The following is a 56,576-nucleotide window of genomic DNA, read 5'->3' on the forward strand; positions in this document are numbered from 1 at the left end:
ACGATCGAAGCCTTCGGCCGCTCGCTCAAGGACTTGGCGGCGGCGACCAAGGTGTGGCGCGATTTTTTCGAGAGCCCGGAAGCCGTCTACCGCGACGGTTACAAGCATATCAGGAACGGGTGGAAGAAAGCCGCTTAGGGTATGCCTGATATTCAGGTGAGGCCGGTCTGCAAGTGGCGGCTTCCTGCGCTTCCGGTACTCACGTACTTCGAGTACGCTCCGCTCCGGTTCTCGGAAACCACCTTGTTTGGTCGCTTCGCGCCCGTCTTCGACTCGGCCTGACCTGAATCTCAACACACCCTGAGGCGCCGAACCGGTTACTTCTGCTCGGTCTGGATCCGGTTGTAGTCATGGATCGTCCGGCTCAGCCTGCGGCGCAGGAAATTCGATATGTGTCGAAGACAAAGACGACGACCAGCGTCAGCAGCACCATGTAGAAGACGTTGGCCCAGTTGGAGTTGGTGCGCATCGCTTCCCACAGCTTTAGGCCGATGCCGCCGGCGCCGACGGCACCGATGATGGTCGCGCCCCTGGTGTTGGATTCCCACTGGTAGAGCGTCTGGCTGATGAACACCGGGATCACTTCCGGCAGCACGCCATAGCGCTGCACCAGAAGGCCGTTGGCGCCGGTCGAGACGACACCCTCGCGCGGCTTGTCGTCGATGTTCTCCAGCGCCTCGGAATAGGTTTTGCCGAGCGTGCCGATCTCGGTGAAGAAGATCGCGGCGCTGCCGGCCAGCGGACCCGGCCCGAAGGCGCGGGTGAAGAACAGCGCCCAGATCAGCATGTCGATCGAGCGCATGAAGTCGAAGAAGCGCTTCAGCACCTGGTTGACCAGCCGGCTGGGCGTGATGTTGCGGGCGGCGAAGAAAGCGAGCGGGAAGGCGACGATGCCGCCAAGAGCGGTGCCGAGAAAGGCCATGACGATGGTCTGCAAGAGCTTCGTCCAGACATCGCCATGCTGCCACTGGGCGTTGTTCCAGATGTTGTCGCCGGCCAGCGCCAGATTGGACGTGCCCGGCTTGAGTTCGGGCCCGGAAACGATGAGCGAGGCCACTTCGCCCGCCGGTTTGCCGAAGAACGGCGAGCGGGTATCGAAGACAAAATTCGCCCAGCCGAGGAAGCGCTTGCGTATCTTGACGCGGTCGGCGGCGACACGGACCTCGCCGGCAAATCCCATGTCGGCGACGACCTCGTCCTCATGCGCGATGATCCAGTCGGGAACCGGGCCGGAGATCAGCGGCTTGCCGGTGTCCAGCGCGACTGGCACGGTCTCACCGTTGGCAATGATCGTTGCTTGCATCTTGTTGAAGGTGACCGACTTGGCGGCGCCATCGATCAGGATCGTCACCGAACCGTCGGCATTGGTCTTGACCCAGTCCGGATGTGGGTCCGGGCCGAGCACCGAGAAGCGAGGATATTTGGCGGTGATCTGCGGTTCGTCGAGGCGGAAGATCGGCTGCACGTCGTAGCTGATCCATTGGGTCAGGAACAGCGGCAGGCGCTCCCAGTGCGAGTCCCGCATCACCTGCGGCAGGTTGAAGAACCACAGGGCGTAGAGGAGGTAGACAAGGGTGCCTCCAAGCAACAGCAGCGGTCCGAAACGCTGGTGGAATGGGCGCCGGAACACGTGCGGAAAGCGCTCCTCGATCGACTGGATCTGATCGGCGGTCATGGTGGTCATCGGTTAAGCTCCAACCATGAACGCTTGCTCGCCGACAAGCTTGCGACGCAGCCAGGCGGAGAACTGGTCGACGATGAAAATCGTGGTGAACAGGAGCAGCACCAAGGCTATCGTCTTGGCCCCGAAGCCGCGGGAGATGGACAACTTCAGCTCTTCGCCGATACCGCCGCCGCCGACCGCTCCCATGATGGTGGAGATGCGCACGTTGATCTCGATTCGCAGCAGTGTGTAGGACATGAAGTTGGGCAGCACCTGCGGCAGGCCGGCAAAGCGCATCCGCTCGAACCAGTTGGCGCCGACCGCTCGCAAGCCTTCCTCGGCGCGCATGTCGATGTTCTCGTTGATCTCGTAGAACAGCTTGCCCAGCGCGCCGATCGAATGCAGGCCGATGGCGATGATGGCGGCGATCGGGCCGATCGAGACAATGGCCGCGAACAGACCGGCGATGACGATCTCGGGAAAAGCGCGCAGCAGTTCCATGAAGCGCTTGACGATCAGCCGCAGCACCGGATGCGGCGTCAGGTTGCGCGCCGCGATGAAGGAGAACGGCACGGCAAAGACGAAACCGATGAAGGTCGAGACCAGCGCCACGTTCAGCGTGGTCAGCATCAACTCGAAATATTCGGGGATGTAGAAGCTGCCCCAGACATAGGCGCGGCCGAGCGGGAAGTTGAATTCCTGGGTGCCGGTGTCGTGTGGGGAGGCGACGTCGAACATCGCCCGCCAGACATCGTTCCAGTCCTTGGGGACGAGCCAGCTCAGGAAGTCCAGTATGTGCGGCAGCCGGTCGAAGAAATGCCCGGCGTTGGCTTCGTCGGCGAACCACATGGAGCCGCAGAGCGCGACAATGAGCAGGCCGACACCGATGGCCGTATAGAGCCGGCGCAAGGATGTCTGGCGTCGCCAGGCATCGGCTGCCTGGTGCGTCGCGTCTGAATGAGCGGTCAAGGAAAGGGTCATGATCGGAGATGCAAAAAGGGCGGTGCCGCCGCATCGGCCCGAAAATCGAAGTCCGATCTTCGGAAAGTCCGATGCGGCAATCTAAAGTGCTAAAGCGTACTTTGTGCGTCCAAGTGGACGCACGTCGCTTTAGTAACACCGTCCTTCCTGATTTTACCGTTAGCCGCCGATGGCTGCCTTACGGGCTTCGACGATGACGTTGTAGAAGTCCGGCTTCACCGGGACGTAGCCGGTAAAATCGCCGCCTTCGATGCCTTCGAAGCAGGCCTTGTCCTTCTTGGGGAGCTGCGTGAAAAAGTCGGCAAGCTTCGCGGTCATGTCGTCGCCGAGCGCAGTGCGCACGACCAGCGGGCCGTTCGGGATCAGGCCCGAGCGCCAGACTTCGACGAAGTCGTTGGGGTCGACGGCACCCTTGGCGACTTCCTTGTGGAAGGTGCCGGAGGTGTAGCCATCCTTGAAGTCGCCGATGCCGGAGGAATCGTCCACCGCCACGTCGACCTTGCCGTCACGCACGGCCAGAACGTTGTTCTCGTGGCCACCATTGAACTGGGTCGAAGCGAAGAAGGTTTCGTTGGAGGCGCCGGTATCCTTCGGAATCTGGGTCAGCGGGATCAGATAGCCGGAAGTCGAATCCGGATCGGCGTAGCCAAGCTTCTTGCCCTTGGCCGACTTGATGTCGGTGATGCCGGAGGACTTGAGCGCCAGGCCGATCGAATAATAGCCGGTCGCGCCGTCGGTCTGCTGGGTGGTGAGGATCGGGGTGACGGCCTTCGGGTCCTTGAGAACGACGCTGGCGTAGCCGGAAGCGCCGAGCTCGGCGAAGTCGAGCGTGCCGCCGAGCAGGCCCTGGATGACACCGTCATAGTCGGCGGCCGGGAACAGCGACACTTTCTCGAAGCCGAATTCGGCCTTCAGGTGGTCGGCGAGGCACTGATAGTTGCGCAGCCGGTCGGTTTCGTTTTCACCGCCGAGAATGCCGACGCGAAATTCCTTCATATCGGCGGCATGAGCCATGCTGGTCGCCATTGCGAGCACCGAAACGGCGCCAAAAACCATCTTCCTGAACATCTGATCTCTCTCCTGTAGGTTCCGGCCCCGCGCCGGCAGCGTTCTTGATTTCGACAGGTGCCCTTGACGCGGGCGGGCGATCCCAACCGCTCTTTTCTGGCCCGTGGTCTTTCCCGAAAACCGGATTCCAAGTTTCGCTAACGCGGACCTTCGGTTCGGGACCATGGGTTCAGTAACCCGGGAATGCGGGCTCGAGCGGTCCGGCGGATGCGGCGATCTTTTGCTTGATGGCAACGCTGGTCGAGGTGATGGCCTCGGAGATTTCGGCGCCGTTGCTGTCGGCGCCATAGACGAGACGCACGGCCTCGCGGTTGAGCTCTTCCGGCGGGCCATCGAAGACGACCTTGCCGGCAGCCATGCCGATGATGCGGTTGCAATAGGTGCGGGCGGTATCCAGCGTGTGAAGATTGGTGACGACGGTGATGCCGTCGCGCAGATTGATATCCTGCAGCGAATCCATCACCACCTTGGCGTTGAGCGGGTCGAGCGAAGCGATCGGCTCGTCGGCGAGGATAACCCTGGGCTGCTGCATCATGGCACGCGCGATGGCGACGCGCTGCTGCTGGCCGCCCGACAAGGTGCCGGCGGGCTGCAGTGCCGTGCGGGCGATATCGAGCCGCTCCAGCGCCGCAACCGCCTCGGCGCACTCGGCGCGCGAGAACATACCGAACAGATTGGTGATGGTCGAACGGTGGTTCAGCTTGCCGAGCAGCACGTTGGTCAGCACATCGAGGCGCGGCACCAGGTTGAACTGCTGGAAGATCATGGCGCAGTCGCGCTGCCAGCGCCGCAACGGCGAACCACGCAGCTGGGAAACCTCGGCGCCGTCAAAAAAAATCGACCCCTGGCTGGGATCGATGAGACGGTTGATCATGCGCAAAAGGGTCGATTTGCCGGCTCCGGAACGGCCGATAATGCCGACCATCTGACCTTGCGGGATGGAAATGTCGACATTGCTGACGGCGATGTTCTTGCCAAATCGGCGAGAGACGCCGCGGATTTCGAGCGTGGCTGACGTTGCTGACATGGGCAGGTTCCAGTCCAGTCGCGGTTGAAGGTCTGTTGGCCTTCGCTAGCGCAGCGCCATGAACCTGCGGTGTCGGATTGATGTCAGTTTTGTTACCGCCCACAGACGCGGCGTCTGGCGTCCCTTTCAGAGCGATCAGCCGAGCACAAGCAACTCCTCGAAGTGCTTCATGTCGCGGAATGCACAGAAGGCAGGCGTCCTGATCTCGATCACCGGCGCCTGCCGCGCGAAAAGCGCGAGAGAGTCATCGAACAATGCTTGCCATTCAGCCGCCCTGTCGTCGGCAAGACGCTGGATCTGATAGGCAAAGGTGATGTGGAAGACGTAAGCGTCGTGATCGGGGTGCCGGTATCCGAACGGCACGGCCAAGGCATCGCGCCAGGCACGCATGATGCCCACGTCCTCGTCCGTCGCGCCGGCAACGGTGAGTCCCGTCGGTACGACTTCGACCACCTTGATGTTGAACGGGCCAAGGCCCTCGAAGCCTTTCAGCCGTTCCAGATAGAGGCGGGTCATCGCGTCGATGCTGGTGTCGAGCGGTACGTCCCGCGGCCAGTAGGGCAAGCGGCGGCGGTATTCGATGATGCCCTGGAAAAGCGTCATGTGCAGGCTGGAGACGGGCGTGAAGGCGAGCCGGTCGGCGTCGGGCATCGCCAGCATCCGGTCGCGCACCGCAAGCACCACGGCCTCGGATGGCGAACCGCTGACCAGGTGGCTGACAACCGTATTGCCGGGCTCGATCAGGAAATTGCCCGACGTGTCATAGCGGGTGCCGAGATGCACCGGAGGGGTCGGATTGGAGCCGGCAAAGAATCCGGCGAGCGACGGTCTGACAGAAACAGGCATTGCGATCTCCAAGGGAAAGACCGCGTCCTGCCCCGGCGATGTGTCAGGGATATGAAACAGGTTCGCCCATGACGATGATGTGATGGCCTATCTCTCGTTGTCTAACGCAATTCCGGACGGAAAACCGTTTCCCACTTTTCCTGCAATTGCTCTACCCGCCATATTTCTCCAGGAAGGCTTCGGCCTCAAGCGACCGAAAATCATCGAGCGAGGCGCGCAGCCTTGCGTGGTCCCAGTCCCACCAGGCAAGCGCCTGGTAGCGCTCGGCGGTGCGGCGGTCGAAGCGCTCGCGGATCGGTTTCGCCGGCACGCCGCCGACGATGGTGTAGGGCGCGACATTCTTCGAGACGACCGCTCCGGCGCCGACCGCCGCGCCATCGCCAACAGTGACGCCAGGCAGGATGGTCGAGCCGTGACCGAGCCAGGTGTCATGACCAATGGTGACGCGCTTGGCGCGGCGCTGGGCGAAGAATTCGCTCTCGTGCTCGGCATCGTCCCAATAGTCGGAGGCGCGATAGGTGAAATGGTGTAGCGTCGGCCGCCATGTCGGGTGGTTGGTGGCGTTGATGCGCACGCTTGCCGCAATGTTGGAAAACTTGCCGATCGTCGCGCACCAGACGGCGCAGTCCTGCATCATGTAGGAGTAATCGCCGAGTTCGCTTTCGGAAACCCGGCTGCGGTCGGCGATCTCGGTCCAGCGGCCAAGTGTCGAGTTCTGTATCTCCGCCGTCGGGTGGACCAGTGGCGCTTCCGATAATTTCCTGGTCATGCGGCGATTTTTCCCGGGGCAAAAACGGTGACGTCAATGATGCGGTCGGCAACCGCCTCGCGCACGTCGTGGTCGTGGAAGATGCCGAGCAGGGCGACGCCCGCCGTCTTCTTGCCAGCGATGAGTTGGATCACCACGTCGCGGTTCCTGGCGTCGAGCGAGGCGGTCGGCTCGTCGAGCAGCAGGATCGGGTGCTCGGTGATGAAGCCGCGCGCGATGTTGACGCGCTGCTGCTCGCCACCGGAGAAGGTCGCCGGCGGCAGCGCCCAGAGTTTCTCCGGCAGGTTGAGTTGCGCCAGCAAGGCGCGCGCCTTGTCGCGCGCGCTCTCGCGGTCCTCTCCGCGCTCGACCAGCGGCTCGGCGACGACATCCAGCGCCGGGACGCGCGGCACGGTGCGCAGGAACTGGCTGACATAGCCGATGGTCTGGCGGCGCACCGCAAGCACGGTGCGCGGGCTGGCGGTGGCAAGGTCGATCAGGCCGTCGTCATGGCTGACGATGATCTGACCCTCGTCGACGGCGTAGTTGCCGTAGAGCATCTTGAGGATCGAGCTCTTGCCAGCGCCGGACGGGCCGCCAAGCACGGTGCATTCGCCGGCCCTGATCGAGAACGAGACACCGGCGACGACAGGCAATTTGATACCGTCGCGCAGATGCATGGTGAAGCTCTTGGCGACGTCGGAGACGACGAGCGGGGTTGCCATGTCAGTGTCCTTTGCTTTGCCGCATGATCTGGTCCGAAAACCGCCTTCCACTTTTCGGGATCACGCGGCTAGACCTGCAAAATGGAAGAAACGAGAAGCTGGGTGTAGGGCGCGCGCGGGTCATCGAGCACACGGTCGGTGAGGCCGCTTTCGATGACGCGGCCGTCCTTCATCACCATCATGCGTTGCGACAGCAGGCGTGCCACGGCGAGGTCGTGGGTGACGACGATGGCGGCGAGACCAAGATCGGTGACCAGACCGCGCAACAGGTCGAGCAGGCGCGCCTGCACCGAGACGTCGAGGCCGCCGGTCGGTTCGTCCATGAACACCAGGCGTGGCCCGGTGACGAGGTTGCGGGCAATCTGCAGGCGCTGGCGCATGCCGCCGGAAAAGGCGCGGGGCTCGTCGTCGATGCGGTCCTCGTCGATCTCGACGCGCGACAGCCAGTCGACGGCCGTGGCGCGGATCTTGCCGTAATGGCGATCACCCACAGCCATCAGTCGTTCGCCGACATTGGCTCCGGCCGACACCGTCATGCGCAGGCCATCCGCTGGGTTCTGGTGGACGAAACCCCAGTCGGTGCGCATCAAAAAGCGGCGCTCGGCCTCGCTCATGCGGTAGAGTTCGCGGAACTGGCCGTCGCGCATGCGGTAGCTAGCGGTGCCGGAGGAGGGCAGCAGCCGTGTCGACAGGCAGTTGAGCAGCGTCGTCTTGCCGGAGCCGGATTCGCCGACCACCGCCAGAACTTCGCCCGGCCACAGGTCGAAGGAGACGTTGTCACAGCCGACGCGCGAGCCGTAGAATTTGGAAAGCGCCGAGACGCGCAGCAATGGTTCGTCGGTCATTGCGCCGGCTCCATGTTTCCTGGGGCAAGGTGGGTTTCCGGGGCAAGATGGCCGCGATGGCCCTCTTCACGCCGCTTCTCGCAGTGATCGGTGTCGGAGCAGACGAACATGTGGCCGCCATGGTCGTCGAGAATGACCTCGTCGAGATAGACATTCTCGGCCGCGCACAACGCGCAGGGTTGGTCGAAGGTCTGCACCTCGAACGGATGATCCTCGAAGTCGAGGCTGACCACGCTGGTGAAGGGCGGCACCGCGTAGATGCGCTTTTCGCGGCCGGCGCCGAACAGCTGCAGGGCCGGCGAGCGGTGCATCTTGGGATTGTCGAATTTCGGCGTTGGCGACGGGTCCATCACATAGCGGCCCTCGACCTTGACTGGATAGGCATAGGTGGTGGCGATGCGGCCATGCCCGGCGATGTCCTCGTAGAGCTTGACATGCATGAGGCCGTATTCCTCCAGCGCGTGCATCTTGCGCGTTTCGGTCTCGCGCGGCTCGAGGAAGCGCAGTGGCTCCGGGATCGGCACCTGGTAGACCAGCACCTGGCCCGCCGTCAGCGGATGTTCGGGGATGCGGTGGCGGGTCTGGATGATGGTGGCGCTGGCGGTGTCGGTCGTCACCGCGACATTGGCGACCTTCTTGAAGAAGGCACGAATGGAGACTGCGTTGGTGGTGTCGTCGGCACCCTGGTCGATGACCTTGAGCACATCGTCGGGGCCGATGATCGAGGCGGTGACCTGGACGCCGCCGGTGCCCCAGCCATAGGGCATCGGCATTTCGCGCGAAGCGAACGGCACCTGATAGCCGGGGATGGCGATGCCCTTGAGGATCGCCCGGCGGATCATCCGCTTTGTCTGCTCGTCGAGATAGGCGAAGTTGTAGGTGGCGATGTCGGTCATGGCGATCACATCCGCTCTATGCTATTGAATTGACTTCCAATGCGCGGAAACAGGGCCAAGTTCAGATGACCCAAACCGGATGGATACACATCGGAATCCTGCTGCTGGTTTTCGCCGGCGTGGTTGCCTTTGTCCTTCGAAGAATGGTTCTTCCCACGCCGAAAGATGGCGCGCAGGGCGAGACTGTTGCCGGCGCAAGTGGTGGTTACGGCGGCGGCTTGGTTGATGGCGGCGGCCATTAGCATCACTCCGCAGCCTCCCTTTTCTCTTCCGCCTTCACTGGATTTTCACGGGCTTCATATTCGGCTCGCATGCGGCGCACGAGGTCGAGTTCGGCCTGGAAGTCGACATAGTGCGGCAACTTCAGATGCTCGACGAAGCCGGTCGCCTGGACATTGTCGGAATGCGAGATGACGAACTCCTCGTCCTGGGCGGCGGCGACGACATCCTCACCCAGCTCGCTGGCGCGCAACGCCCGGTCGCAGAGCGCCATCGCCATCGCCTTGCGCTCGCTCTGGCCGAAGACGAGGCCGTAGCCGCGGGTGAATTGCGGCGGCGCCTTGGCGGAACCCTTGAACTGGTTGACCATCTGGCATTCGGTGACCCGCACTGTGCCGAGCGGCACCGCGAAGGGCAGTTCGGGCACCTGCAGTTCCAGCTCCACCTCGCCGATGCGGATCTCGCCGACGAAGGGATGGTTGCGGGCATAGCCGCGCTGGGTGGAGTAGCCGAGCGCCAGCAGAAAACCTTCGTCGCCGCGTGACAGCGCCTGCAGGCGGATGTCGCGCGCCATCGGGAACTCCAGCGGCTCGCGGGTGATGTCGCCGGGAACATGATCCTGCGGCATCTCGCCGTCCGGCTCGATCAGGCCTTCGCGGGCGAGGATCGCCGACACGCGCGGCATGGCTTCCGCTTCCGTCTCGCGCCGCAAGGGCTCGGCGACATCGGCGCCGGCGGCAAGCTCCGGATCGAGCAGCCGGTGGGTATAGTCGAATGTGGGCCCAAGCAGCTGGCCGCCGGGCAGGTCCTTGTAGGTTGCCGACACGCGCCGTTCGACCAGCATGTTGGCGGTGTCGATCGGCTTTGTGTAGCCGAAGCGCGGCAGCGTGGTGCGATAAGCGCGCACCAGGAAGATCGCCTCGATCATATCGCCGCGCGCCTGGACGATGGCCAGTGCCGCCAGTTCACGGTCGTAGAGCGAGCCTTCGCTCATCACCCGGTCGACGCCGAGCGCCAGCTGCTCGACGATCTGATCGAGCCGAAGTGCAGGCACGGAACGGTCGCCGCGCCGGCGGTCGGCAAGCAGGCCGTGCGCGTTGGCAATTGCGGCTTCGCCACCTTTTACCGCGACATACATCCTACGCCTCCATCGTCTTGATGCGCGTCGTGCGCGGCAGGCAGGCGATGCCGTCCACGGTGGCGAGGATGATGTCGACGCCGCGCGGAAAGCGCTTGATATTCTGTTTCCACTGCTCGACGAAATGACGCGGCATCCGGGCCGGTGCGATCGTGATGCTGGTCTCGATGCCAGGGCCTTCGAGCAGCAACGGGGCGCCCGAAGCAAGATCGCCGACTTGCAGGATCAGCGTGGTCGAGCGATCGGGATAGTCCTGCGTGCCTTGCGAAAAACCATCGAGTGCCATCATCTCGGCCGGCGTGGCGACAAATGCGAAATGCGCATCGGCCGGTGTGTTGGCCAGTGGTGCGCCAGAATGGAAACCAAGCCAGGATCTGATCGCGGCGGAGGTTTGCAGTGCAGGGTCAAGCCAGAGCGGGGTGTCGTTGTCGCAAAGCGCCAGTGCTATGGCGCCGGCGGTTGCCGAGAGCGGCGCCGGCGGGCGGGCGAAGGCCGGCAGCGGCTGCACGCTACCCGGCCGCGCCATCGCGTCCATGACGGCGCGGAACACGGTCTGGGCGTTGAAGACCGGATCGGCGAAACCGCCCTCGATCGATTGCACAGCTGCGTCCATCAATCTTCTCCGCGAACCATTGTGAAGAAATCCACCTTCGTCGCCGCCGTCTCGGCGCGGCGCCGTTCATGCGCTGTGGTCAGCGCCGCCTGCAGGGGCGCGATGATTTTGGTCTCTATCTCGTTGCGGCGGGCCGGGTCCTGCCACAGCGCGTCGGCGATGGCCGCCAGCCTTGCCTTCTGCCTGTCGCGGCCAAGCGCATAGCAATGGCCGACCTGCCCGGACGGCAGCCTGACGGTGGCCCGGGTAACGGTCGCCTCGCCGACATTGAAGGGCGCGCCGCCACCGCCGATGCGGCCGCGCATGGTCACCAGGCCGGTCTCGGGGCCGCGCAGCAGTTCAGCTTCCGAGGGCAGGCCGGCCTCGTTCCAGAGCCGGACGATGTCATCGCCGCTGGATTGCGCCAGTGTTGCCATGGCGGCCTTGCGCTCGGCCTGGTCGCGGGCTTCCTGTCCTCGCATGAACGACATTCCTCTTGTCTAAATTTGTCTATTGATATAGACATCTATACAAATTATACCCATTATCTAACGCGAGTCCATGACGGGTGGATGACAAGCGATAGAAGGCTGCGGGCAAATGATGATCGGGCGGCTGGCAGCTGACAGAATCGAGCGGCGCAGTGGCGTCTCGCTCTGGCGGCAGATTGCCGACAAGATCCTGCACGCGATCGCCATTGGCGATTTCGCCGAGAATGCCGCGCTGCCGCCGGAGGTAGCGCTGGCCGAGCGCTACGGCGTCAACCGTCACACCGTGCGCAGCGCCATATCCGCCCTCGTGCAGGAAGGAATACTGCGGGCCGAGCAGGGGCGCGGCACCTTCGTGCTGTCGCGCAAACGGCTGTCCTATCCGATCGGCGCGCGCACGCGTTTTTCGACGGGTCTGCAAGGGCAGACGTCGGAAAGGCACATCGTCCTGCTCGCCTCGTCGGTCGAGCCGGCCAGCCAGCGCGTCGCCGAGGGTCTTGGCCTTGCCACGGGGGCCGATGTGATACGGCTGGAGACGCGCGGCGAAGCCGATGGGCGGCCGGTGTCACGCGCCGCCGGCTGGTTCGAAGCGGGGCGCTTTGCCGGCATCGATGCCGCGATGGCGGAGACCGGTTCGATCACCGCATCGCTGGCGCGTTTCGGGATAGACGATTATCTCCGCCAATCGACCGTGCTGTCGGCGCGCCATGCCGACGCTGCCGACCTTGCCGATCTCGACCTGCAGCCGGGCGCCATCGTGCTGGTCACGGTCGCCGTCAACGTTACGCCCGACGGCCAGCCGATCCAGTTTTCCGAGTCGCGCTTCCCGGCCGAGCGGGTGGAACTGAAGCTGTCGGCGCTGTAGGGAGTGCCGGCCTTAATACGAGACCAGCGGCTTGGCGTTTGAGACCGCCTTCGACCTGCGTGGGGCGTCGTCAATTCGGGCCGGGCTCACCGCCTGCCATGTTATGACCCGACCTCGATCACAGCCTTGATCAGGCCGGATTTCTCGTGTGCCCAGCGCGAGAGATCGCGCGGCGTTTCGGTGAGCGATGTGCGGTGGGTGACAAGCTTGGCCAATGGCACCGCGCCGTTGCGGATCGAGGCCGCGACGTGATCGAAGTCGGCGCGCAGCGCATTGCGGCTGCCGATCAGCGTCATCTCTCGCTTGTGGAATTCCGGATCGGAAAAGACGATGTCGTCCTTGACGACGCTGACCAGCACCAATGTTCCACCATGCGCGACATGGGCGAAGGCCGACTGCACAGACTGGGTGTTGCCGGTGGCGTCGAAAACCATTTCGAAGCCTTCGCCGCCGGTTGCTTCCTCGACCAGATCTGGTACCGCGCCGCGCGAGCCGTCGAGGGTCTGGAAGCCGAGCTCGCTCGCGGCGAAGGCGAGCCTTTCGCTGCTCATGTCGAGCAGCGTCACGTCGAGCCCGGCGATGCGGGCGAAGATGGCCGTGCCGAGCCCGATCGGACCGGCGCCGATGACCAGCGTGCGGGCGCCGGGATCGGCGCGTGAGCGCCGCACGGCATGCGCGCCGATGGCGAGGAACTCGACGGCGGCGGCGTCCGCCAGCGACAGACCGTTTGCCGGATAAAGATTTTGCGCCGGCACCAGTATCCGTTCGCACATGGCGCCGTCGCGATGGACGCCGAGCACCTCGATCCTGACGCAGCAGTTCGGCTTGCCGTGCCGGCAAGCGATGCACCTGCCGCAGGAAAGATAGGGGTTGATGACGACTGGCTCGCCAACGACCATATCCACACCTTCACCGGCCTCGACCACGGTTCCCGACACTTCATGGCCCATGATGCGGGGATAGGCGAGGAACGGGTGCTTGCCCTCGAAGATATGGTAGTCGGTGCCGCAGATGCCGACATGGCTGACCGCCACCAGCGCCCAGCCGGGTGGTGGCGAGCCGGGTGCGGGACGATCTTCCAGGACAAGATCGCCGGGCGAGCGGCAGATGACGGCTTTCATGCTTCAATCCAGTCTTGTCATGAAATCGCCGGCCCGGCAGTAATGTCGGGCCGACGATTGATTGAGGGCGGTCTACTTGCCGCGGCGGCGCAGTCCGTCGAAGTAGACGATGATGATGATCAGCGCGCCGGTGATGATGCGCTGCCAGAACGAGTTGACGTTGAGCAGATTGGCGCCGTTGTTGATGGTGGCGAGGATGAAGGCGCCGAGCAACGGGCCATGGACGGAGCCGACGGCGCCGAACAGCGAGGTGCCGCCGATCACCGACGAGGCGATGGCCTGCAGTTCCCAGCCTTCGGCCTGGGTCGGATTGCCGATGCCGATGCGGGCGGCAAGCAGCACGCCGACGAAGGCCGCGCAGAGACCCGACAGCGTGTAGGCCATGTAGATGGTCCGCTGGACGTTGACGCCGGAAAGGCGCGAGGCCTCGGCGTTGGAGCCGACCGAGAACAGATACCGGCCCCAGCGGCTGTGGTGGAGGAAAACATAGGCCGGAATGCCGACCAGGATGACCATCCAGAACAGATTGGGGATGCCGACGAAGGAATTGCGCGAGAACGCGGTGAAGGTGTCGCTGTTGATGTTGATCGAGTTGCCATTGGTCATCAGCAAGCCGATGCCGCGCAGCGAGGTCAATGTCGCCAGCGTGATGATGAAGGGTGGCAGGCCCATCTTGACGATGCCGAAGCCGTGAAACATGCCGATGCCAACGCCGACCAGCAGCGTCACCAGAATGGCGAGCCAGATGGGGAAACCGGCATTGATCATCATGGCGACGACGACGGTGGCGAAGCCGACCACGGCGCCGACGGACAGGTCGATGCCACCGGTGATGATGACGAAAGTCTGGCCGACCGCCATGATGGCGATCATCGAGCCCTGCCGCAAAAGATTGGCCAGGTTGTTGCCCGAGGCGAAGCTTGGCGTCGCCACGGAAAGCACGATCCACAGCAGAACCAGCAGCGCCAACAGCGTCAGCCCAAACAGGACGTTGTAGTTGCGCTTCGGTTTCTCGACAGCAATCGCCTCGGTGCTCATATCTGTCCTCCCAGCTTTTCTTGTTTCTCGGCGAGCGCCTGCGTGAGAATGTCCTCGTGGCTGGCGGCGCGAAAACCGTGCGTCGCCACCAGTTTGCCGCGCCGGAAAACGTGCAGCGTGTCGGCGAGCTCGTAGACTTCCGGCAGATAGGACGAGATCAGGATGATGCCGGCGCCTTTCGACAACAGTGCGCCGAACAGGCGGTAGATCTCGGCCTTGGTGCCGACATCGACGCCGACCGTCGGTTCGTCGAAGATGAACAGCTTGGCGCCATGGGCCAGCCATTTGCCGATGACGATCTTCTGCTGGTTGCCGCCCGAAAGGCTGGAAGCCAGCGCGCCGCGCGTCGGCGTCTTGATGCGGAGATCGGCGATCTGGCGGTCGGCTTGGGTCTTTTCCTGCGCGTTCGAAATCAACAGATTGTTCGAAATGCGCTTGTAGATCGGCAGATTGAGATTGAGCCCGACCGACAGGTTGAGACAGAGACCCTGGTCGCGGCGGCTTTCCGGCGCCAGCGCCATGCCGAGCTTGATCGCATCATGCTCGGAATTGACCTGGACCTCCTTGCCTTCCCAGAAAATCTGGCCCGCTGATTTGCGGTGGCGGCCGTAAAGCGTGGTGACGAACTCGCTGCGCCCGGCGCCGATCAGACCATAGAGCCCGACGATCTCGCCGGCGCGAACCGTCATCGAGACATCCTCAAAGCCCTTGCCGGACAGGTTCCTCGCCTCGAGGATCGCGGCGCCGGGGGTGAAATGCTCCTTGTGGTAGACCTGCTCGATCGAGCGGTTGATCATCATCTTGACCAACTCGGCATCGTTGGTCTCGGCGATGTTGCGGGTGCCGACCAGGGTGCCGTCGCGCAGCACGGAAACGCGGTCGGCGAGTTCGAACACCTCTTCCATGCGATGGCTGATATAGATGATCGTCACGCCTTCGCTTTTAAGGCGACGGATCAGGGTGAACAGCTGGTCGGCCTCCTTGCGGGTCAGGTAGGCCGTGGGTTCGTCGAAGATCAGGAACTTGGTTCCGCGCACGGTGGCGCGGGCCGCCGCGATGAGCTGCTGCTGGCCGATGGTGAGGTCGCCCAGCGTGACATGCGCCGGCAGGTCGAAGCCGAGATCGTCGATGATCTTCTGCGCGTCCTTGACCATGGCCCGCTGCTGCAGGATGCCGAAGCGCGAATTCTCCTCGCCGAGGAACATGTTGGCGGCGACCGTCAGGTGGCGGCAGAGCACCACTTCCTGATGCACGGCATTGATGCCGAGCGCCATCGCCTCATGCGGTGTCGCCAGGGCTGCCGGCTGACCTTCCCAGATGACTTCTCCGGAGGTGCGCGGCATGACGCCGGTCAAAAGCTTGATGAGGGTCGATTTGCCAGCGCCATTCTCGCCGACGATGGCGTGGATCTCGCCAGACTTGAAGGCGAGGTTGACCGGCTTCAGCGCGTGGGTGCCGGGATAGCGCTTCTCCAGCCCCCGCAATTCGAGGATGGTCCGCCCTGGTGCCAGCACCGGTGCCGGATGCAGTTCCTGCGCCGTCGACGTCATGACAATCCTCCCAGATTGGCCTCACGATTGGCACGCGGCAGGGCAAATATGCCCGGAAAACAGCCTAGCCTAAGCCCGCGGATTTCCAAGCAGCTTGTGCCGGCGGCGGATGTTTCCGGGGCCTGGGCCCCGGAAACCATTGCGGATGCGATGCTCAGAGCTTCGGGTTGAGCAGCGCGTCGATCTTCGGTTCTTTCATGTTGTCCTTGGTCACCAGATTGGCGCCGGTGTCGACATTGGCCTCGACCTTCTCGCCTTTCGAGGCAGCGAGCGCGGTCTTGATGCCGTCATAGCCCATCCGGTACGGATCCTGGACGACAAGGGCGGAAATGACGCCGTCGTTGAGGAACTTGATCAGCTTCTCGTCGCTGTCGAAACCGACCAGCGCCAGCTTGCCGCCGAGGTTGTTTTCGGCGACGGCCTGACCGACGCCCTGCGCCATGATCAGGTTGGAGGCGAAGATACCCTTGAGGTTCGGGTTGGCAGTGATCAGGTCGGTGGCGATGTTGAGGCCGGTGGTGGCCTGGCCGTCGGCATATTTGTCGGCGACCAGCTTCAGGCCCGGATATTTTGCCTTGAGCTGTTCGGTGAAGCCCTGCTTGCGCTGTTCGAGCGAGCCGGCGCCAGGTGCGTTGGTGATCAGGGCGACGTCACCCTCGATCTTGCCGCCGTTGGCGGCGCCGATGGCGGCTGCGAGGCCGTCGGCGGCGACGCGGCCACCCTGCACGTTGTCGGTGGTCAGGAACGAGGTGAACGCCTTGGAGTCGGCGCCTGAGTCGATGCCGATAATCTTGACCTTGGCGGCGGCTTCATCGATCGGCTTGCCAAGCGCCTTGAATTCGGTCGGCGCAATGACGATGGCCGCCGGGTTGCTGGCAACGGCGTTCTCGAGGATCGACACCTGGCCGTTGACATCGGTTTCAGCCTGGGCACCGAGCTCGGGCACGTTGACGCCGAGATCCTTGCCTGCCTTGCGGGCACCGGCCAGAACGATCTGCCAGTAGAAGGACGTGGTGTCCTTGACGATGATCGGAATGGTCACGTCCGCCGCCGAAACCGGCGCCGAATGCATCACGCCGGCGAGCATCGAAGCTGCTGCCAGCGCCATCACAGCGCGGCGGTTGAGAATGCTGGTCACGAATTTCATTAGGATTCCTCCCTAAGTCGCCCGTTGAACGTTACGGTAGCTCCGTCCGGATAGGCGCGGCCCAAACAGAACTTTATCAATAAAAAACAGTTACGATGTTTTGATAGTGCATCGATCCTGTCGATGCAAGCGGTGTTTCGCGCCAATCCTCCCAAGATCTGGCGGAGACACATCGACCGCACCGCTTCTCCCTTGCCGTGGCCAAACGCTTCCCGTTCCGTTCCTTGAAGGTATGGAATATTAATTCCATACCTTAGTCAATATGGAATGTTCGTTCTCCTTTGGCATCGCAAGTTTGTGAAGCCGGGGCCTGCGAGAGCGGGCGTTTCGGCGGGGCGCCAGCCTCATCCCAACTCCTGCACCACCGTATAGGGACGGTATCTGGCATAGTCCGTGTCCGGCACTTCGATGTCGAGCAGTTCGAGGTTGCGCGTCAGGTTTGCCAGCTTGGCGGTGCCGGTCAGCACCGTGGCAACCGCCGGTTCATGCAGAGGAAACTGGAAGGCGGCAGCGGCGAGGGGATAACCGCCTTCGGCGGCGATCCTTTCCATCGCTCCGACGCGGTCGAGCACATCGTGGCTGGCGGGCTGGTAGTCGAAATGCGCGCCCTGGACCGGCCCGGTCGCCAGTATGCCGGAGTTGAACACGCCGCCGATGACCAGTGACGTCTGTTGCGCCCGGCACAGCGGCAGCAATTCCGCTTCCGCGCTGCGGTCGAGCAAGGAATAACGGCTGGCGAGCAGGATACAGTCGAGCGGCGCCCGGCGCATGACGTCGAGGCAGATCTGGACTTCATTGACGCCCAGTCCATAGGCGGAAATGACGCCAGAGGATTTCAGCTCCTCCAGCGCCTTGAGACCGCCATCCATCAGCTGGCGAAAGTACAGCTTGTTCTTCTCGACGCCATGCGTGTAGGCGCCGATGTCATGCACGAACAGGATGTCGATCTTGTTGAGGCCAAGCCGCGCGTAGCTGAACTCGACCGAGCGCATGATGCCATCATAGGAGTAGTCGTACTCCAGTGCGAAGGGCAGCGGATCGACATAGGAGTGATCGGGAACCTGGTCATCGGGCACCGGGTGGAACAGGCGGCCGACCTTGGTCGACAACACATAGGAATCGCGTGGCTTGTAGCGCAGGAAGTCGCCGAAGCGTCGTTCCGACAGGCCGAAACCGTAGAAGGGCGCGGTGTCGAAGTAGCGCAAGCCCGCTTCCCAGGCGCCTTGCAGCGTCTCCATCGCCGCCTCGCGCGAACAGGCGCGGTAGAGGCCGCCGATCGCGGCGCCGCCAAAGCTGACCTCGGTGACCTCGAGCGCAGTCTGACCGATGCGGCGTTTTTCCATGCACGACCTCCCGTTCCCGACCGTTGTCCGGCCTGGCAGTCTTCAGATATCGGTGAAATCTAGAGCGTTGCGCCAAGATGCCAGGGCACGAACTCGTTGTCGCCGTAACCGAAATCCTCGCTCTTGGTCTTGCGGCCCGAAGCCGTCTCGACGATCAGTTCGAAGATCTCGCGGCCCATGCCGGCGATGGTCTTTTCGCCGGAGGCGATGACGCCGCAGTTGACGTCCATGTCCTCTTCCATCTGGTGATACATGGTCGAATTGGTGGCGACCTTGATCGACGGCGTCGGCCGGCAGCCGAAGCAGGAGCCGCGGCCGGTGGTGAAGACGATGACGTTGGCGCCGCCAGCCACCTGGCCGGTGGCCGAGACAGGGTCGTAGCCGGGCGTGTCCATGAATACCAGGCCGTGCCCGGTGACCTTTTCGGCATAGCCGAACACGCCGTTGAGCGGCGTCTGGCCGCCCTTGGCAACCGCGCCCAGCGACTTTTCCAGGATGGTGGTCAGGCCGCCGCGCTTGTTGCCGGGCGAGGGGTTGTTGTCGATCGAGGCGCCGTGCTTGGCGACGTGATCCTCCCACCATTTCACGAACCCGTCGAGCTTCTGCGCGACCTCCGGCGTTGCCGCGCGATAGGCGAGCAGATGTTCGGCGCCGTAGATTTCCGTGGTTTCGGAGAGGATGCCGATGCCGCCGACGCCGGCCAGGATATCGACAGCCGCACCCAGCGCCGGATTGGCCGTGATGCCCGACATGCCGTCGGAGCCGCCGCATTGCAGGCCGACGACGATCTCGCTGACCGGGATCGGCTCCCGCTTCAACTGGCCGACTTCCTCGGCGATCTCGGCCAGCACGCCCATCGCCTTTTCGACCGATTTGCGCGAACCCCCGGCGTCCTGGATGTTGAAATGGCGTTTGCCGGCGGCGACGCCCTTCTGGCCGTAAAGGGTCAATTGATTGACCTCGCAGCCGAGACCGACCATCAGCACGCCGCCGAAATTCGGATGGCGGGCATAGCCGGCGAGCGTGCGGTGCAGCACCATCATGCCGTCTCCGGTGGCGCTCATGCCGCAGCCCTGGCCGTGGACGATGGGGACGAAGCCGTCGATGCCGGGATATTTCGGCAGCAGCGTGCGGTTGGCTGTGTCGGCAATGGAACGGCAGACGGTGGCCGAGCAGTTGACGCTGGCGATGATGCCGATGAAGTTGCGCGTGCCGGCGCGGCCATCGGCGCGGCGATAACCCATGAAGGTGCGGGCGCGGTCCGCCTCCGTCGCGTGCTCCGCCTCGCTCGGCGGCACCACCGGCAAGCGGCCGGATTCGAAAACCAGATTGTGCGAATGGACATGCTCGCCGGGCGCGATGTCCTGCGTGGCGCGGCCGATCGCCTGGGCGTATTTGACCACGGCCGAGCCGGCGGGAATGGGCTTGATCGCCACCTTGTGGCCGGGCTCGATGACGGCGGTGGCAAGCGCGCCGCCCGGCAGCGTGGTGCCGATCTCGATGCGGCCGTTGGCGACGGCGACATTGTCGGCGGCGGAGAGAAGAATGCTGTTCGAGGCGTTCACGGGCGGTTTCCTGGGTGATCCTGGGATGCGCGGGCGGATTGACACGCGCCTGTTAAGAGATAATGTCTTTTATCGTGAAAAAACATTTTTGCGTCAATTGTTTTTTCGCCGCAGCTCCGCATGGCTCTGGGTGAGGGGTGCGTCAAGCACTGAGCCAGACCATGGATTGCCGAAAAGCGATTCCGCTTTTCGGGGCCATGCGCTAGGAACGTCATATTGCGCTTCAAGCCGGCCACCGCAAGCGCCGGGCGTGCAACGGGTCAGGGATGTCGAAGAGCAACAACGTCTACAAGGATGCCTACAACCGCTGCCTCAGGCTGCTCGACGAAACGCGCAGCCTGCCGTCGGAGCCGGAGCTGGGTACCTTGCTTGGCGTCAGCCGTACGACCGTCCGCAGCATCCTATCGCGCATGGAAGAGACTGGGCTGATCACCTGGAACAAGCGTGCCAAGACGGTGCTGCGCGAACCGCGTCCAGATGATTTCTTCCCGGAGGAAGAGACCGACACGCTGGCAGAGATCATCGAGCGGTCGTTCATGCGACGGCTGCTTGCCGGCGGCGCCGAGGCCGGCATGCAGATCAACGAGCTCGAACTGGCGCGCGAGATCGGGGTCGGCACCACCAGCGTGCGCGAGTTCCTGATCCGCTTCTCCCGCTTCGGCCTGATCGAGAAGCGCCGCAACAGCCATTGGGTGCTGAAGGGCTTCACCCGCGCCTTCGCGCTGGAGCTGACCGAAATCCGCGAGATGTTTGAACTGCGCTCGGCGGCCGCCTTCGCCGCCTTGCCGCAAGACAGTACCGTCTGGGTCGATCTCGACCGTCTGGAAGATGAGCATCGCCTGCTCGCGCGCGAGATCGCCACCCGCTTCAACGAATTCTCGGAGCTGGACGAGCGCTTCCACCGGCTCATCCATCGCGCGTCGCGCAACCGCTTCATCGTCGATTTCTATGACGTCATCGCCATGATCTTCCACTATCACTACCAGTGGAACAAGGCGCAGGAGCGTGAGCGCAACGAAGTGGCGGTCGGTGAGCATCTTGCCTATATCGAGGCGCTCAAGTCGCGCGACCTCGGCAAGGTCGACGCGGCCTGCCGCAAGCACCTGAAGTCGGCGCGTCACACCTTGCTGACCTCGATCCCTGAAAACCGGCCGCTGCCAAAGTCCTGATCGCGCCGCGTTGCCGCAGCATCGAATTGCCGATTTTCCACCCGCCAGCCGCGTGCTAGACATGTAGCATTGCTGCAAAGAGGCAGGGCTTTGAGCGTATCGAGAAGACGGTGGAGCATGCCGGTCGCGCTTGTCGCGGCCTATCTGCTGCTGCTCCAGTCGACGCTCGGCGCGTTCGCCTTCGGCGCCGGGCCGACTGCAGCGCAGATCGACGCTTTCGGCAACGTCATCTGTACCCATGAGGGTGCGGCCGAGCTTCCGGGCGGCAATCCGCAACCGTCCCATATGCCGGCATGCTGCGTGCTTGGCTGCAGCATGGTTTCGGTGGCCTTCGCGCCGCCGCCCGACACCGGCCTGGCGCTGGGCAGCCTGTCCTTTGAACCGGTCGCTTTTGTCTTTCCGGCGACGACGCACCTGGACTTCGCGCGTGAGCGCTCGCCGTCGAACCCGCGTGCGCCACCGCTGACGGCCTGAGCCTGTTTGCCTTGCGGAACCTTTCGCCGGCGTACCCATCCAAAGATCAGAATTGCTCGCGACCGGTACCGGCGCGATCATCCCTTCATGGAGCAACCATGTCCTATTTTTTCCTTACCGCGGCGCGGCCTACGCTCGGCCGCAACAGATTCTTCCTGCGTAGCTTCGAGGAGCGTCTCGGCATTGCCGTGCTGGCTTTTGCCCTGTTGTTCGCCGGCGCCCAGACTGTCCTGGCGCATGAGTTCAAGGTCGGCGATCTCGAGATCGGGCATCCCTGGTCGCGCGCCACGCCGGCTGGTGCCAAGGTGGCCGGTGGCTATTTCACCATCACCAACAATGGCAGTGCGCCGGACCGGCTGCTGTCGATTTCCTCCGATGTTTCGGACAAGGCCGAGCTGCATGAGATGGCGGTGAAGGACGGCGTCATGACCATGCGGCCGGTTGCCGGCGGCCTGGAAATCCCGGCTGGCGGCAAGGTGGCCCTTGCGCCTGGCGGCTATCACCTGATGTTCATCGGACTGAAGCGGCAACCCAAGCAAGGCGAGAAATTTTCCGCCACGCTGACTTTCGAAGAGGCTGGCACGGTCAGCGTCGATTTCGCCGTCGAAGGCATGGGCGAGATGGGTGGCATGGACGACCACGCCAATTGATCGCGCCAGCAAGTTTCAGAGGGACCATCATGAACAAGTATCTTTTGTCGGTTGGCGCGCTTTTCGTGCTGGGGACAAGTGCCGCCTTCGCGCACATAACGCTCGAAACCCAGGAAGCCGCGGTCGGCTCGACCTACAAGGCAATCCTGCGCGTGCCGCATGGCTGCGACGGCAAGGCGACGACCGCGCTGCGCGTACAGATCCCGGAAGGCGTGATCGCGGTGAAGCCGATGCCGAAGCCGGGTTGGACATTGCAGGCCAAGAAGGGCAAATACGAAAAATCCTACCAGCTCCACGGCCAGGCGGTGACCGATGGGGTGAAGGAAGTCGATTGGAGCGGCGGCAGCCTGCCGGATGAATTCTACGACGAGTTCGTCTTCCGTGCACAGTTGACCGCGGATCTGCCGGCGGGTGAAAAACTCTACTTCCCGGTGGTGCAGGAATGCGATGGCGTCGCCGATCGCTGGATCGAGATCCCGGCGGCCGGCCAGGATGAAGATGCGCTGGAGTACCCGGCACCCGGCATCAAGCTGTTGCCCAAGAAATGATTCTTGGCGGCGCGCTTCGGATCAGAGCGCGCTGCTCTTTCGGCGGTGATGACATGAACGCGGTATTTGTCCTGGAGCAGGCCTGCACCACCGGCCGTGGCGTCGGCCGGCTGGCTGCTGGCCTGCTGCTCGGATTTCTGCTGTTTGCCGCGACACTGATGCCGGACCGGGCCTTTGCCCATGCCGCCCTGATCAAGACCGATCCGGCCGATGGCGCGGTGCTGGCGCAGGCTCCGGCACGGTTCTCCTTGACCTTCAGCGAACCGGTGTCGCCGCTGGTGCTGACGCTGGTGAAGCCCGACGGCACGCGGGTTGCATTGACATCCTTCCGTCTCGGCGACCAGACGGTCGAGATCGACAATCCGCAGACCCTTGGGTCCGGTACGCATGTGCTGAGCTGGCGGGTCATTTCCGCCGACGGTCATCCGGTCGGCGGTTCGCTGCTGTTTTCCATGGGCGCGCCAAGCGCGCCGCCCGCCGTGCCCGAATTTGTCGACTGGCAGTTGCGCTCGGCAATCTGGGTCGGCAAGGTCTTTCTCTACATCGGCCTTTTCCTTGGCGTCGGTGGCGCCTTCGCCTTCGCCTGGTTGGCCCGGGGCGGACAGGCCGGTCGGCGTTTCGTCATCGCTGCCATCCCGTGCGGGCTGGTCGCGGCATCCTCGTCGCTCGGCCTGCAGGGGTTGGATGCACTCGGGGCACCGCTCTCTCATCTGGCTCAGCCGGTCATCTGGCGGACCGGGCTCGGCACCAGTTTCGGCTGGACGGTGCTGATTGCGCTGATGGCGCTCGGCCTCGGCCTGCTGTCGCTGGTCGGGCCGCGCGCGACCGCCAAGCCATTCGCCCTGGCAGGGCTGGCCGGCGTGGGTGCCGCGCTTGCCGCAAGCGGCCACGCCAGTGCCGCCGAACCTCAATGGCTGACGCGGCCGATGGTGTTCCTGCATGGTGTCGGCATCGCTTTCTGGGCTGGCGCGTTGATGCCGCTCGGCCTGGCGCTGAAGGGTCAATCGGCCGAAGCCGTGCCATTCCTTCGCCGGTTTTCTTGGCTGATCCTGCCTGTGGTGGCCGTGCTTGCGGCCGCCGGCATCATGCTTGCCGTCATCCAGGTGCAGACACCCACAGCGCTGGTCAATACCGCCTATGGCCGGCTGTTGCTGATCAAGCTCGGGCTTTTGGTCTTCCTGTTCACACTCGCCGCCGTCAACCGCTGGAAACTCACGGCGTCGGCCGAGGCGGGAGCGACGGAAGTGCAACGCAGGCTGTCTCGCTCGATCGGCGTCGAAATGCTGATCGTGCTGGCGATCTTCGGCGTTGCCGCGGGATGGCGCTTCACGCCGCCGCCACGGGCGCCGGCGATCGCGGCGGCGCAACCCGCCTCGGTCCACATTCACGCGCTGAAGGCGATGGCCGATCTCAGCATCACCCCCGGCCACGTCGGGCCGGTCGTCGCCTCGATGGTCATCATGACCGGCGATTTCGGGCCGCTCGACGCCAAGGAGGTGACGCTGGTGCTTTCAAAACCGGATTCCGGCATCGAGCCGCTGAAGCGCGCCGCGATCAAGTCCGGCGACGGCAGCTGGCGTGTCGACAACCTCGTCATTCCGGTTCCAGGCAAGTGGACGGTACGTATCGATATCCTGGTCTCGGACTTCGAGATGGTGAAGATCGAAGCACCGATCGACGTTCGCGCCGACTAAGGTTTTCGCTAGGTTGGCTCCTTGGCAAAGAATGAGTGGAGTGTTCGCGTGAAAATACCAGGTGGCTATGTTTTCGTTTTCCGCTAGGCTGCGAGTCGCCTTTTGCGGTTCATTGGTTATACTAATGCATTGAGATGTTCGGATCGGGGCGATGCTGCTCACGGAGTGCTTTTCTTGGCAAGAAACAATTAAATTGGCGACTGTATCAGCCCGGTTTATAGTCAAAATATGTTGCGGTCTTCTGGTCTCTTCCGTTGTCTGCGGATGCGATCTCACAGGTAAATCAAGCTTGATCCAGCCGAGTTTGACCCGTGAGGAGCGTCTGAAGTTTGCCGCAGACTCCTACTTCAGAAACCAATGTAAAAAGCAGTGGGCGCTGCTTTGGCCCGTGGCGCGAGAAGGCGATGGCGAAGCCCTTTCGGAGCTTGCCTTTGAGCTTGGGAGAGGGCTCAAAATGCCGGCTTCGGACTCGGATATGAAAGTTGATCAGGGAGACAAGGCAGTTGCCAATGTGGTTGTCATGGCGATCTACGGTGCGGCAGCGTCAAAACATCCTGATGACGGACGCAATCTTAACTACATCTTTGACCCTGCTAGATGGAGGGAGGGCGACGTAACGGTTGTATCCATTCGTTCAGGCTCGATCAGTTATAGCTCAATCAAGCCTCCCTCTCCGGTTTTAATGACAAAATTGAAAAATTGCCTGTCTCAGGCGAATTCCTCGGATGCTGGCGACAGATGTGTCGCTCAGGCCATCGAATTGGGGCTCATTCCAAGCTTTTACGAATACAGCAAAGCCATGGACGCAGTCCTGACCACGTACCGCCCGGAGAACTGCATTCCTCGTCCCTGGTAAGTGGATAGTACCCGATGTCAGAACGTCACTCGACCTCTGGGGAAGTCGCGCCGGGCCGCTCCGTTCTACGAAGATGCAATCGATTACGGCAAAGTGCCTGTCGCAGATCAAATGTGGAGTGGCCCCTAGTCCCCAAGGGATACTTCCTGACTCGGCCTGACCTGAATCCTACACAAGACGGACACAACACAATTCGGCGAGGCGGTTGACGTGACCCGAAAGGCCCGTCAATCATCTCGCCAAGAATGGGCATTCGCGCAAATCGCGAGCTTGAACCAACAAGATCCGAAAGCAGGGAAGAAACGATGGAAAAAGCCGAAATCGGCCTGATCGGCCTTGGCACGATGGGCTCCAACCTGGCGCTCAACATCGCCGAGCACGGCCACCGCATCGCCGTCTTCAACCGCACCAGGGCACGCACCGACGCTTTCGTCGAAAATGCCGGCGTGCTGAAGGAGATGGTGGTGCCTTGCTACAGCCTGGAAGAGCTCGCCGCGGCGATCCGGCCGCCGCGCCCCATCATCATCATGGTGCTGGCCGGCAAGCCGGTCGACGAGCAGATCGCGGCCTTGCGTGGCGTGCTGTCGGCCAATGACATCGTCATCGACGCCGGCAACGCCAATTTCCGCGACACGATGCGGCGCTTCTCCGAACTTTCCGGTTCAGGCCTCACCTTTATCGGCATGGGCGTTTCCGGCGGCGAGGAGGGCGCGCGCCACGGACCGTCGATCATGGTCGGCGGCACCGAAGAGAGCTGGAAGCGCGTCGAGAAAGTGCTGACCGCCATTTCCGCCAAGTTCAAGGATGAACCCTGCGCGGCATGGCTCGGCACCGACGGTGCCGGGCATTTCGTCAAGACCATCCACAACGGCATCGAATATGCCGACATGCAGATGATCGCCGAAATCTACGGCATTCTGCGCGACGGCCTCGGCATGGGGCCGAAGGAGATCGGCACGGTGTTTTCCAACTGGAACAAGGGCCGGCTCAATTCCTACCTGATCGAAATCACCGCCAAGGTGCTGGCCGCCGACGATGCGAAGACCGGCAAGCCTGTGGTCGACATCATCCTCGACCGCGCCGGCCAGAAAGGCACCGGCAAATGGTCTGTCATCGAGGCGCAGCAGCTCGGCATTCCGGCGACGGCGATCGAGGCGGCGGTGGCGGCACGCGTTCTGTCGTCGATCAAGGACGAACGCCTGGCGGCGGAAAAAGCCTATGGCAATGTCGGCGTGTCGAAGATTTCGGGCGACAGGGACGCGCTACTGAAAGACCTCGAACTGGCGCTGTTCGCCGGCAAGATCGCCGCCTATGCGCAGGGTTTCGCGGTTATGAGCGGCGCATCCAAGGAGTTCAACTGGAACCTGCCGATGCCAACCATCGCCAAGATCTGGCGAGCCGGCTGCATCATTCGTTCACAGTTGCTCGACACCATGGCCGAGGCCTTCGGCAAGGGCAGCGCTTCGACCAATCTGTTGATGGCCCCAGCCTTCATCGCCATGATGCAGGAAGCGCATCCGTCGCTGCGGCGCGTCGTGGCAAGAGCATCCGAGGCCGGTGCACCGGTGCCGGCGCTGTCTTCGGCACTTGCCTATTTCGACAGCTACCGCCAGGGCCGCGGCACCTCCAACCTGATCCAGGCGCAGCGTGATTTCTTCGGCGCGCATGGCTTCGAGCGCATCGACGGGCCGGGCGCGTTCCATGGCCCGTGGGGCAGTGGCGCGACTGGCTGATCAGGGCATCGGACAGATCAGTCGGCTGGACGCTGATAGGCCAGCACCTCGCCCGGCAAGCTGAGCGACTGCAGCGAGCCGGGGGCGGCGCCGCCGATCCAGCCGAGCACGGAGCGGGCGAGTTCGGAGCCCGCCAGCCGGAAGTTCTCGTTGACGACGAGCAGTTCCGGCCGGAACAGGTGCAGGAGGTCCGATGACTGCTTGGACACCACATCGACGTCGCGGCCGAGCTTGAGGCCGGCATCCTCGATGCCGGCGACGATGGCGAGTGTCGCGGCGGCGGCGCTGCTGACAAAACCGTCCGGCCGGTTTTCACGGCGCATCAGTTGCGCGGTCCGGCTCCTGATCTGCTCGATCGAATGATCGATCGAAACGGTGTTGAAAGGGATTTCGCTGGCGCCAACCTCGCTCAGCGCATCGGCAAACCCGTTCAGTGTGTGGCTGTAATAGGTCAGCCCGGGCGGCGGCGACAGAAGCGCGAGCTTGCGCCGGCCCATGCTCGCCAAGCGACGCACGGCCTCGATCGCGAAAGCATGGTTGTCGAAGTCGTGGTAGGGGTGGACGACACCCATGTCAGTGCGGCCATGCGTGGCAAAAGGCATGCCGTGCTCCAGCATGTAGCGGGCGCGCGGATCGTTCGGTTGGGTGCGTGAGATGATCACGCCATCGGCAGAGCCGGTCTCGACGAGATAGCGGATTGGCTCCATCGGGTCCTGGGAGCGGGAATAGGGCGTGACGATCAGGTGATAGGGCGTTTCGGCGAGTACTTCCGAAACGCCATAGATGATGTCCGAGACGAAGCTCATGATCTCGCGATCGGTGTTGAGCACGAGGCTGATGACGTTGGTCCTGCCGGTGCGCAGGCGCACGCCGGCGCGGTTCGGCCGATAACCGATCTGCTTGGCCACCAGCTGCACGCGTCGCCGGGTTTCGGCGCCGATTTCCGGTGCATCCTTCAAGGCGCGCGACACGGTGGTGACGCCGAGCCCTGTCATGAAGGCAAGCGTCTTCAGCGTCGGTCGCCCCTGCGCCGACGCCCCTTCCTTCTTGTCCCTGCGTTGTTTGTCCATTCGTCCCGCCCGTCAGGCGCATAGCAGCCGCCGGGCAGGTCGGCAATCACCGCCCCTGCGATACGACATGCGCTCCAGCCCTGATAAAATCTAGATATACTGAAACGTTACAGATTGCCAATATCGAGATGCCGACCGCCTATCGCGAGGGGACGGCTCCTGTGCGAAACCCATTGGGATTCCAGAGGAAATCACGCCCCTTGCCGGATTTCACGCGCCATTCCGCCGTTTTGCACTGCAGCGAGCATGTTGCGGTGCACATAGGGACCTGCCGTTCGCGCGAATTTGTTCGCGGCCCGAAAAAATGTCGAGCTCGTTTCGTTCATGGGGTTGCGCAGCCCACGCAATTGCCGTATCGAAAATCTGTAACGTTTCAGATTCTGGGAGGAACCGAAATGCGATATAAACTTTTGACCGCTGCGCTGGCCGCGACGGCTGCCCTGCAGTTCGCCGGTCCGGCCGCCGCGACCGATCTGGAAGTCACCCACTGGTGGACTTCTGGCGGCGAGGCGGCGGCGGTCGCGGAACTCGCCAAGGCTTTCGACGCAACCGGCAATCACTGGGTGGATGGCGCCATCGCCGGTTCCGGCGGCACGGCGCGGCCGATCATGATCAGCCGCATCACCGGCGGCGATCCGATGGGCGCCACCCAGTTCAACCACGGCCGCCAGGCTGAAGAGCTGGTGCAGGCCGGTCTGATGCGCGACCTCACCGACGTCGCCACCAAGGGCAAGTGGACCGAGATCGTGCGGCCGAAGAGCCTGCTCGACAGCTGCACCATCGACGGCAAGATTTATTGCGTGCCCGTCAACATCCATTCCTGGCAGTGGCTATGGCTGTCGAACGAGGCTTTCGAGAAGGCCGGCGTGCCGGTGCCGAAGAATTGGAATGAATTCGTGGCCGCCGCCCCCGCGCTGGAGAAGGTAGGCATCGTCCCGCTCGCCGTCGGCGGGCAGGCATGGCAATCCTCCGGCGCCTTCGATGTGCTGCTTGCTGCGGTTGGCGGCTCGGATGCCTTCCTCAAGGTCTACAAGGACAAGGACGCCAAATTCGCCGCCGGGCCCGAAGTCGCCAAGGTTTTCAAGGCTGCGGACGATGCCCGCAAGATGGCAAAGAACACCAATGTGCAGGACTGGAACCAGGCCACCAACATGGTCATTACCGGCAAGGCCGGTGGCCAGATCATGGGTGACTGGGCGCAAGGCGAGTTTCAGGTTGCCGGCAAGACCGCCGGCAAGGATTATACTTGCCTGCCGGGCCTTGGGCTGAACGAAGTCATCGCCACTGGCGGCGACGCCTTCTACTTCCCGCTGCTCAAGGATGCCGACAAGGCCAAGGCGCAGGAGGTGCTGGCCCAGACGCTGCTCGATCCCAAGACGCAGGTCGCCTTCAACCTGAAGAAGGGCTCGCTGCCGGTGCGTGGCGATGTCGATGTCAATGCGGCGAACGACTGCATGAAGAAGGGCCTCGCCATCCTCGCCAAGGGCGCCGTCATACCGTGGACGGACCAGTTGCTCTCGCAGGACACCCAGAAGCAGAAGGAAGATCTTTTCTCCGAGTTCTTCGCCAAGCCGGAGCTGACGGTGGAAGACGCGCAGAAGCGCTTCGCCGACCTCATCGCGTCGGCAGACTGACGTTGGAGGCAACCCACCTCGGTCCCGGCCTTGCGAACGCAAGGCCGGGACTACACCGCCCTTACCCAGCCGGCTGACGAGATGAGCAAGAGCGAACGCCCCAACCCGCTGTTCCGCAACCTCAATGCGAAGGTCGCCTCGATCCCGATGATCCTCACCGCAGGGGTGGTTTTCGTCGGCGGTACTCTTTGGACGGTGCTCTATTCCTTCACCAATTCGAAGCTCTTGCCGCGGCTGAATTTCGTCGGGCTCGACCAGTATTACAGGTTGTGGGTGACGCCGCGCTGGCTGATCTCGATCGAGAATCTTCTGATCTACGGCGCCATCTCGCTGGTTTTCTCGCTGGTCATCGGCTTCCTGCTTGCCGCACTGCTTGACCAGAAGATACGCTTCGAGGACACGTTCCGGACCATCTTCCTCTATCCCTTTGCGCTCTCTTTCATCGTCACCGGCCTTGTCTGGCAGTGGCTGCTCAATCCGGATTTCGGCATCCAGCATGTTGTGCGGGAGCTGGGTTGGGAGAGCTTCAGCTTCGACCCGCTCTACAATTCCAGCATCGTCATCTACGGCATATCGATCGCGGCACTGTGGCAGGGCACCGGGCTTATCATGTGCCTGATGCTGGCCGGCCTGCGTGGCATCGACGAGGACATCTGGAAGGCCGCGCGGGTGGACGGAATACCGATGTGGAAGACCTATCTGTTCATCGTCATCCCGATGATGAGGCCGGTCTTCATCACCACGCTCGTCATCATCGCCTCAGGCATCGTCAAGGTCTATGATCTCGTCGTGGCCCAGACCAGCGGCGGCCCGGGCATCGCCTCCGAGGTGCCGGCCAAGTACGTGTATGACTACATGTTCTTCGCCCAGAATCTCGGCCAGGGTTTTGCCGCCTCGACCATGATGCTGCTCTCGGTGGTGATCGTCATCGTGCCATGGGCCTATCTCGAATTCGGGCGGCGCAAATGAGTATGGCAAACACCACTGCTCCAGCAATCGCCGCCGCCAGCCAGGATGTCGCCGGGCCCTACGGCCCAAAACCGCGCCGCATGTTTTCGCGCCGCAACATCTTCCTCTACGGCACACTCTTTGTCATCGCGGCCTACTACCTGTTGCCGCTCTACGTGATGGTCGTCACTTCGCTCAAGGGCATGCCGGAAATCCGGCTTGGGAACATCTTCTCGCCGCCCCTCGAAATCACCTTCGAGCCGTGGGTCAAGGCCTGGTCGACGGCCTGCACCGGATTAAACTGCGACGGGCTTTCGCGCGGCTTCTGGAATTCGGTGCGCATCACCGTGCCGTCGGTGCTGCTGTCGATCGCCATTGCCTCGGTGAACGGCTACGCGCTGGCCAATTGGCGCTTCAAGGGCGCCGACACCTTTTTCGTTATCCTGATCGTCGGTGCCTTCATTCCCTACCAGGTGATGATCTATCCGATCGTCATCATCCTGCGCGAGATCGGCCTCTACGGTAGCCTCAGCGGGCTGGTGATCGTCCATTCCATCTTCGGCATGCCGATCCTGACGTTGCTGTTTCGCAACTATTTTTCCTCCATGCCGGAAGAGCTGTTCAGGGCGGCGCGTGTCGACGGCGCCGGCTTCTGGGGCATCTTCCTGCGCATCATGCTGCCGATGTCACTGCCGATCTTCGTCGTCGCCATCATCCTGCAGGTGACCGGCATCTGGAACGACTTCCTGTTCGGCGTCGTCTACACCCGCCCCGACACTTATCCGATGACGGTGCAGCTCAACAACATCGTCAACTCGGTGCAAGGCGTGAAGGAGTACAACGTCAACATGGCCGCCACCATCCTGACCGGGCTTGTGCCGCTTATCGTCTATTTCATTTCCGGCAAGCTTTTCGTCCGCGGCATCGCCGCCGGCGCGGTGAAAGGGTGATGGCGATGACGGCAGCCAACGGCACCAGCGTTTCGATCCAGAACCTGTCGCTGAATTTCGGTGCGGTGACCGTCCTGGAGACGCTCAATCTCGATGTCGCCAATGGCGAATTCATCGTGCTGCTCGGGCCCTCCGGCTGCGGCAAGTCGACATTGCTCAACTGCATCGCCGGCCTGCTCGATGTCTCGGAAGGTCGCATCTTCATCAAGGGCAAGAACGTCACTTGGGAAGAGCCCAAGGACCGCGGCATCGGCATGGTGTTCCAGTCTTATGCGCTCTATCCGCAGATGACAGTGGAGAAGAACCTGTCCTTCGGCCTGCGCGTCGCCGGCACACCGAAGGACGAGATCGCCAAGCGGATCGCGCGGGCCGCCGAAATCCTGCAGATCGAGCCGCTGCTGCAACGCAAGCCGGCGGCGCTCTCCGGCGGCCAGCGCCAGCGCGTGGCAATCGGGCGCGCGCTGGTGCGCGATGTCGACGTGTTTCTGTTCGACGAGCCGCTGTCCAATCTCGATGCCAAGCTGCGCGCCGAACTGCGTGTCGAGATAAAGCTGCTGCACCGCAAGCTGCAGAACACCATGATCTACGTTACCCACGACCAGATCGAGGCGATGACGCTGGCCGACCGTATTGCAGTCATGAAAGGCGGCGTGATCCAACAACTCGATGCGCCGCAGACCATCTACAACCGCCCGGTCAACCGCTTCGTCGCCGGCTTCCTCGGTTCGCCGGCGATGAATTTCATCGACGGGCAGGTGTCGGCCGGCACTGCTTTCAAGACCGGAGATGTCTCCATACCGCTCGACCGCTACGCTTTCGACGCGGCAGGCAACAGCGGCGGGCCTTGCGTTTTCGGTATCCGGCCCGAGCACGTCGCCTTTGGCGAGGCGGCGAACACCATGCCCTTTGCCACCGATGCCGCCGTCGAGATCGTCGAGCCGATGGGCTCCGACACGCTGGTGTGGACGAAGCTCGGAGGCCACAATTTCTCCTTCCGCGTCGAGGCGGAAAAGACGCTGCGCAATGGCGAGCCAATCCGGATCGGCTTCGATCCCGCCCGCGCCTCGCTGTTCGACAGCCAATCCGGCAACCGCATGTAGCCCCAAGACCCACCATCCCCAAGCAGAACGGACAGAGACGATGAACTGGTCATTCCAACTGTACAGCGCCCGCAATTTCCAGCCCTGGGAAGGCGTGCTCAACACGCTCGGCAAGCTCGGCTACACCGAGGTTGAAGGCTTCGGCGGCGTCTATGACGATCCCAAGGCCTTCCGCGCCGAACTCGACAAGAATGGCCTCGCCATGCCGACCGGACATTTCTCGATCGATGCGCTCGAGAAGGATTTCGACGGCGTACGCAAAATTGCCGACGCGCTCGGCATCACGCTGCTCATCTGTCCCTTTCTGATGCCTGACCAGCGGCCATCCGACGCCGCCGGCTGGCGCGGCTTTGGCGAACGCCTGGCCAAGGTCGGCGCCACCGCGAAAAAGGCCGGCTACGGCTTTGCTTGGCACAACCATGATTTCGAGTTCAAGAAACTTGCCGACGGATCGGTGCCGCAGGACCATATCCTGTCCTCCGCGCCTGACATCGGCTGGGAGATGGACGTCGCCTGGGTGGTGCGCGGCGGCGACGATCCGCTGCCCTGGATCGAGAAACACGGCAAGCGCATCAGCGCCGTTCACGTCAAGGACATCGCCAAGCCCGGCGAAGGGCTGGACGAGGATGGCTGGTCGGATGTCGGCCACGGCACCATCGACTGGGCAGGCCTGGTCAAGGTGCTGCGCGCCAAGAGCGCCGCCAAGTACTTTGTCATGGAACAGGACAACCCGAACGACATCGAGCGCTTCGCCCGCCGTTCGATCGCAACCGTAAAAAACTACTAGGAACAATCAGCATGGCAAAGAAACTGGGTATCGGCGTCATCGGCTGCGGCAACATCTCGAAGGCGTATTTTTCGCTGGCGCCGCTGTTTCGCGGCATCGAGATGCGCGCCTGCGCCGACATCAACATGGATGCCGCCAGGGCGCGGGCAAAGGAGTTCAAGCTGCGCGCCGAGACAGTCGACGGATTGTTGAAGGCCGACGACATCGACATCATCGTCAATCTGACCATCCCGGCGGTGCACTACGAGGTGTCGAAGCAGGTGCTCGACGCCGGCAAGCACGTCTATTCGGAAAAGCCTTTCGTGCTGTCGGTCAAGGAAGGCCAGGACCTCAAGGCGCGAGCGGAGAAGAAGGGGCTGCGCATCGGCTCGGCGCCCGATACCTTCCTCGGCGGTGCGCATCAGCTGGTCCGCGAGCTGATCGACGAGGGAAAACTCGGCAAGATCACCAGCGGCACGTGCCACGTCATGGGCCACGGCATGGAGCACTGGCACCCCAATCCCGACTTCTTCTTCCAGCCTGGCGCTGGACCGGTGCTCGATATCGGACCGTATTACATCACCAATCTGATCCAGCTGATCGGACCGGTGAAACAGGTCGCGGCCTTCGCGACGACGCCGGCCAAGGAGCGCACCATCAGTTCAAAGCCGCGCGCGGGCGAAAAGATCCCGGTCAACACGCCGACGACCATCCATGGCCTGTTGGAATTCGAGAACGGCGCCGTGGTGACGCTGAACACAAGCTGGGATGTCTGGGCCCACGGCCATGCGCCGATGGAACTCTATGGCGAGGCTGGCACGGTGTTTGTGCCGGATCCGAACTTCTTCGGTGGCGATGTGCGCTTCACCGAGGACAGCAAGCCGGTCAAGAAGCTGCCGAAATGGAAGCATCCGTTCGGCGTGCCCAACGAGATGCATTCGCAAGGCATGATGGCCAACTACCGCACCGCTGGCCTCGCCGACATGGCGCTCGCGATCACCGAGGGTCGGCCGCACCGCTGCTCGATGGAACTGGCGCTGCATGCCGTCGACGTGATGACCGGCCTGCTGCGCTCCGGCGAGACCGGCAAGTTCGTCGCCATGCAGACGACATGCGAGCGGCCGGCGGCACTTGGCGTCAAGGAAGCCAAGGAGCTGCTGGCAAAGAAGAAATAGGCCACGCGCCGCCTCCCTCTCCCCGTTCCTGCGGGGAGGGGGTAAGGGAGAGGGGCTGAGCCGACTCGCCGCGTTGTCGCGATGGCAACCGACGGGCTCGCTTCCATCTGAGGATTTCCCATGCCCTACACCCCTGCAGAAAACCGCTACGAGAACATGGTCTACAACCGTTGTGGTCGCTCCGGCCTGAAGCTGCCGGCGATCTCGCTTGGGCTGTGGCACAATTTTGGCAATGATACGCCGCACAAGACCAAGCAGGCGATCGCCCGTAAGGCCTTCGACCTCGGCATCACGCATTTCGACCTCGCCAACAATTACGGTCCGCCGCCCGGTTCGGCGGAGACTGCTTTCGGCGAAATCCTGCGCACCGATTTCGCCGGCTATCGCGATGAGATGATCATCTCGACCAAGGCCGGCTACGAGATGTGGGCCGGCCCTTATGGCGAATGGGGCGGACGCAAATACATGCTGGCCAGCCTCGACCAGAGCCTGAAGCGGATGGGGCTCGACTATGTCGACATCTTCTATTCGCACCGCTTCGATCCCGATACGCCGCTGGAAGAAACCATGGGAGCGCTCGATCATGCCGTGCGCTCGGGCAAGGCGCTCTATGCCGGCATCTCGTCCTACAATTCGCAACGCACCCGCGAGGCCGCCGATATCCTGAAGCAGCTCGGCACGCCCTGCGTCATCCACCAGCCGAGCTATTCGATGCTGAACCGCTGGGTCGAGGAGGACGGCCTGCTCGATACGCTTGAAGGGCTCGGCGTCGGCTCCATCGTGTTCTCGCCGCTGGCGCAAGGCATGCTGACCGACAAATATCTCGGCGGCATCCCGCAGGGCAGCCGGGCCTCCAGGGCAAGTCGCTGAAGACGGCGTTTATCAATGACAGGACCATCGCCAACATCAAGGCGCTCGACGCCATTGCCGGCAAGCGCGGCCAGACACTGGCGCAGATGGCGCTGGCCTGGGTGCTGCGCAAGGGCAAGGTGACCTCGGCGCTGATCGGCGCCAGCCGGCCGGAGCAGGTCGAGGACTGCGTCGGCGCGCTCAAGGTGCTCGACTTCAGCGATGCCGAACTCGCCGAGATCGATACCTACGCGCGCGAGTCCGACATCAATCTGTGGGCGGCATCGGCCGAACGCGAAGGCCCGCCGAGGAAATAGGCTTCTTGGTTGGCCGGCAAAGCGAAACGGCGGGAGTTTCTCCCGCCGTTTTGATAGACAAGCGAAATGGCCGTATTTTCAGGGTGTTTTCGGCTTCTGGGCAGTGCCGAGCCCGACCTTGGGCTTTTCCGGAGCCGGAGCCGACGTCTTCATCTTCGCCTCGATCCAGCTCGTGTAGTTGGCCAGCCGCGTGTAGATGCCATAGGCGTCCTTGTGGCCGCAGGCAGCACTTCCGTCCGCCGGCCCTTCGCCCCAGCTGACGACGCCGACCTGGACCGGGCCGCCGGCGCCGGTCATGAACAGCGGGCCGCCGCTATCGCCATTGCAGGCGTCGCGCACGCCGCTGGTGGTGCCGGCGCAGATCATGTTGTTGGTCAGCGGGTCGGTCATGTCGGCGGCGATCGCATTGGCGGCGGCTTCGATGCCCTTTTCCGAGTAGCGCATGCGGTGGGACAGATCGCCCAATGCTGCCTTCAGATCATGCGCATAGATGGCCTTGATGCCGCTGTTGCAGGCGCTATTCGGCTGGAGGTCGAGGTCGGCAACCATCAGCGTGGTGGGAAAGGTCCCGTCCTGCATCTTGCCCCAGCCGGTGACGGTCGTCTTGCCGGTATCGGGGGTAGCCTCGTGGGTAAGCTTGATGGTCGGTGCATCGGCCGGCTCGGCAAGCCGGAGCAGGCCGAGGTCGTTGTCGAGTGTCTGCTCGCTGTAGCCTTCGTTGACGATGACCTCCACCACCTTGTGGCGCTTGCCCTCGCTCAGCTCGGTGGCGCCGGTCAGCACGGTGACAGAGTCTGGCGAAATCGGCTGGCCCTTGTCGTTGAGGCAGTGCGCCGCGGTCAGCACCCATTGCGGCGCGATCAGGCTGCCGCCGCAGAATTGTGCATTGGCCTGCGAGGCCGGGTTCTCGTCCAGCCTGTCGGTGGTAAGCAGCGCGACCTGGAACGGGTAGGCGCCCTTTTCGGCCTGGTTGCCGCCATAGACGCGGTCGCTGCCTTCGGGATTCTCCGCCGCAGCCTTGGCCCTGGCATCCGCGACACGTTTCATCGGCGAGATCGCCGCTTCGGGCCTGGCGATGTCATCCGCCCGGCTGGTGTTGATTGATATAACGGCAGCGGCGATGCCAAGCAGCGAAGCGGCAACGATTGGCCCGAACCGACTTGTGATGTGCACCTGAACCCTCCTGAGACCATTTTCCCGTGCAGGCCGGCGCCGGGACATGATGCAATAAGGCGGCGCCGGTTTCGAGATCCGGACGCGTGCCACTTTCAATTGGCGCGCGATCGGTCACAAAACCGAATCCCACTTTTGCTAACCGTGCCCGCGAGCAGAACCCGCACAAACCCTATAGCCCCCCACGGGCTACGTGGAAGTGATTTGTCATTGCCAATGTTGGATTATTTTAGGCAGTATATCGCCGCGGGCGTTTTTTGGCGGGGGCCTTCAAATGACCGTGCAGAACAACGATCGGGCCGAACGCCGGAGGGGAAACTCATTTTTCGGCGTCACCACGATCTCGACAATATTTCTGTATTTTGATCCAGTCCTTGCTGACTTTTGGGAGAGTCTCACCATGACAAAACTGACAAACGCACTCATTGCGTCCGCATTGCTTTCCACGGCGATGTGGACGGCCCCTGTATTCGCCGCCGATCCTGGCTCCGCCAATGCCGGCAACGGCGAAAGCATGCGGGACGTGACTTCAGGCGACTACAAGCCCGGGCGGGCAAAACCAATCGCGCCACCGAAGCTGACTGACGAAGACAGCCGCGCCGCGCCGCTTGCCGACGAGGCAACGGCTGTCAAATCCTATGGCATCGTCGGACGTTCCGCCGATGGCAAGGAGATCAAGATCGAACCGAGCGAAGCGCTGCGGGACCTTATCATCAAGGAACTGAACGCGCCGGCCAATGGAGCTGAAGGTGGTCCGCGCAAGACCGAGGATCCGGGGCTTGGCGAAGGCGAAGCCGGCCGTCAGGTTTTCGGCACCGACGATCGCGAGCAGGTCAGGAACACCAAGACCTATCCGTTCTCGGCAATCGGCTATCTCGAAGCCAAATCGGCGAAGACGGGCAGCTACGGCAGCTGCTCGGCAACGCTGATCGGCCCCCGCACGGTGCTCACCGCGGCGCACTGCCTCTACAGCCATGAGGACAAGGACTGGCTCTCCGAATATCTGTTCGTTCCAGGCCTCAATGGCAGCACCGCCGATGACGCGCCGTTCGGCGCCTTCACCTATGAAAGCGCCTATGTGCTGCAAGGCTTCATCGACAACTACCAGGGCTATTATGGTTCGGTCATCCCGTGGGATCTCGGCATCATCACGCTGAAGCAGGATGTCGGCACCAACCTCGGCTGGCTGGGCTATGCCAACTATGACGATCTTGGCGACTTCACCGCCAACCTCGTCGGCTATCCCGGCGACAAGCCGATGGGCACGATGTGGAAAGCGAACTGCGAGGTTCATGCCGAGAACATCGCCCCTGAATATTTCCAGTATGACTGCGATACGTTCCCGGGATCGAGCGGCAGTTCGGTCTATGCCTACGACAACAGCTCCAAGCAGCGCATCATCACCGGCGTCAACGTGGCGGAAAGCCCGGAAGCGAATACGGCCGTGCGCCTGAACGCCGCGAACGTCCAGTGGATCAACAGCCTGTATAAATAGTCCTTGCGCATTCGCAGTGGAGACATGGGCGGCGGACCAGTTCCGCCGCCCTTTTCATGCCAGCGCTTCCTTTGCGGCTTCTCTTGCACGAGGCTGGCCCGCCGACTACGCTTGACCGGCCAAGGGGTTGGCATCCGAAGGGGCTCAAGGGATGACGCGGGCAAGGGCAGTGTTGGGGATCTCGGCCGCATCGATGCTGGCCGCGCTGATGCTTTCACCAGCCTTCGCCGATCCGGCGGCCGCACCCGCCGGCGGTGCGTGGGCGGAACGGGTGCAGATACTCTACCAGGCAGAGACGCGCTCGGTGCTGCGCAAGACGGTCCGGGTATGGGACTTCCATCCGGAAAAGAATCTCGACTTCGTCTGGGAGCCGGCGGCGGGCCAGTCGCCCGACAGGACGATCGCCGAGGACGGCACCATCAACGGCAAGGGCCGGCTGGTCTGGCGTGTGCGCGGCTCGGCGAACTACGATCCGAAGACCATCTATTCCAGCTACTTCGGTGACGTCAGGAATGGCCGCCCCGACGGGCAAGGCCGGCTCGAACTGCGTTCGGGCGAGGTTTTCGACGGGCATTGGCTCGCCGGCGCACTCGATGGAACCGGTATCCATGTCGATGCCGATGGCAACCGCTATGAGGGTCGGTTCGTCAACGGCATCCCGAATGGCAAGGGTCGGCTGCTGTCGACCACTGGTGAAATATTCGCAGGCTCATTCGTCGAGGGCCTGAAGAACGGCAAGGGCCACACTCGGCTGGCCGGCGGCACGGTTTACGAGTCGCAGTGGGTGATGGGCAGGGAGGTCGGCGGCTCGCGTCCCGACGTGCTGGCCGATGCCAGGATCGGCGGGCTCATCAAGGCGCAGGCCGGCGGTGGCGATGCCGACAAGGTTGAGATCGGCGTCGTCGTCGACCAGCGCATGACCCAGCAGTCCGACATGCAGTACCAGCATCTGGTGCGCGACGAGGACATCGCGATCTATCCGCTGTCGGACGAGTACAATGACAGCTGGAACGGCACCGGGCAGGTCACCACCAACAATGTCTATGGCAGCACGGACTGGGAGGACACGCCGGCCTTCGCCGAGGTCGATCTGAAGACGTCAGACCAGTCCAGGGTCAAGCTCGACAGCCTGGAGATGAAGGTCGCCGCCAGCGACGCCTACCGCAAACCGATGCTGTCGATATCGGAGCATTTCGGCTGCGTCGGCTTTAGGCCGGATTTCTCGATCATCAACAATGGCTGGGGCGAGGCCAAGGACATGAAGATGTCGATCCAGTTCACAGCGGTGGACGAGGAAGGCAACCCAACCGGCGACCCAAGCCGCATGTTCAGCAAGGACATCGGCAGTTTCGGCGAGGGCGTCGACGTGTCGATCAAGAGCGTGCTTACGGAAGCAGGCGTCGATACGGCCAGCCTGGAGACGGGGCGTTTTCCCTGTCCGTCGGTGGACAGTCTCAATGTCTGCCGCAGCCAGCTTACCAACAAGATCAAGTTCGGGGAGGTCGCCGACTATCTCGGCAGCATGCAACAGGCGATGACGCTGAATGCAATCGGCAAGTTCGACTATTCCTGGGCGGATGACGAAGGTCATGTCTACCAGCAGAGCGAGCCGTTCAGGACCTCCGTGACCATGGCGGTTTTCGAGACGCCGGAATCGATGGCCGAATGCGGCGATGGCGGGGGTGGTACTCCCGAGGCGATGCGCTACCAGAACATCGAGTTCCCGATCGACAAGCACGACTATACGATCGCCATGCCGGTGCGTGGCAACAAGAACGTCAGCGCCTACACGGCCCGGCTGAAAATGTGGTCGTCGATGTCGTCGATCCACCGCTTCAGCATTGCCGCGCATTTCGCCGATGGCAGCGTGCGCGAAAGCAAGCCGGTGAGCTTCTTCTATTTCCGGCCGAAGCAGTCGCTGTTCGAGACCAAGACCGAACCGGCGGTCTGCTATCTGCCGCGGGAGATGGTCGGTTGCGGCTAGGGTATGTTGATATTCAGCCGGCCCGCAAAGCGTAACTACTTCCGTCCCATTTCGAAATAGTTGGGCAGCGGAACGAGCCTTGTGAAGATGGTGCCCTGGGCGAAGATGCGCAGTTCCAGCATCGATCCTGATGACCGTTCCGCACTTTGGTCGAACAGGAAATTGCCAAGCGAATAGACCTCCGCCACATCGCCGCCGGCAAGCGGGACGATCGCTTCGCTCGACACATGCGGATGGCCGCCGACAATGACTGAAACGCCACGCAGCCGCATCTGGTCGGCAAGCATGTCTTCGCGCGCCGACGGTTCGGTCTTGTATTCGCGGCCCCAGTGGACGAAGGCGACCACCGGCCGCTCGGCATTCTCGTGCAGCAGCCGGTCGAGCAGCGCCGGGGTGAGCAAATCGGTGTTCTTCGAACCATTGGTGTCGATGTCGGTCAGGCCGACAAGGTCAAGATCGGCCAGCGCCAGCGTCTCGCCCTGGCCGAAATGCGGAATGCCGGCTGCGTCGAGGGCGCGCAACGTCTCGGCATGGCCTGACGGGCCGAGATCGTAAGCGTGATTGTTGGCGAGCCCGACGCCGGCGACATGCAGCCTCTTCAGCATGTCGACAGCCAGGCCTTGCGGCATCGCCAGCGTCATGTCGTCGATCGCTTCCGGCACGTTGGGCAGGACGACGCCTTCGAGGTTGACGATCAGCGGCCGTGATCCGGTCAGGGCCAGCACGCTGTCGACGATCCGGTCGGCAACCCCGTCGCGTAGCAGGATCTTCTTCATGGCGCGGCCAAAATTCACGTCTCCGGCGAGATAGTAGATCCTGTCCTTTGGCCGTGCCGGGTTGTTGAAGCCGGGACCGAAGGCGCCGAACAGCGCCACCACGTAGCTGGTGGTCCGCTCGACATAGTCCGACGTGTGCTCCTGCGAGTTCTCGTTGGCGACGACGAGTGGCTGGGCGCCGAACAATTCGCGCTGCAGCCTGGTCTGGATGTAGAGCGCGCCGACGGAATCGGCATGATCGGGCTGGCGTAGCGCGGCGATGCCGTCGAGCGACCCGGCTGCCAGCATGTTCAGCGTCTGCTGGTCGAAGCGGCGTGCATTGTGCTGCGGCAGATAGTGAGAGAAGTCGGTCGATTCGACGATCAGCGTGTCCTGGTCGACAATCGGCTTCAGGGCCTCTGCCAACCTGTCCCAGTCGCCACGCCGCGCCTTGACCGACATTGCGACGGGCACGATTTTCGCCTCGGGAAAATAATGGTGCAGGAAGGGCAGCATGGCGCGCACGCCGTGCTCCTTGTCGAACAGGCAGGACTCCTCGACCATGTCGCTGTTTGTTTCCAGAAGGCGCACGGCGTTGGTGTCGGCGGCGACCGGACCAAGCACGGTATCGAAACCACGCAGCGTTGTGGCGTAAAGCTTGTGCGTCTTGTGGAAGTGGTCTGGTGACAGGATGACGATGCGCTTGTAGCGGAAGCCGGACGCTGCCCGGAACCCCAGCGCCACCAGGTCGGCGGCCAGCAAATGATGCGGCACCGTGATGCCGGTCAAGCGCTGATTGGAGGGTTTGACATTGGCGACGCTGGCGATGGCATCCTTGAACAGCGTGGCGTCGTCGTAGAAAGGCGGAAAGTTATCGATTCCTGGCGGGCAGACGATGGGATTGGCGAAGGCTTGAAGGGGGAGGAAGGTGAGGAGCGTGACTGCAAAGATCAGCAGGATGCCGGTCTTCGCCCAGGCACTCCCCTCTGTCCTGCCGGACATCTCCCCCGCAAGGGGAGAGATTGTTCTCTTCGCCGTTGGCACATCATTTGAAGCGCCGACGATTGGCGAAGGCGACGATGACAGCCGATCTCCCCCCTTGCGGGGGAGATGTCCGGCAGGACAGAGGGGGGTGTCTTGGCGCAGGCCTGGCCTCCTTATGGCTCGGCGAGCACGATGTTCTCCACGCCGCCGACATAGTAGAACGGCTTTTGCCGCGATGACGTCAGCCGCACCACCTCGCGCGAAATGAAATCGGCAAGCCCGAACAGCGTGACGCCGCCATCGGAGGTTTTGGCTTTTCCGCGCAGGCCTTCGAGGATCGAATAGGTGAAGACGCCGTGGCCGAGCTCCGGCAGTTCGGCGGCGGTGTTGTTAGCGGCGGTGGCGGAAAACACGACGATACGCGCGTCCTGCGCATCCTTTTCCAGACGGGGATTGAAGGCGTTGGCGGCATGGCAGGTGTCGAGCAGCATGAAGCGCATGCCCTTGGCCCGTTCGACCGATTTCTGGATGTCCGACCAGTCGACAAGCGAGGAGCGCTTCCAGCGCTCGGCATCCTGTTTGCGGCCATCGGTTGGGATGAAATAGTAGTCCTCGTCGATGTTGATGCCGTGGCCGGCGACGAAGATGATGGTGGTGTCGTGCTCGCCCGGTCTGTCGAGGAAATCGGCGAGCTGATCGTCGATCGTGTGCGAGTCAGGCTCCATGATGCCGTCGGCACTGGCAATGGTGTAGGTCTGTTTGGCCTTGTCGGGGGCCTCGTCGAGCGCCTCGCGGTTGACCAGCACCAGCGATTCCATCGAGGAGAACAACGGCGCGGATTTCTGCGCAATCACCTTGAGGAACTCGGTGGCGTCGTCGACGGGGTAACGCAAATCGCAGGCGTGGCCAGAACAGGCGTCGGTCAGGAACGGATATTTGTCGACACCGATGACCGCGACATAGAGCTTGCCCTTGGCCTCGGCCTTCTCGGTTTTCCTTGCCAGCGCCGTCACGCTGCGTTCGGTCAGATAGCCATACTCGTTGGTGCCGGTGATGCGGATGATATTTTGGCCATTCTCGACCGGTACCTCGACGATGGTGTTGTTGCCGTCCACCGAGCGGTCGGTGACGTCGCCGACATTGCGGCTGTTCGACAGGATCGAGAAGCCGGCGACATCGGTCCCAGCCTCCTTGGCACCTGATATCTCGACGGCGACATAACCATCGCGGACCTTGCTCTGGTCGTCGGCAAGGCGAATGCCGAACTCCGGCGGCTTGCGCTGCAGCAGCTTCTGCAATTCGTTGTCGACGCCTGGCCGCATCTCCATGACCGCCTGCCTGGCGCTACGCAGGATGATTGCGCGGCGCACCATTTCCGGGCTCCAGAGATATTTCTTCAGCTGGCCGGCGCGGATGAAGCGGCCTTCATGATCACGGCCCTGGTTGACCTGCCAGCCGATCAACTTGTCGCCTTCATCCGAGGAATAGTAATAGCCCTGCGGCATCCACGCGATCCATTGCGAGCCGGCAAAGAACATCGACACGATCAGCTCGTGTGTCTTCAGGTTCCACAACCTGAGCGTCTGGTCGGCGCTGCCGGTGACCAGCAGGCCGGCTTTCTCCGCGGCAACCATGGCGTTGATTTCGCCGGTATGGCCGGTGAACTCACCCGACACTTTCGTGGTCGCTGTCCGGTATTCGAGCAGCGTGCCGTCATTGCCGCCGGTGATCACGCCAAGGCCGTTGTCGATCAGCGTATAGGCGGAATGGACGAAGCCGTTGGTGGCATCGTTCTCGATCGAGTGCACCACCTTGCCGCCATTGGCGATCTCCAGCACCGCGTTCTCCAGGGCATCCTTGCCGCCCGTCGTGGCGTGCAGCAACCACTGGCCGTCGGCAAGCGTGGCGCGCGCAAACGGGCCCGGCTCGGCCAGCGGCTGCGGATCATCGAAGAAACGCTCGGTGGTCGGTAATTCGAGCTTTTTGTCCAGTGCGCCCTGTTGTTCAGGACAGGCCACGCGATCGGGACAAGGGTTGGCGTTGCCCCAGGCGATGATGCCGTTCGCCGCGTCGAAGCCGACCGCGGTCACCGGCTCGCCCAATCCTTGCAGCAGAGCCTTGCGCTCGCCGGTCGCTGGGTCCCAGACCTGGATGGCGTTGCGGGTGCCGCCGGCCGTCGCCACCAGCGAGCCATCGGCGTTGGCGGCGCTTGCATGGACCGTGCCGTCATGGCCGGAGTAGTCGAGTGTCTTTTCTCCGGTATCGGTGTTCCAGACGGTCGAGCGATGCTTGTCGGCGCAGCGATAGCCGCAGGAGGCGACCAGCCGCGACCCCTTGGCGAAGGTCAGCGAGCCGATCAGAAAATCCTGCTTCGGCAGGGCGCGCGCCAACGAACCGTCCGCCGCGTGCCAGAGCTGAACCAGGCCGTCCTGGCCGCCGGTGGCAAACAGGTTGCCGTCCTGCGAAGCGGCGAGCGCCATGACGCTGATATCCCTGAGTGGCTCGGCCTCTGCCGGCAGCGCGATCTCCTCGCCCTTCACGACATCCCAGAGCCGGATGCCGTTGTCGGTGGTGGTCGCCGCCAGCCGGGTTCCCGCGGCGGCGAAGGCAAGCTTGTCGATGTGCCAGGAATCGGCGTCGAGTTTCTTGTCCAGGGTCCAGCCGGTCGCTGATTTGTCGTCCAGCCGCCAGAGATAGACGAAGCCGTCGGCGCCACCGGCGGCCAGGGTCTTCCCATCGGGCGAGAAGGCAAGGTCGTAGGTCGCGTAGTCGGCGGCCTTGAGCACGGCCCTCATCTTGCCGGTGGCGAAGTCGAACAGTCTGATGTCGCCATAGGGCGGCTTGTCGCCGAGACTGGCGCCGAAATAACCGCCGGCGGCGATCGTCTTGCCATCCGGCGAGACCGCGACCGCGAAGATCTTGCCGTCGCTGCCATTGCCGAGATAGCCGCGGATGGTGCGCAGCGTCACCCCGCTCCGCCAGTCCCAGATGCGGATAGTCTTGTCATCGGATGCCGAGACGAGGTCCTCGCCATCGGGCGTGAAGGCGAGATCGGTGACCTGAGCGCTGTGGCCGCCGGTGTCGAGGTCCAGATGGAAGTCAGGCGCCTCTTCGGCGCGGACAGCAGATGCGACAACAAGCGACCCCGCCATGGCCAGCCAGCGGCAGGCGCGCGCAAGGCGGACGCTGATCTCGGCTTTTCCCATCGCTATTTCGCTTCGGCGGGCGAGCTATTGCGTACATAGGTCTCGATCGGCAGGGCGAATGTGGGGGAACCCGCCTTGCGCTGCTTGTCGACATAGCCGGCGAAATAGCTCCAGAACGAGACGGCATAGTCGCGGAAATAGGCATCGCTCACTTTGCGCGAACACAGATTGCCGTCGACGCAGAAGGACAGGCGGTTGAGGAAATAGACGATGCGGTCGAAATTGTCGCTGAAATCAGCGAGCGGCATGTCGCCACCGGACGGCGTCATCGCCTCGATGCCGATGCGCTGCCGGAAAACCTGTTCCTCGGTCGGCGACGGGTTGGCGCTGAGCAGATTGTCATATTTGGCGTTGAGCGCCGCAAGACGATCCTTCAGGGCGCGCTGCGCCTGCTGGTAGTCCTTGGTCTCCCAGAGCTCGACCAGCGACATGGTCTGCTCGACGCGCTTCTGTTCCTGGTTGGCCAGGAACTGGTAGATCGAGAACATCAAGGTGAAGATGATGGCGAACCGCACTGCCATGCCCGACCAGGCATAGACCAGCATGCGCCAGTCGCGGTCGGTGAAGGGGTTGCTCTCCTTCTTGATCTCGTGGCTGCTCGGCCACGGAAAGCCCTCGGTGGTCTCCGGCAATGCCGCCTTCGCCGATGCCTTTGCGGTCGCGGCCGGTGCTGCCTGCCTGGTAGTGCCCGCCGGCTTCTTCATTGGCAGCTGTCCAGTTTGATAGTGGCGGAGGGATCGAGAACGATGCCGGGCGCTTCCAGCTGCTCTTTCAGGCAGTCGAGCTGCGGTCGCGAAATCATGAACTGCACGTCCGGCTGCTGCACCGCCTTGTTCGGTGACGGCAGCGCCTCGACCACGCCGCGCGAGGCGCAGCTGCTGAGGTCGACCACGACCGCGTCGCTGCTGCTTTTGGCGATCTGGTCGTACTGATCGAGAAAGCAACTCGCCAGTTCCGAGTTGGTGACGATCTGCTTGGCGCACAGGCCGCAGGCGTCCTCCGCCGAGGCATTGGCGATCAGCAACAGGCCGCCTGCAAGTCCGGCAACCGTTCCGCGCCAGGAAAAAACAGTGTTCTTCAAGACCAATCCTATCTGCTTCATCAAGCCGCTGTGCGCCATGGACGGGCGGGAATGTTCTCATATCGCGCCAATCGCGCAAGAGCCGGCCCTTTTTCCGGCATCCGCTCAGGCGCGCGGCACGGTCTCCATCGGGAAGATCATCACCGCGCCCTTCGGACCACTCTTGTCGGCAAGCCGCATCACCGAACGGGTCGGCGGCGCCATGCCGATGTCGGTCAGCATGTCGGAAAAACTGGCGGGTCCCAGCCCGCGCGTCTTGGAGGCGACGCCGTCCTGCGCCAGGAAGCTCAGATCCTCCTTCTCGCTCTCGGGCGGCGCCTCGGTCAGCACCGCGATCATCCTTTCCATGCCGAAGCTGGTGTCGGTGAAGGCCAGCAGCCCTTCCTCGAGCGTGGCCTGCGGGGCGAGGCGCTCGGCAACGATGTGGGTGATCGAATAGTCGCTGCCGACATAGAGCACGTTGATGTCGACCAACTGGTCCGAGCCGTTTTTCGCCAGCACATGCACCTCGTCGCCCGGCGAGACGCGCGGCACCACCGAAGCCTGCAAGGGTTCGAGACCGTCCTTGTCGCGGCGCTTGACCTGGAACTGGACGTCGACGTCCTCGGGCTTGTAGTCGGAGGCCGCGGCTAGCCGCGAGAGACCGGTGGCGCGGAAGATGGTGCGCAGGTTCCTGGACGTGACATCGACCAGCTTCTGGCGGTCATCCATGTGGATGATGATCAGCGGCGGCCTGCTGCCGTTCTTCAAGGTCACATCACCCGACGCCGGCAGAAACCAGAGCGCCGGCTTGTCGGTCGCGTCCTTGGCGGCACCGGCGATGGCATTCTCGCGCATCACGGCAAAGCGAAGCTCGGCGCTCTTGCCCGCGTCGACCAGCTCGATGTTGAAGCCAGTCTCCTTGGCTGTGGCCAGTTCGTCGAGAACCGAATTGACGAGAGCGTTTTCCTTCTCAAGTCCCTTGGTCGCCGCCGGCCGCGCGACAGTGAGCTTGTAGTCGACGGCGATTTCGGCCACCCGCGCATAGGCATTGGCGGGAATGTCGGCCACCTTCAGCGCCGGCTTGTTATCGAATTCCACCGGCGTGACACGGCTCTCGAGGTTCTTCGCCGATTGCACCTCGAGAAAGCCGACCGCGTCGGAAAGCGACGACAGCGCCGACGGCAGGATGGCGAGCTTGCTGCCTGGGGTGAGGCGATGCAGCAACCCGGCGCCGATCGTCGCTTCGCCGTCCTTGATGACGACAGGCCACTGCATGACAGCGTCCGTCTTGTCCGTGCCGAACACGCGCGCATCGAGCTCTCCCTCGAACAAGGGGGTCGGCCGTGTGCGGCTGTCGGCCGAATATTGCTGCAGAACGGCCTGGCCAAGCTGGCGATAGGTGACGTTGGGGTTCTCGGCCAGCTTCGACAGGATGGTGAAGGTGAACAGGCCGAACCGTGGTGCGTCCGTCGTGCCCTTGGGCAGCGGCATCTCCGGTGTCGTCTCAACCGTCTGCGCGGCATAGAAGGCGACCAGCTTGCCCTTGGTGATCGGCTCGCCGCCGGTCGGGGTCAGGTTGAAGGCGGGCTTGCGCGTGCCGTTCTCGTCGACGCCGCGCGACCCGGCGGCGGATGTCATCTCCTCATAGGTCTTGATCGCAGCGGCCCGCTCGGCCTCGCTGCCGCCCACCAGGTCGGCGAACTCGACCTTGCGCTCCATCTCGTCGTCGACCTCGACGGCGCGTGTCGCGGTGCCGGAATGGCAGCAGTCGAACACAGCCCAGACGAAGGCGCCCTTGTCGCGGATGGCGTCGAGCGCGGCGCCGATCTCGTTGTCGACCAGCGCATTCGGCACGCCAGCATCGCGGTTGATCCATTTGTCGATGTCGACGGGCAGGAAAATCTCGTCGAGCCCGTCGGTCTCGTCGCCCTTGACCCTCTCCGGCTGCTGGGCGCCGTGGCCGGACAGGTGCAGATAAACGAAATCGTCGCGCTGTACCTTGGCGGCGAGGTCGGCGAGTGCCGCCTTGATCGCCGCATGGGTCGGCAAGCCATTGGCGCCGGGCACATCCTTGGCGAGCAGTGTGACATTGTCAGGTGCGAAGCGCACCGGATCGGGCACATTCTTCAAAAGATATTCGTGGACGAGGCCGGCATCGTTCTTCGGCCCGATCAGCCAGTTCCTCTGCGGCAGGTTCGGATATTCCGTGCAGGCAACCAGCAGCGCATGGTAGGTGCGCGATGCGGCCAGCGCCCGAAACGAAACCGTGCCAGCCGCCATCAGCGCCGACGTGCCGACAAGCAGCGTCCGGCGTGTCAATTTGATCATATTGCTTCCCCAAGCCCGATCGAATTTCCCAAGCGAGGCCACCCTCGTCGAGGATTTTGTCAGTATTTTGAATGTCGCCTCGCCATCAACCTACCATCACCATTGTGCCGTCGCGCCATCGAATAGTCGGGACAGCAACAGAAGAGTAGCAAAGGCGCCGGTTCGTCGCTATCTGAATAGGCTCAGGTCGTTTGTATGCGCAAATGGCCTGCGGATGGCGCAAGGCAGGTTGGAACAGGATCATGGCGGCAAGGGATGTGCTGACGAAGAACCAGCTGTGCGTGCTCGAGAAGCTCGAGACGGCCAGCGGGCCGCTCAGCGCCTACACATTGCTCGACCAGCTTCGTGAGCGGGGTTTTCGGGCGCCATTGCAAGTCTATCGGGCGCTCGACACGCTGGTGAAGTCCGGCTTCGTGCACCGGCTGGAAAGCATCAATTCCTTCGTCGCCTGCGCCGAGCCGCATGACCACAGCCATTCGATGACCGCCTTCGCCATCTGCGACACCTGTGGGCAAGTGACCGAAATGTCCGACCACGATGTCGACCATCGGCTCGATGAGTGGGTGCGCTCCACCGGCTTCGCCGCCAAGAAGGCGGTGATCGAATTTCGCGGGACGTGTGCGAAGTGTTTGGCGGAAGCGGCCTAAGGCCTGCCCTTCGTCATCCCAGGGTCTGCGCTCCGCTTCGCGTCGCTCCGCCCTGGGATGACGAACCAAGGCTAGTGCGCCTCGTCCCAGTTGTTGGCCGCGCGGGCGTCGACATGCAGGGGCACCGACATCGATACAGCCGGCATCGCCGCGTTCTCCATGACATGGCGCACGACGGGGATTGTCGCCTCGACTTCGGCCTCGATCGTCTCGAAGATCAGCTCGTCATGCACCTGCAGCAGCATGCGGGCGGAGAGCTTTGCTTTTTCCAGCGCCTCGTCCATGCGCACCATGGCGCGGCGGATGATGTCGGCCGCCGTGCCTTGCAGCCGGGCGTTGATGGAGGCGCGCTCGTTGAACGCGCGGACCGACGGGTTTGACGATCTTATCTCAGGGTAGTGGATGCGGCGACCGAAGATCGTCTCGACGAAGCCGTGCTCGCGGGCATAGGCCTTGGTCTCCTCGATGTAGTCACGGATGCCGGGGAAGCGCTCGAAATATTTCTTGATGTAATTGCCGGCCTCCTCGCGCGGGATCGATAGCTGGTTGGCGAGGCCAAAGGCGGAAATGCCGTAGATGATGCCGAAATTGATGGCCTTGGCGCGCCGGCGTATCTCCGAAGGCATGCCCTCTACAGGCACGTTGAACATTTCCGACGCGGTGATGGCGTGGATGTCGGCACCATCGGCGAAGGCCTGCCGCAGTTGCGGGATTTCGGCGACATGGGCGAGCACCCGTAACTCGATCTGGCTGTAGTCGGCCGAGACCAGTCGGTTGCCCTTGTCGGCGATGAAAGCCGTCCTGATCTTGCGGCCCTCGGCCGTGCGCACCGGAATGTTCTGCAGGTTCGGGTCGGAGGATGACAGCCGGCCCGTCGTCGTCGCGGCCAGCGCGTAGGAGGTGTGGACCCGCCTGGTGTCGGGATGGATGAAGCCGGGCAGGGCATCGGTATAGGTCGATTTCAGCTTGGTCAGCTGGCGCCAGTCGACAATCTTGCGCGGCAGTTCGTGGCCTTCGGCGGCGAGGTCTTCCAGCAACTGCGCCGAGGTCGACCACTGCCCGGTCTTGGTTTTCGAGCCGCCGGGCAGGCCCATGCGGCCGAACAGGATGTCGCCGAGTTGCTTGGGCGAGCCGATGTTGATGCGCTCGCCGACGAGCTGGTAGATTTCCTCTTCGAGGCGGGCCGCACCCTGCGCCAGTTCGCCGGAGAGCCGCGACAGGATCTGCCGGTCAACCGAGATGCCGCGCTGTTCCATGCGTGCCAGCACCGGCACCAGCGGCCGCTCCAGCCGCTCATAGACCGACACCAGCCCCTTTGCGGCAAGCCGAGGCTTTAGCACCAGCCAGAGCCGCAGCGCCACATCGGCATGGCCGGCGGCGTAGGCGGTTGCCTTGTCGATATTGACCTGTTCGAAGCCGACGAAGCTTTTCCCGGATCCCGCCAGTTCCTTGAGCGGCGTCGTCGCGTGGCCAAGCCATTTATCGGACAGCGCCGCCAGGCTATGGCCGCCTGACGTGCCGGCGTCGAGCACGTAGGAGATCAGCATGGTGTCGTCGAAAGGTGCGACGTCGATGCCGTGGCGGCTCATGACGACGAGGCTCGATTTCAGCTCTTGCGCGATCTTGAGAACCGATCTGTCCTCCAGCAGCGGCTTTAGCAGTGCGAGAGCCTCGCGGACCGGGATCTGGTTCTCGAGCGCGCCGCCGCCGAGCAGGTCGCCGTTTCCGCTCTTGTGGGTCAGCGGCACATAGGCGGCGCGGCCGGGTGCGGTGGCCAGCGCGAAGCCGATGAGGTCGGCCTGCATCGGATCGGAAGACGTGGTTTCGGCGTTGAAGGCGACGATGCCAGCCTCCTTCGCCTCGGCTATCCACGCCTTCAGCGTTGCCGCGTCGCGGATGGCGAGATAGGCGCCGGTGTCGATCTTGCGGGCGGCCGCGGCCTCGAGCCGGAGCGCGGCGAGCAGGGAAGGGGTATCGCCGACCTTGGGTTTTTCAGCCGTCGGCACCTGGTCCGCCATGCCGTCTTCACCGGCCCAGTCAGGTCGCGTCTGCGCGGCACCGGGCGTCCCCGCGCCGACATCCGGCCCATGCGCCGAGTCCGCGCGTTCGACGGTCACGGCGACAGCCTGGACATCGCCAGCCTCGGTTCCGGTCGCTTCCGCCACGCGGCGGGTCAGCGAGGTGAACTCCATGGTCTTGAGGAAGCCGATCAGCTTCGGCCCGTCAGGCGCGTGCAGGACGAAGTCGTCCAGCCCCTCGGCCACCGGCACGTCGTTCTTCAGCGTCACCAACTGGCGCGAAATGCGCGCCTTGTCGGTATTGGCGATGATCGATTCGCGTCGCTTGTCCTGCTTGATCTCGCCGGCGCGGGCCAGCAGCGCGTCGAGGTCGCCGAACTGTTCGAGCAGTTGCGCCGCCGTCTTCGGCCCGATGCCGGGCACGCCGGGCACGTTGTCGACCGAGTCGCCGGTCAGCGCCTGCAGGTCGACCATCTTTTCCGGCGGCACGCCCCATTTCTCGATGACTTCGGGAATGCCGATCTGGCGGTCCTTCATCGGGTCGTACATACCGACCGTGTCGCCGACCAGCTGCATCAAATCCTTGTCGGAGGAGATGATGGTGGTGTCGCCGCCCGCTTCACATGCAAGCCTGGCATAGGTGGCGATGAGATCGTCCGCCTCGTAGCCCTCGATCTCGACGCAAGGCAGGTTGAACGCCCTGGTCGCCTGGCGGATCAGGCCGAATTGCGGGATCAGGTCTTCCGGCGGCGCCGTACGGTTGGCCTTGTATTCGGGGTAGAGATCGTTGCGGAAGGTTTTTGACGAATAGTCGAAAATCACCGCGAAATGCGTCGGCACGATACCGACATCGGTGTTGCGGGCATCCAGCATCAGCTTCCACAACATGTTGCAGAAGCCGGAAACGGCGCCGACGGGCAGACCATCGGATTTGCGGGTCAGCGGTGGCAGCGCGTGGTAGGCGCGGAAGATGTAGCCGGAGCCGTCGACAAGGAAGAGATGATCGCCTTTTTTCATGTCGGCAGGGATAGCGCGGGGCCGGCATCGCGTCCACTGACAAGGCTGGTTTTTTGCCGACATCCAGCTTCGCGGATGGCCATCGCGACTGACAGCGAGTTGACAGGTCCGCGTTGCTAGTGGGGCCGGTAGCCGGTCCTGCGGACGGAACCGGTAGACAACCGGAACCCGAGGTTACGATATGATTTCACTGCAGCATGTTCATCCTGTTCTCGTCCACTTCCCTATCGTCTTCTTCCTCACACTCTCGACATGGTCGCCGCATTTCGCGGCAAAGCGGTGACCGGACGTTCATCCGCGGCAAATGCCTCGACCGGGTTGGCCCTCCTGGCCGGGCTTTCCGCTATCGTCACGTACTTCTTCGGCGATCTGGCACTCACAATTGCCGAAAATGGGGGTTCTCGAGCGAGATCGCCGAGATTCATGAAAGTCTCGGCATGGCCACCGCGACTGCCTTTGTCATCTGGGCCGCTGTGCGTGCCTTTCTGTGGTGGCGCGACATTCGATTGAGCGGCCGGCTTGCCGCGGCGGTGCCTGCCTTGGAATTTCTGGGCGCGGCCCTGGTCATGACCACCGCCTACTGTGGCGGCCAGCTGGTTTATGAACTTGGGGTCAATGTCGCCCACGCCGCTGGCTGAACAGCAGCGTTCACGGCCATGTTACAAAAGTGTAATTTTCGCGCCCTTGAATCGCCACGTTCCAAGACACAAATAGACGTCATCGGCAGTTTTCGCCGAAGTCCGGAGTAAGGCCCGTCCCCCGCCTATCCCGGGCAATTGCGGCAGCCTATCCCCCCTCTCCGGGCTGCCGCATCGTTTCGAGTAGAGACCGCCGTGGTTCCCCCTCCACCACGGCGGTCTTTTTTTGTCGTTCGCCAGGCGTTGCCGGCCGTGGTCCAACGGTCTCGGGCTTTTCGTTTTCCCGGTCTGCCTTTACGGTTCCGGCACTGAATCGAAAGGCTTCGCAAATGTCCGCAGTTTCCCCCGTCCTCGACCGTCTCGACAAGAACCTCGACCAGAGCCTCGAACGGCTGTTCGGCCTGCTCAGGATCAAGTCGATCTCCACCGACCCGGCCTATGCCGCCGACTGCCGCAAGGCCGCCGAATGGCTGGTGGCCGACCTCAAGCTGATCGGCTTCGACGCCAGCGTGCGCGACACGCCGGGCCATCCGATGGTCGTTGCGCATCATGACGGACCGGCCGGTTCGCCGCATGTGCTGTTCTACGGCCATTACGACGTGCAGCCGGTGGATCCGATCGAATTGTGGGAAAGCGATCCGTTCGCGCCGGCGATCAAGGAGGTCGAGCCCGGCCACAAGGTGATCACGGGCCGCGGCTCGGCCGATGACAAGGGCCAGTTGATGACCTTCGTCGAGGCTTGCCGAGCCTGGAAGCAGGTGCATGGCAATTTGCCGTGCCGCGTCACCATCCTGTTCGAGGGCGAGGAGGAGTCCGGCTCACCGTCGCTCAAGCCGTTCCTCGAGGCCAATGCCGACGAGCTCAAGGCCGACTTCGCGCTGGTCTGCGATACCGGCATGTGGGACCGCGACACGCCGTCGATCTGCGTCGGCCTGCGCGGGCTGGTCGGTGAGGAGATCACCGTGAAAGCCGCCGACCGCGATCTGCATTCCGGCCTCTACGGCGGGGCGGCCGCCAACCCGATCCGTATCCTGACCAGGGTGCTGGCCGATATCCATGACAAGGATGGCCATATCACCATCCCCGGTTTCTACGACGGTGTCGAGGAAACGCCGTCGCAGATCCTGAAGTCCTGGGAGACGCTGGGCGAGACGGCCGAGACCTTTCTCGGGCCTGTGGGTCTGTCCATCCCATCCGGTGAAAAGGGCCGTTCGGTGCTGGAACTGACCTGGGCGCGGCCGACGGCCGAGTTCAACGGCATCATCGGCGGCTACACCGGCAAGGGTTTCAAGACGGTGATCGCGGCGGAAGCCTCGGCGAAGGTGTCCTTTCGCCTCGTCCACAAGCAGGATCCAAAGAAAATCCGCGCCGCCTTCCAGAAATTCGTCAAGGAGCGCATTCCAGCCGACTGTTCGGTCGAATTCCACCCGCATGGCGGTTCGCCGGCGATCCAGCTTTCCTACGACTCGCCGTTCCTGGCCAAGGCCAAGAACGCGCTGTCCGACGAATGGCCGAAGCCGGCGGTGACGACGGGCAGCGGCGGCTCGATCCCGGTGGTGGGCGACTTCCAGACCTATCTCGGGATGGAATCGCTGCTGGTCGGTTTCGGCCTCGACGACGACCGCATCCATTCGCCCAACGAGAAATACGAGCTCAACTCCTTCCACAAGGGGCAGCGCTCCTGGGCGCGTATTCTGGATGCGTTGACGCGCTAAAGGAGCTTGAGAATCAACTTTATGTTGATTTTTCTGCGGATCGCGGCGAGGACGGAGCGCGCCGCGACCGGAGAAGACAATGGCCGACATCCGTTTCCACAAGAATGACCTGCCCGACCTTTCGCACTACGATGTCGGGGCGGTGGCCATCGACACAGAGACGCTCGGGCTGAACCCGCACCGCGACCGGCTGTGCGTGGTGCAGATCTCGCCGGGCGACGGCACAGCCGACGTCATCCAGATCGCGCCCGGCCAGAAGAAGGCGCCGAACCTGGTCAGCCTGCTGAGGAACCGCGGCATAACCAAGCTCTTCCATTTCGGCCGTTTCGACCTCGCGGTGCTCTACAACGCGTTCGGGGTGATGCCCGAACCGGTGTTCTGCACCAAGATCGCCTCACGGCTGACCCGCACCTACACCGACCGCCACGGGCTGAAGGACATCTGCTTCGAACTTCTCGGCGTCGGCCTGTCCAAGGCGCAGCAATCGTCGGACTGGGCGGCCGAGACACTGTCGCCCGAACAGCTCGAATACGCGGCGTCCGATGTGCTCTATCTGCACCGGCTGCGCGATGTGCTGGCCGGGCGGCTGGCGCGAGAGGGGCGGACAAAGGAGGCCGATGCCTGCTTCCGCTTCCTGCCGACGCGTGCCAAACTCGATCTGATGGGCTGGGACGAAGAGGATATCTTCGCCCACAGCTGACGGCCGTGGCGACCTTCCGCGGCCGACGGCCGGTTTGGAACCAGATGCGAGCCGCCGCGTTCTGTCGGCTCAAAAGGGGATGACATGGCGGACAGAAAACCGATAGCGACCGCGCCGACCGACGGCTCCAAGGTCACCGTGACCTGGAAGGACGGCGACGGCGTCGTCAACGAATCCATCGCGCAATACCGCGACGGCGGCTGGTGGGTCTACACCGACAGCTACACGCAGAAGAAGGTCGAGCCGACAAGCTGGCGCCCTGCCGCAAGCGACGATGATGATCAATGAGCGCACCGCTGGCGAGGCGGACTGCTTTCGAATAGCCTGAGACCGTTGATATCGAGGCCGATTCGGAGCTTTCGGCTCTGCCGTCGCCCTCTAGCTCGGAGGAAATCGTTATGGCTGTCGAAAGCCTTCTCGTGTTCATCATCATCGGTGCCATCGCCGGCTGGCTCGCCGGTCTCATCGTCTCGGGTTTCGGCTTCGGCCTGATCGGTAACATCATTGTCGGCATTGTCGGCGCCTTCATCGCCGGCTGGCTTTTTCCGCGGATCGGCTTCTCCATCGGCGGCGGCATTCTCGCCTCCATCATTCACGCAACGATCGGCGCCATCATCCTGCTGGTGCTGGTCAAGGTCCTGAAACGAGCGTGAGGCTCGACAAAGAAAAGAGCGCGCCGTGAAGCAGAACACACTCTATCTCGTCATTGGCGCGCTCATTGTCGCGGTCATCGCGCTTGGCATCTATGTCTATCGTGAGGAAAGCAAACCCAAGGGGGTTGAGCTCAAGATCGACGACAAGGGCATTTCCATCCAGCAAAACTGACGGCATGGCCGGGGCCGCTATGGCGCCGAGGGTCTCGACAGGGGTCTCACCTGATCACTCCAGACGTCACCGTGCCTGTTGAAAAACACGGATTCCGGCCAGAGATTCAGGGGCTACGCGGGGTTGCCGTCGCTTTCGTCGTGATTTTCCACCTCTGGCCCGCGGCTCTTCCCGGGGGCTATGTAGGGGTCGACGTTTTCTTCGTCATCTCGGGCTTCCTCATCACCGGC

Annotated in this window: 52 protein-coding genes and 2 pseudogenes (2 of these 54 cut by a window edge); 26 read left to right on the plus strand and 28 right to left on the minus strand. The window is 63.0% G+C overall.

Annotated elements, in window-relative coordinates; genetic code table 11:
- Positions 1-138 carry the 3' portion of a sugar phosphate isomerase/epimerase family protein gene (locus AC56QQ_RS07310; RefSeq protein WP_497126105.1) on the plus strand. The gene continues 714 nt to the left of window position 1, outside the view, so the window shows 138 of its 852 coding nt (coding positions 715-852); its start codon lies beyond the left edge, outside the window; the stop codon is at positions 136-138.
- 179 nt (positions 139-317) lie between these two features.
- On the opposite strand, the pseudogene phnE (AC56QQ_RS07315) reads toward AC56QQ_RS07310, so the two are convergent.
- From phnE (AC56QQ_RS07315) to phnG, 13 genes and pseudogenes are all read right to left on the minus strand, one after another.
- Positions 318-1,684, minus strand: a pseudogene (gene phnE / locus AC56QQ_RS07315) (phosphonate ABC transporter, permease protein PhnE).
- A 3-nt stretch (positions 1,685-1,687) separates the two neighbouring features.
- Positions 1,688-2,644 (minus strand): phosphonate ABC transporter, permease protein PhnE, encoded by a 957-nt coding sequence (phnE, locus tag AC56QQ_RS07320; RefSeq protein WP_489863342.1) that lies wholly within the window; start codon positions 2,642-2,644, stop codon positions 1,688-1,690.
- Between the two features lie 159 nt (positions 2,645-2,803).
- Positions 2,804-3,712, minus strand: a complete 909-nt coding sequence (gene phnD / locus AC56QQ_RS07325; protein ID WP_497126107.1) for a phosphonate ABC transporter substrate-binding protein — start codon at positions 3,710-3,712, stop codon at positions 2,804-2,806.
- Between the two features lie 169 nt (positions 3,713-3,881).
- Positions 3,882-4,739, minus strand: a complete 858-nt coding sequence (gene phnC / locus AC56QQ_RS07330; RefSeq protein WP_497126109.1) for a phosphonate ABC transporter ATP-binding protein — start codon at positions 4,737-4,739, stop codon at positions 3,882-3,884.
- A gap of 135 nt (positions 4,740-4,874) precedes the next feature.
- Positions 4,875-5,585 (minus strand): DUF1868 domain-containing protein, encoded by a 711-nt coding sequence (locus AC56QQ_RS07335; protein WP_497126111.1) that lies wholly within the window; start codon positions 5,583-5,585, stop codon positions 4,875-4,877.
- Between the two features lie 151 nt (positions 5,586-5,736).
- Positions 5,737-6,354 (minus strand): DapH/DapD/GlmU-related protein, encoded by a 618-nt coding sequence (locus AC56QQ_RS07340; protein ID WP_497126113.1) that lies wholly within the window; start codon positions 6,352-6,354, stop codon positions 5,737-5,739.
- Complete coding sequence (gene phnL / locus AC56QQ_RS07345) at positions 6,351-7,058, minus strand: phosphonate C-P lyase system protein PhnL (RefSeq protein WP_489863338.1); 708 nt, start codon at positions 7,056-7,058, stop codon at positions 6,351-6,353. Before phnL ends, AC56QQ_RS07340 begins: the two co-directional genes overlap by 4 nt.
- A 68-nt stretch (positions 7,059-7,126) precedes the next feature.
- Positions 7,127-7,903, minus strand: coding sequence for a phosphonate C-P lyase system protein PhnK (phnK, locus tag AC56QQ_RS07350; RefSeq protein WP_091583414.1), 777 nt, complete (start codon positions 7,901-7,903; stop codon positions 7,127-7,129).
- The gene (locus AC56QQ_RS07355; RefSeq protein ID WP_497126115.1) at positions 7,900-8,799 is read right to left on the minus strand and encodes an alpha-D-ribose 1-methylphosphonate 5-phosphate C-P-lyase PhnJ; all 900 of its coding nucleotides are present in this window, start codon (positions 8,797-8,799) and stop codon (positions 7,900-7,902) included. Before AC56QQ_RS07355 ends, phnK begins: the two co-directional genes overlap by 4 nt.
- 5 nt (positions 8,800-8,804) lie before the next feature.
- Positions 8,805-9,038 carry a hypothetical protein gene (locus AC56QQ_RS07360; protein ID WP_489863336.1) on the minus strand — a complete coding sequence of 78 codons (234 nt, stop codon included), beginning with the start codon at positions 9,036-9,038 and terminating at the stop codon, positions 8,805-8,807.
- A 5-nt stretch (positions 9,039-9,043) separates the two neighbouring features.
- Positions 9,044-10,156 (minus strand): carbon-phosphorus lyase complex subunit, encoded by a 1,113-nt coding sequence (locus AC56QQ_RS07365; RefSeq protein ID WP_497126117.1) that lies wholly within the window; start codon positions 10,154-10,156, stop codon positions 9,044-9,046.
- Position 10,157: 1 nt separating this feature from the next.
- Positions 10,158-10,769 carry a phosphonate C-P lyase system protein PhnH gene (gene phnH, locus AC56QQ_RS07370; protein WP_497126120.1) on the minus strand — a complete coding sequence of 204 codons (612 nt, stop codon included), beginning with the start codon at positions 10,767-10,769 and terminating at the stop codon, positions 10,158-10,160.
- On the minus strand, positions 10,769-11,230 hold the full coding sequence (gene phnG / locus AC56QQ_RS07375; RefSeq protein WP_489863333.1) for a phosphonate C-P lyase system protein PhnG: 462 nt from the start codon (positions 11,228-11,230) through the stop codon (positions 10,769-10,771). The genes phnH and phnG overlap by 1 nt, the downstream gene beginning before the upstream one ends.
- A gap of 121 nt (positions 11,231-11,351) precedes the next feature.
- Here phnG and phnF point away from each other — a divergent pair, with 121 nt between their 5' ends.
- Positions 11,352-12,101, plus strand: a complete 750-nt coding sequence (phnF, locus tag AC56QQ_RS07380) for a phosphonate metabolism transcriptional regulator PhnF (protein WP_497128905.1) — start codon at positions 11,352-11,354, stop codon at positions 12,099-12,101.
- A gap of 101 nt (positions 12,102-12,202) precedes the next feature.
- On the opposite strand, the gene AC56QQ_RS07385 is transcribed toward phnF, so the two are convergent.
- The 6 genes from AC56QQ_RS07385 to AC56QQ_RS07410 form a co-directional block, all read right to left on the minus strand.
- Positions 12,203-13,222, minus strand: coding sequence for a zinc-binding alcohol dehydrogenase family protein (locus tag AC56QQ_RS07385; protein WP_497126122.1), 1,020 nt, complete (start codon positions 13,220-13,222; stop codon positions 12,203-12,205).
- A 72-nt stretch (positions 13,223-13,294) separates the two neighbouring features.
- The gene (locus AC56QQ_RS07390; RefSeq protein WP_497126125.1) at positions 13,295-14,260 is read right to left on the minus strand and encodes an ABC transporter permease; all 966 of its coding nucleotides are present in this window, start codon (positions 14,258-14,260) and stop codon (positions 13,295-13,297) included.
- The gene (locus AC56QQ_RS07395) at positions 14,257-15,810 is read right to left on the minus strand and encodes a sugar ABC transporter ATP-binding protein (RefSeq protein WP_497126127.1); all 1,554 of its coding nucleotides are present in this window, start codon (positions 15,808-15,810) and stop codon (positions 14,257-14,259) included. The genes AC56QQ_RS07390 and AC56QQ_RS07395 overlap by 4 nt, the downstream gene beginning before the upstream one ends.
- Positions 15,811-15,964: 154 nt before the next feature.
- On the minus strand, positions 15,965-16,957 hold the full coding sequence (locus tag AC56QQ_RS07400) for an ABC transporter substrate-binding protein (RefSeq protein ID WP_489863329.1): 993 nt from the start codon (positions 16,955-16,957) through the stop codon (positions 15,965-15,967).
- 344 nt (positions 16,958-17,301) lie between these two features.
- Entirely contained in the window at positions 17,302-18,300 is a 999-nt protein-coding gene (locus tag AC56QQ_RS07405) for an aldo/keto reductase (RefSeq protein WP_497126129.1), read from the minus strand.
- Positions 18,301-18,359: 59 nt separating this feature from the next.
- Positions 18,360-19,865, minus strand: coding sequence for a UxaA family hydrolase (locus AC56QQ_RS07410; RefSeq protein ID WP_497126131.1), 1,506 nt, complete (start codon positions 19,863-19,865; stop codon positions 18,360-18,362).
- A gap of 266 nt (positions 19,866-20,131) precedes the next feature.
- Between AC56QQ_RS07410 and AC56QQ_RS07415 the strand changes: the two genes are divergently transcribed.
- The 7 genes from AC56QQ_RS07415 (at position 20,132) to gnd (ending at position 26,989) form a co-directional block, all read left to right on the plus strand.
- Positions 20,132-21,034, plus strand: a complete 903-nt coding sequence (locus AC56QQ_RS07415) for a GntR family transcriptional regulator (protein ID WP_489863326.1) — start codon at positions 20,132-20,134, stop codon at positions 21,032-21,034.
- Positions 21,035-21,151: 117 nt separating this feature from the next.
- Complete coding sequence (locus tag AC56QQ_RS07420; protein ID WP_489863325.1) at positions 21,152-21,508, plus strand: hypothetical protein; 357 nt, start codon at positions 21,152-21,154, stop codon at positions 21,506-21,508.
- Positions 21,509-21,606: 98 nt separating this feature from the next.
- Positions 21,607-22,158 carry a copper chaperone PCu(A)C gene (locus AC56QQ_RS07425; protein WP_497126133.1) on the plus strand — a complete coding sequence of 184 codons (552 nt, stop codon included), beginning with the start codon at positions 21,607-21,609 and terminating at the stop codon, positions 22,156-22,158.
- A gap of 29 nt (positions 22,159-22,187) precedes the next feature.
- Positions 22,188-22,706, plus strand: a complete 519-nt coding sequence (locus AC56QQ_RS07430; protein ID WP_497126135.1) for a YcnI family copper-binding membrane protein — start codon at positions 22,188-22,190, stop codon at positions 22,704-22,706.
- A gap of 53 nt (positions 22,707-22,759) precedes the next feature.
- Positions 22,760-24,400: a copper resistance CopC/CopD family protein gene (locus tag AC56QQ_RS07435; RefSeq protein WP_497126137.1), complete on the plus strand. Its 1,641-nt coding sequence runs from the start codon at positions 22,760-22,762 to the stop codon at positions 24,398-24,400.
- 151 nt (positions 24,401-24,551) lie between these two features.
- Positions 24,552-25,256 (plus strand): hypothetical protein, encoded by a 705-nt coding sequence (locus AC56QQ_RS07440; RefSeq protein ID WP_497126140.1) that lies wholly within the window; start codon positions 24,552-24,554, stop codon positions 25,254-25,256.
- Positions 25,257-25,561: 305 nt separating this feature from the next.
- A complete protein-coding gene (gene gnd, locus AC56QQ_RS07445) occupies positions 25,562-26,989 on the plus strand; it encodes an NADP-dependent phosphogluconate dehydrogenase (protein WP_497126142.1) in 1,428 nt (475 codons plus the stop codon).
- 17 nt (positions 26,990-27,006) lie between these two features.
- Here gnd and AC56QQ_RS07450 read toward each other — a convergent pair whose 3' ends face one another.
- A complete protein-coding gene (locus AC56QQ_RS07450; RefSeq protein ID WP_497126144.1) occupies positions 27,007-28,059 on the minus strand; it encodes a LacI family transcriptional regulator in 1,053 nt (350 codons plus the stop codon).
- Between the two features lie 395 nt (positions 28,060-28,454).
- Between AC56QQ_RS07450 and AC56QQ_RS07455 the strand changes: the two genes are divergently transcribed.
- The 7 genes and pseudogenes from AC56QQ_RS07455 to mgrA all read left to right on the plus strand — a co-directional run bounded on the left by AC56QQ_RS07455 (position 28,455) and on the right by mgrA (position 35,798).
- Positions 28,455-29,693 carry an ABC transporter substrate-binding protein gene (locus tag AC56QQ_RS07455; protein WP_497126146.1) on the plus strand — a complete coding sequence of 413 codons (1,239 nt, stop codon included), beginning with the start codon at positions 28,455-28,457 and terminating at the stop codon, positions 29,691-29,693.
- Between the two features lie 81 nt (positions 29,694-29,774).
- Entirely contained in the window at positions 29,775-30,662 is an 888-nt protein-coding gene (locus tag AC56QQ_RS07460) for a carbohydrate ABC transporter permease (RefSeq protein ID WP_497126149.1), read from the plus strand.
- Positions 30,659-31,591 carry a carbohydrate ABC transporter permease gene (locus tag AC56QQ_RS07465; RefSeq protein ID WP_497126152.1) on the plus strand — a complete coding sequence of 311 codons (933 nt, stop codon included), beginning with the start codon at positions 30,659-30,661 and terminating at the stop codon, positions 31,589-31,591. Before AC56QQ_RS07460 ends, AC56QQ_RS07465 begins: the two co-directional genes overlap by 4 nt.
- 5 nt (positions 31,592-31,596) lie before the next feature.
- Positions 31,597-32,691, plus strand: a complete 1,095-nt coding sequence (locus tag AC56QQ_RS07470) for an ABC transporter ATP-binding protein (protein WP_497126154.1) — start codon at positions 31,597-31,599, stop codon at positions 32,689-32,691.
- A 40-nt stretch (positions 32,692-32,731) separates the two neighbouring features.
- Positions 32,732-33,478 carry a sugar phosphate isomerase/epimerase family protein gene (locus AC56QQ_RS07475; protein WP_497126157.1) on the plus strand — a complete coding sequence of 249 codons (747 nt, stop codon included), beginning with the start codon at positions 32,732-32,734 and terminating at the stop codon, positions 33,476-33,478.
- An 11-nt stretch (positions 33,479-33,489) separates the two neighbouring features.
- On the plus strand, positions 33,490-34,632 hold the full coding sequence (locus tag AC56QQ_RS07480) for a Gfo/Idh/MocA family protein (protein WP_256751631.1): 1,143 nt from the start codon (positions 33,490-33,492) through the stop codon (positions 34,630-34,632).
- Between the two features lie 120 nt (positions 34,633-34,752).
- Positions 34,753-35,798 (plus strand): annotated as a pseudogene (mgrA, locus tag AC56QQ_RS07485) (L-glyceraldehyde 3-phosphate reductase).
- A gap of 78 nt (positions 35,799-35,876) precedes the next feature.
- Here the strand turns inward: mgrA and AC56QQ_RS07490 are convergent.
- Positions 35,877-36,971: a S1 family serine peptidase gene (locus tag AC56QQ_RS07490; protein WP_497126160.1), complete on the minus strand. Its 1,095-nt coding sequence runs from the start codon at positions 36,969-36,971 to the stop codon at positions 35,877-35,879.
- A 400-nt stretch (positions 36,972-37,371) separates the two neighbouring features.
- Between AC56QQ_RS07490 and AC56QQ_RS07495 the strand changes: the two genes are divergently transcribed.
- Positions 37,372-38,466 (plus strand): trypsin-like serine peptidase, encoded by a 1,095-nt coding sequence (locus tag AC56QQ_RS07495; protein ID WP_489863313.1) that lies wholly within the window; start codon positions 37,372-37,374, stop codon positions 38,464-38,466.
- Positions 38,467-38,635: 169 nt separating this feature from the next.
- Positions 38,636-40,450: an MORN repeat-containing protein gene (locus AC56QQ_RS07500; RefSeq protein WP_497126162.1), complete on the plus strand. Its 1,815-nt coding sequence runs from the start codon at positions 38,636-38,638 to the stop codon at positions 40,448-40,450.
- A 35-nt stretch (positions 40,451-40,485) separates the two neighbouring features.
- Here the strand turns inward: AC56QQ_RS07500 and amrB are convergent, their stop codons facing one another.
- From amrB to AC56QQ_RS07525, 5 genes are all read right to left on the minus strand, one after another.
- On the minus strand, positions 40,486-42,207 hold the full coding sequence (amrB, locus tag AC56QQ_RS07505; RefSeq protein WP_497126164.1) for an AmmeMemoRadiSam system protein B: 1,722 nt from the start codon (positions 42,205-42,207) through the stop codon (positions 40,486-40,488).
- A 155-nt stretch (positions 42,208-42,362) separates the two neighbouring features.
- Positions 42,363-45,395, minus strand: coding sequence for a caspase family protein (locus AC56QQ_RS07510; RefSeq protein ID WP_497126166.1), 3,033 nt, complete (start codon positions 45,393-45,395; stop codon positions 42,363-42,365).
- Positions 45,396-45,397: 2 nt separating this feature from the next.
- Entirely contained in the window at positions 45,398-46,099 is a 702-nt protein-coding gene (locus tag AC56QQ_RS07515) for a DUF4760 domain-containing protein (protein ID WP_497126168.1), read from the minus strand.
- On the minus strand, positions 46,096-46,419 hold the full coding sequence (locus AC56QQ_RS07520) for a hypothetical protein (protein WP_497126171.1): 324 nt from the start codon (positions 46,417-46,419) through the stop codon (positions 46,096-46,098). Before AC56QQ_RS07520 ends, AC56QQ_RS07515 begins: the two co-directional genes overlap by 4 nt.
- Before the next feature lie 162 nt (positions 46,420-46,581).
- Positions 46,582-48,786: a caspase family protein gene (locus AC56QQ_RS07525; protein ID WP_497126173.1), complete on the minus strand. Its 2,205-nt coding sequence runs from the start codon at positions 48,784-48,786 to the stop codon at positions 46,582-46,584.
- Positions 48,787-49,028: 242 nt separating this feature from the next.
- Here AC56QQ_RS07525 and AC56QQ_RS07530 point away from each other — a divergent pair, with 242 nt between their 5' ends.
- The gene (locus AC56QQ_RS07530; RefSeq protein WP_256751620.1) at positions 49,029-49,433 is read left to right on the plus strand and encodes a Fur family transcriptional regulator; all 405 of its coding nucleotides are present in this window, start codon (positions 49,029-49,031) and stop codon (positions 49,431-49,433) included.
- A 71-nt stretch (positions 49,434-49,504) separates the two neighbouring features.
- On the opposite strand, the gene polA is transcribed toward AC56QQ_RS07530, so the two are convergent.
- Entirely contained in the window at positions 49,505-52,468 is a 2,964-nt protein-coding gene (gene polA / locus AC56QQ_RS07535; protein WP_497126175.1) for a DNA polymerase I, read from the minus strand.
- 239 nt (positions 52,469-52,707) lie between these two features.
- Complete coding sequence (locus AC56QQ_RS07540) at positions 52,708-52,893, minus strand: hypothetical protein (protein ID WP_497126177.1); 186 nt, start codon at positions 52,891-52,893, stop codon at positions 52,708-52,710.
- Positions 52,894-52,905: 12 nt separating this feature from the next.
- Here AC56QQ_RS07540 and AC56QQ_RS07545 point away from each other — a divergent pair, with 12 nt between their 5' ends.
- The 7 genes from AC56QQ_RS07545 to AC56QQ_RS07575 all read left to right on the plus strand — a co-directional run.
- Positions 52,906-53,106: a hypothetical protein gene (locus tag AC56QQ_RS07545; protein ID WP_497126179.1), complete on the plus strand. Its 201-nt coding sequence runs from the start codon at positions 52,906-52,908 to the stop codon at positions 53,104-53,106.
- Between the two features lie 329 nt (positions 53,107-53,435).
- Entirely contained in the window at positions 53,436-54,821 is a 1,386-nt protein-coding gene (locus AC56QQ_RS07550; protein ID WP_489863303.1) for a M20/M25/M40 family metallo-hydrolase, read from the plus strand.
- Positions 54,822-54,900: 79 nt separating this feature from the next.
- Positions 54,901-55,521, plus strand: a complete 621-nt coding sequence (locus AC56QQ_RS07555; RefSeq protein WP_489863302.1) for a ribonuclease D — start codon at positions 54,901-54,903, stop codon at positions 55,519-55,521.
- Between the two features lie 84 nt (positions 55,522-55,605).
- Entirely contained in the window at positions 55,606-55,809 is a 204-nt protein-coding gene (locus AC56QQ_RS07560) for a hypothetical protein (protein WP_497126181.1), read from the plus strand.
- Positions 55,810-55,919: 110 nt separating this feature from the next.
- Positions 55,920-56,174: a GlsB/YeaQ/YmgE family stress response membrane protein gene (locus AC56QQ_RS07565; protein WP_091583325.1), complete on the plus strand. Its 255-nt coding sequence runs from the start codon at positions 55,920-55,922 to the stop codon at positions 56,172-56,174.
- 25 nt (positions 56,175-56,199) lie between these two features.
- Complete coding sequence (locus AC56QQ_RS07570; RefSeq protein ID WP_091583322.1) at positions 56,200-56,346, plus strand: hypothetical protein; 147 nt, start codon at positions 56,200-56,202, stop codon at positions 56,344-56,346.
- Between the two features lie 71 nt (positions 56,347-56,417).
- On the plus strand, positions 56,418-56,576 hold the start of the coding sequence (locus AC56QQ_RS07575) for an acyltransferase family protein (RefSeq protein ID WP_497126184.1). The gene runs 1,803 nt beyond the window's last position; the window shows 159 of its 1,962 coding nt (coding positions 1-159); the start codon lies at positions 56,418-56,420; its stop codon lies off the right edge, out of view.

It is taken from the genome of Mesorhizobium sp. RCAM 05099 (assembly GCF_059683685.1).

Excerpts from the sequence above, each read along its gene's own strand:
- AC56QQ_RS07390 (WP_497126125.1), bottom strand. The coding sequence starts at position 14,260 with ATGAGCACCGAGGCGATTGCTGTCGAGAAACCGAAGCGCAACTACAAC.
- AC56QQ_RS07540 (WP_497126177.1), bottom strand. The coding sequence starts at position 52,893 with ATGAATCTCGGCGATCTCGCTCGAGAACCCCCATTTTCGGCAATTGTG.
- AC56QQ_RS07475 (WP_497126157.1), top strand. The coding sequence starts at position 32,732 with ATGAACTGGTCATTCCAACTGTACAGCGCCCGCAATTTCCAGCCCTGG.
- AC56QQ_RS07515 (WP_497126168.1), bottom strand. The coding sequence starts at position 46,099 with ATGAAGAAGCCGGCGGGCACTACCAGGCAGGCAGCACCGGCCGCGACC.
- AC56QQ_RS07360 (WP_489863336.1), bottom strand. The coding sequence starts at position 9,038 with ATGGCCGCCGCCATCAACCAAGCCGCCGCCGTAACCACCACTTGCGCC.
- AC56QQ_RS07385 (WP_497126122.1), bottom strand. The coding sequence starts at position 13,222 with ATGAAAGCCGTCATCTGCCGCTCGCCCGGCGATCTTGTCCTGGAAGAT.
- AC56QQ_RS07355 (WP_497126115.1), bottom strand. The coding sequence starts at position 8,799 with ATGACCGACATCGCCACCTACAACTTCGCCTATCTCGACGAGCAGACA.
- AC56QQ_RS07530 (WP_256751620.1), top strand. The coding sequence starts at position 49,029 with ATGGCGGCAAGGGATGTGCTGACGAAGAACCAGCTGTGCGTGCTCGAG.
- amrB (WP_497126164.1), bottom strand. The coding sequence starts at position 42,207 with ATGTCCGGCAGGACAGAGGGGAGTGCCTGGGCGAAGACCGGCATCCTG.
- AC56QQ_RS07550 (WP_489863303.1), top strand. The coding sequence starts at position 53,436 with ATGTCCGCAGTTTCCCCCGTCCTCGACCGTCTCGACAAGAACCTCGAC.
- AC56QQ_RS07400 (WP_489863329.1), bottom strand. The coding sequence starts at position 16,957 with ATGAAATTCGTGACCAGCATTCTCAACCGCCGCGCTGTGATGGCGCTG.
- phnL (WP_489863338.1), bottom strand. The coding sequence starts at position 7,058 with ATGGCAACCCCGCTCGTCGTCTCCGACGTCGCCAAGAGCTTCACCATG.
- AC56QQ_RS07495 (WP_489863313.1), top strand. The coding sequence starts at position 37,372 with ATGACAAAACTGACAAACGCACTCATTGCGTCCGCATTGCTTTCCACG.
- phnC (WP_497126109.1), bottom strand. The coding sequence starts at position 4,739 with ATGTCAGCAACGTCAGCCACGCTCGAAATCCGCGGCGTCTCTCGCCGA.
- AC56QQ_RS07425 (WP_497126133.1), top strand. The coding sequence starts at position 21,607 with ATGTCCTATTTTTTCCTTACCGCGGCGCGGCCTACGCTCGGCCGCAAC.
- AC56QQ_RS07460 (WP_497126149.1), top strand. The coding sequence starts at position 29,775 with ATGAGCAAGAGCGAACGCCCCAACCCGCTGTTCCGCAACCTCAATGCG.
- phnD (WP_497126107.1), bottom strand. The coding sequence starts at position 3,712 with ATGTTCAGGAAGATGGTTTTTGGCGCCGTTTCGGTGCTCGCAATGGCG.
- gnd (WP_497126142.1), top strand. The coding sequence starts at position 25,562 with ATGGAAAAAGCCGAAATCGGCCTGATCGGCCTTGGCACGATGGGCTCC.
- AC56QQ_RS07335 (WP_497126111.1), bottom strand. The coding sequence starts at position 5,585 with ATGCCTGTTTCTGTCAGACCGTCGCTCGCCGGATTCTTTGCCGGCTCC.
- AC56QQ_RS07510 (WP_497126166.1), bottom strand. The coding sequence starts at position 45,395 with ATGGGAAAAGCCGAGATCAGCGTCCGCCTTGCGCGCGCCTGCCGCTGG.
- AC56QQ_RS07480 (WP_256751631.1), top strand. The coding sequence starts at position 33,490 with ATGGCAAAGAAACTGGGTATCGGCGTCATCGGCTGCGGCAACATCTCG.
- AC56QQ_RS07365 (WP_497126117.1), bottom strand. The coding sequence starts at position 10,156 with ATGTATGTCGCGGTAAAAGGTGGCGAAGCCGCAATTGCCAACGCGCAC.
- AC56QQ_RS07525 (WP_497126173.1), bottom strand. The coding sequence starts at position 48,786 with ATGATCAAATTGACACGCCGGACGCTGCTTGTCGGCACGTCGGCGCTG.
- phnK (WP_091583414.1), bottom strand. The coding sequence starts at position 7,903 with ATGACCGACGAACCATTGCTGCGCGTCTCGGCGCTTTCCAAATTCTAC.
- phnH (WP_497126120.1), bottom strand. The coding sequence starts at position 10,769 with ATGGACGCAGCTGTGCAATCGATCGAGGGCGGTTTCGCCGATCCGGTC.
- phnF (WP_497128905.1), top strand. The coding sequence starts at position 11,352 with ATGATCGGGCGGCTGGCAGCTGACAGAATCGAGCGGCGCAGTGGCGTC.
- phnE (WP_489863342.1), bottom strand. The coding sequence starts at position 2,644 with ATGACCCTTTCCTTGACCGCTCATTCAGACGCGACGCACCAGGCAGCC.
- AC56QQ_RS07465 (WP_497126152.1), top strand. The coding sequence starts at position 30,659 with ATGAGTATGGCAAACACCACTGCTCCAGCAATCGCCGCCGCCAGCCAG.
- AC56QQ_RS07405 (WP_497126129.1), bottom strand. The coding sequence starts at position 18,300 with ATGGAAAAACGCCGCATCGGTCAGACTGCGCTCGAGGTCACCGAGGTC.
- AC56QQ_RS07435 (WP_497126137.1), top strand. The coding sequence starts at position 22,760 with ATGAACGCGGTATTTGTCCTGGAGCAGGCCTGCACCACCGGCCGTGGC.
- AC56QQ_RS07395 (WP_497126127.1), bottom strand. The coding sequence starts at position 15,810 with ATGACGTCGACGGCGCAGGAACTGCATCCGGCACCGGTGCTGGCACCA.
- phnG (WP_489863333.1), bottom strand. The coding sequence starts at position 11,230 with ATGCGAGGACAGGAAGCCCGCGACCAGGCCGAGCGCAAGGCCGCCATG.
- AC56QQ_RS07440 (WP_497126140.1), top strand. The coding sequence starts at position 24,552 with ATGCTGCTCACGGAGTGCTTTTCTTGGCAAGAAACAATTAAATTGGCG.
- AC56QQ_RS07545 (WP_497126179.1), top strand. The coding sequence starts at position 52,906 with ATGGCCACCGCGACTGCCTTTGTCATCTGGGCCGCTGTGCGTGCCTTT.
- AC56QQ_RS07470 (WP_497126154.1), top strand. The coding sequence starts at position 31,597 with ATGACGGCAGCCAACGGCACCAGCGTTTCGATCCAGAACCTGTCGCTG.
- AC56QQ_RS07455 (WP_497126146.1), top strand. The coding sequence starts at position 28,455 with ATGCGATATAAACTTTTGACCGCTGCGCTGGCCGCGACGGCTGCCCTG.
- AC56QQ_RS07340 (WP_497126113.1), bottom strand. The coding sequence starts at position 6,354 with ATGACCAGGAAATTATCGGAAGCGCCACTGGTCCACCCGACGGCGGAG.
- AC56QQ_RS07565 (WP_091583325.1), top strand. The coding sequence starts at position 55,920 with ATGGCTGTCGAAAGCCTTCTCGTGTTCATCATCATCGGTGCCATCGCC.
- AC56QQ_RS07450 (WP_497126144.1), bottom strand. The coding sequence starts at position 28,059 with ATGGACAAACAACGCAGGGACAAGAAGGAAGGGGCGTCGGCGCAGGGG.
- polA (WP_497126175.1), bottom strand. The coding sequence starts at position 52,468 with ATGAAAAAAGGCGATCATCTCTTCCTTGTCGACGGCTCCGGCTACATC.
- AC56QQ_RS07555 (WP_489863302.1), top strand. The coding sequence starts at position 54,901 with ATGGCCGACATCCGTTTCCACAAGAATGACCTGCCCGACCTTTCGCAC.
- AC56QQ_RS07420 (WP_489863325.1), top strand. The coding sequence starts at position 21,152 with ATGCCGGTCGCGCTTGTCGCGGCCTATCTGCTGCTGCTCCAGTCGACG.
- AC56QQ_RS07430 (WP_497126135.1), top strand. The coding sequence starts at position 22,188 with ATGAACAAGTATCTTTTGTCGGTTGGCGCGCTTTTCGTGCTGGGGACA.
- AC56QQ_RS07560 (WP_497126181.1), top strand. The coding sequence starts at position 55,606 with ATGGCGGACAGAAAACCGATAGCGACCGCGCCGACCGACGGCTCCAAG.
- AC56QQ_RS07415 (WP_489863326.1), top strand. The coding sequence starts at position 20,132 with ATGTCGAAGAGCAACAACGTCTACAAGGATGCCTACAACCGCTGCCTC.